This window comes from Halomonas sp. 11-S5 (assembly GCF_029889825.1).
GTDB lineage: Bacteria > Pseudomonadota > Gammaproteobacteria > Pseudomonadales > Halomonadaceae > Halomonas.
Genome location: NZ_JARANW010000009.1, coordinates 55,898 through 105,985, shown reverse-complemented (window position 1 = coordinate 105,985; position 50,088 = coordinate 55,898). Strand labels below are relative to the sequence as shown.

At 67.8% G+C, this 50,088-nt stretch carries 46 protein-coding genes (1 of these 46 running past the window's edge); 33 read left to right on the top strand and 13 right to left on the bottom strand.

The window, feature by feature from the left end; genetic code table 11:
- Positions 1-309 precede the first annotated feature (309 nt).
- Genes OP497_RS09045 through OP497_RS09035 form a run of 3 tightly spaced genes read left to right on the top strand, consistent with a single transcriptional unit; the run spans position 310 to position 1,601 of the window.
- The gene (locus tag OP497_RS09045; protein WP_280547874.1) at positions 310-984 is read left to right on the top strand and encodes a zinc metallopeptidase; all 675 of its coding nucleotides are present in this window, start codon (positions 310-312) and stop codon (positions 982-984) included.
- Positions 985-1,014: 30 nt separating this feature from the next.
- Positions 1,015-1,287: an AbrB/MazE/SpoVT family DNA-binding domain-containing protein gene (locus OP497_RS09040; protein ID WP_280547873.1), complete on the top strand. Its 273-nt coding sequence runs from the start codon at positions 1,015-1,017 to the stop codon at positions 1,285-1,287.
- Positions 1,275-1,601, top strand: a complete 327-nt coding sequence (locus OP497_RS09035; protein ID WP_280547872.1) for a type II toxin-antitoxin system PemK/MazF family toxin — start codon at positions 1,275-1,277, stop codon at positions 1,599-1,601. Before OP497_RS09040 ends, OP497_RS09035 begins: the two co-directional genes overlap by 13 nt.
- Positions 1,602-1,608: 7 nt before the next feature.
- Here the strand turns inward: OP497_RS09035 and cmoB are convergent, their stop codons facing one another.
- On the bottom strand, positions 1,609-2,601 hold the full coding sequence (gene cmoB / locus OP497_RS09030) for a tRNA 5-methoxyuridine(34)/uridine 5-oxyacetic acid(34) synthase CmoB (protein WP_280547871.1): 993 nt from the start codon (positions 2,599-2,601) through the stop codon (positions 1,609-1,611).
- A 1-nt stretch (position 2,602) separates the two neighbouring features.
- The gene (gene cmoA / locus OP497_RS09025; RefSeq protein WP_280547870.1) at positions 2,603-3,370 is read right to left on the bottom strand and encodes a carboxy-S-adenosyl-L-methionine synthase CmoA; all 768 of its coding nucleotides are present in this window, start codon (positions 3,368-3,370) and stop codon (positions 2,603-2,605) included.
- Positions 3,371-3,455: 85 nt separating this feature from the next.
- On the opposite strand from cmoA, the gene pgi reads away from it, so the two are divergent.
- The 7 genes from pgi to leuA all read left to right on the top strand — a co-directional run bounded on the left by pgi (position 3,456) and on the right by leuA (position 13,800).
- Entirely contained in the window at positions 3,456-5,138 is a 1,683-nt protein-coding gene (gene pgi / locus OP497_RS09020) for a glucose-6-phosphate isomerase (protein ID WP_280547869.1), read from the top strand.
- 28 nt (positions 5,139-5,166) lie between these two features.
- Positions 5,167-5,847: a YqiA/YcfP family alpha/beta fold hydrolase gene (locus OP497_RS09015; RefSeq protein ID WP_280547868.1), complete on the top strand. Its 681-nt coding sequence runs from the start codon at positions 5,167-5,169 to the stop codon at positions 5,845-5,847.
- Positions 5,848-5,850: 3 nt separating this feature from the next.
- Positions 5,851-7,731, top strand: a complete 1,881-nt coding sequence (gene parE, locus OP497_RS09010; RefSeq protein WP_280547867.1) for a DNA topoisomerase IV subunit B — start codon at positions 5,851-5,853, stop codon at positions 7,729-7,731.
- Between the two features lie 277 nt (positions 7,732-8,008).
- Complete coding sequence (gene parC, locus OP497_RS09005) at positions 8,009-10,270, top strand: DNA topoisomerase IV subunit A (RefSeq protein WP_280547866.1); 2,262 nt, start codon at positions 8,009-8,011, stop codon at positions 10,268-10,270.
- 126 nt (positions 10,271-10,396) lie between these two features.
- Positions 10,397-11,611: a phosphoserine phosphatase SerB gene (gene serB, locus OP497_RS09000; protein WP_280547865.1), complete on the top strand. Its 1,215-nt coding sequence runs from the start codon at positions 10,397-10,399 to the stop codon at positions 11,609-11,611.
- The gene (locus OP497_RS08995) at positions 11,608-11,748 is read left to right on the top strand and encodes a hypothetical protein (RefSeq protein WP_280547864.1); all 141 of its coding nucleotides are present in this window, start codon (positions 11,608-11,610) and stop codon (positions 11,746-11,748) included. The genes serB and OP497_RS08995 overlap by 4 nt, the downstream gene beginning before the upstream one ends.
- Before the next feature lie 345 nt (positions 11,749-12,093).
- Positions 12,094-13,800: a 2-isopropylmalate synthase gene (gene leuA / locus OP497_RS08990; RefSeq protein WP_280547863.1), complete on the top strand. Its 1,707-nt coding sequence runs from the start codon at positions 12,094-12,096 to the stop codon at positions 13,798-13,800.
- Positions 13,801-14,002: 202 nt separating this feature from the next.
- On the opposite strand, the gene epmB is transcribed toward leuA, so the two are convergent.
- Positions 14,003-15,040 carry an EF-P beta-lysylation protein EpmB gene (gene epmB / locus OP497_RS08985; RefSeq protein WP_280547862.1) on the bottom strand — a complete coding sequence of 346 codons (1,038 nt, stop codon included), beginning with the start codon at positions 15,038-15,040 and terminating at the stop codon, positions 14,003-14,005.
- 108 nt (positions 15,041-15,148) lie between these two features.
- On the opposite strand from epmB, the gene efp reads away from it, so the two are divergent.
- Both efp and epmA read left to right on the top strand, forming a co-directional pair.
- Complete coding sequence (gene efp / locus OP497_RS08980) at positions 15,149-15,715, top strand: elongation factor P (RefSeq protein WP_280547861.1); 567 nt, start codon at positions 15,149-15,151, stop codon at positions 15,713-15,715.
- A 220-nt stretch (positions 15,716-15,935) separates the two neighbouring features.
- Positions 15,936-16,922, top strand: coding sequence for an EF-P lysine aminoacylase EpmA (epmA, locus tag OP497_RS08975; RefSeq protein WP_280547860.1), 987 nt, complete (start codon positions 15,936-15,938; stop codon positions 16,920-16,922).
- Here the strand turns inward: epmA and asd are convergent.
- From asd to rsgA, 3 genes are all read right to left on the bottom strand, one after another.
- Positions 16,919-17,752 (bottom strand): archaetidylserine decarboxylase, encoded by an 834-nt coding sequence (asd, locus tag OP497_RS08970; RefSeq protein ID WP_280547859.1) that lies wholly within the window; start codon positions 17,750-17,752, stop codon positions 16,919-16,921. The two genes, epmA and asd, sit on opposite strands and share 4 nt — an antisense overlap.
- A 142-nt stretch (positions 17,753-17,894) precedes the next feature.
- Positions 17,895-18,740 carry a rhodanese-like domain-containing protein gene (locus OP497_RS08965; RefSeq protein ID WP_280547858.1) on the bottom strand — a complete coding sequence of 282 codons (846 nt, stop codon included), beginning with the start codon at positions 18,738-18,740 and terminating at the stop codon, positions 17,895-17,897.
- A gap of 86 nt (positions 18,741-18,826) precedes the next feature.
- Positions 18,827-19,873 (bottom strand): small ribosomal subunit biogenesis GTPase RsgA, encoded by a 1,047-nt coding sequence (gene rsgA / locus OP497_RS08960; RefSeq protein ID WP_280547857.1) that lies wholly within the window; start codon positions 19,871-19,873, stop codon positions 18,827-18,829.
- A gap of 86 nt (positions 19,874-19,959) precedes the next feature.
- On the opposite strand from rsgA, the gene orn reads away from it, so the two are divergent.
- Positions 19,960-20,568, top strand: coding sequence for an oligoribonuclease (gene orn / locus OP497_RS08955; RefSeq protein WP_280547856.1), 609 nt, complete (start codon positions 19,960-19,962; stop codon positions 20,566-20,568).
- 167 nt (positions 20,569-20,735) lie between these two features.
- Here the strand turns inward: orn and queG are convergent, their stop codons facing one another.
- Complete coding sequence (queG, locus tag OP497_RS08950) at positions 20,736-21,848, bottom strand: tRNA epoxyqueuosine(34) reductase QueG (RefSeq protein ID WP_280547855.1); 1,113 nt, start codon at positions 21,846-21,848, stop codon at positions 20,736-20,738.
- Between the two features lie 98 nt (positions 21,849-21,946).
- Between queG and OP497_RS08945 the strand changes: the two genes are divergently transcribed.
- The 11 genes from OP497_RS08945 (at position 21,947) to OP497_RS08895 (ending at position 35,317) form a co-directional block, all read left to right on the top strand.
- Positions 21,947-23,482, top strand: coding sequence for an NAD(P)H-hydrate dehydratase (locus OP497_RS08945; protein WP_280547854.1), 1,536 nt, complete (start codon positions 21,947-21,949; stop codon positions 23,480-23,482).
- Complete coding sequence (gene tsaE, locus OP497_RS08940; RefSeq protein ID WP_280547853.1) at positions 23,463-23,957, top strand: tRNA (adenosine(37)-N6)-threonylcarbamoyltransferase complex ATPase subunit type 1 TsaE; 495 nt, start codon at positions 23,463-23,465, stop codon at positions 23,955-23,957. The genes OP497_RS08945 and tsaE overlap by 20 nt, the downstream gene beginning before the upstream one ends.
- Positions 23,954-25,408: an N-acetylmuramoyl-L-alanine amidase gene (locus OP497_RS08935; protein ID WP_280547852.1), complete on the top strand. Its 1,455-nt coding sequence runs from the start codon at positions 23,954-23,956 to the stop codon at positions 25,406-25,408. Before tsaE ends, OP497_RS08935 begins: the two co-directional genes overlap by 4 nt.
- A 110-nt stretch (positions 25,409-25,518) precedes the next feature.
- On the top strand, positions 25,519-27,483 hold the full coding sequence (mutL, locus tag OP497_RS08930) for a DNA mismatch repair endonuclease MutL (RefSeq protein ID WP_280547851.1): 1,965 nt from the start codon (positions 25,519-25,521) through the stop codon (positions 27,481-27,483).
- A 172-nt stretch (positions 27,484-27,655) separates the two neighbouring features.
- Positions 27,656-28,594, top strand: coding sequence for a tRNA (adenosine(37)-N6)-dimethylallyltransferase MiaA (miaA, locus tag OP497_RS08925; RefSeq protein ID WP_280547850.1), 939 nt, complete (start codon positions 27,656-27,658; stop codon positions 28,592-28,594).
- A gap of 123 nt (positions 28,595-28,717) precedes the next feature.
- Positions 28,718-28,963 carry an RNA chaperone Hfq gene (hfq, locus tag OP497_RS08920; RefSeq protein WP_280547849.1) on the top strand — a complete coding sequence of 82 codons (246 nt, stop codon included), beginning with the start codon at positions 28,718-28,720 and terminating at the stop codon, positions 28,961-28,963.
- Positions 28,964-28,971: 8 nt separating this feature from the next.
- Complete coding sequence (gene hflX, locus OP497_RS08915; protein ID WP_280547848.1) at positions 28,972-30,288, top strand: ribosome rescue GTPase HflX; 1,317 nt, start codon at positions 28,972-28,974, stop codon at positions 30,286-30,288.
- Between the two features lie 150 nt (positions 30,289-30,438).
- Positions 30,439-31,677: an FtsH protease activity modulator HflK gene (hflK, locus tag OP497_RS08910; RefSeq protein WP_280547847.1), complete on the top strand. Its 1,239-nt coding sequence runs from the start codon at positions 30,439-30,441 to the stop codon at positions 31,675-31,677.
- 2 nt (positions 31,678-31,679) lie between these two features.
- Positions 31,680-32,564, top strand: coding sequence for a protease modulator HflC (gene hflC / locus OP497_RS08905; RefSeq protein WP_280547877.1), 885 nt, complete (start codon positions 31,680-31,682; stop codon positions 32,562-32,564).
- Between the two features lie 188 nt (positions 32,565-32,752).
- Positions 32,753-33,949 (top strand): ATP phosphoribosyltransferase regulatory subunit, encoded by a 1,197-nt coding sequence (locus OP497_RS08900; protein ID WP_280547846.1) that lies wholly within the window; start codon positions 32,753-32,755, stop codon positions 33,947-33,949.
- A 72-nt stretch (positions 33,950-34,021) separates the two neighbouring features.
- Positions 34,022-35,317 (top strand): adenylosuccinate synthase, encoded by a 1,296-nt coding sequence (locus OP497_RS08895; protein WP_280547845.1) that lies wholly within the window; start codon positions 34,022-34,024, stop codon positions 35,315-35,317.
- Between the two features lie 83 nt (positions 35,318-35,400).
- On the opposite strand, the gene cobO is transcribed toward OP497_RS08895, so the two are convergent.
- Together cobO and OP497_RS08885 are read right to left on the bottom strand one after the other, a co-directional pair.
- On the bottom strand, positions 35,401-36,000 hold the full coding sequence (gene cobO, locus OP497_RS08890; RefSeq protein WP_280547844.1) for a cob(I)yrinic acid a,c-diamide adenosyltransferase: 600 nt from the start codon (positions 35,998-36,000) through the stop codon (positions 35,401-35,403).
- An 81-nt stretch (positions 36,001-36,081) separates the two neighbouring features.
- Positions 36,082-37,578 (bottom strand): RimK family protein, encoded by a 1,497-nt coding sequence (locus tag OP497_RS08885; RefSeq protein WP_280547843.1) that lies wholly within the window; start codon positions 37,576-37,578, stop codon positions 36,082-36,084.
- Between the two features lie 169 nt (positions 37,579-37,747).
- Between OP497_RS08885 and OP497_RS08880 the strand changes: the two genes are divergently transcribed.
- The 4 genes from OP497_RS08880 to pepN all read left to right on the top strand — a co-directional run bounded on the left by OP497_RS08880 (position 37,748) and on the right by pepN (position 42,013).
- Positions 37,748-38,248, top strand: coding sequence for an N-acetyltransferase (locus OP497_RS08880; protein ID WP_280547842.1), 501 nt, complete (start codon positions 37,748-37,750; stop codon positions 38,246-38,248).
- 69 nt (positions 38,249-38,317) lie between these two features.
- Positions 38,318-38,803, top strand: coding sequence for a YajQ family cyclic di-GMP-binding protein (locus OP497_RS08875; RefSeq protein WP_280547841.1), 486 nt, complete (start codon positions 38,318-38,320; stop codon positions 38,801-38,803).
- Positions 38,804-38,917: 114 nt separating this feature from the next.
- Positions 38,918-39,295, top strand: a complete 378-nt coding sequence (locus OP497_RS08870) for a YbaN family protein (RefSeq protein ID WP_280547840.1) — start codon at positions 38,918-38,920, stop codon at positions 39,293-39,295.
- An 84-nt stretch (positions 39,296-39,379) separates the two neighbouring features.
- Positions 39,380-42,013: an aminopeptidase N gene (gene pepN, locus OP497_RS08865; RefSeq protein WP_280547839.1), complete on the top strand. Its 2,634-nt coding sequence runs from the start codon at positions 39,380-39,382 to the stop codon at positions 42,011-42,013.
- A gap of 212 nt (positions 42,014-42,225) precedes the next feature.
- Here the strand turns inward: pepN and OP497_RS08860 are convergent, their stop codons facing one another.
- Together OP497_RS08860 and OP497_RS08855 are read right to left on the bottom strand one after the other, a co-directional pair.
- Positions 42,226-42,513, bottom strand: coding sequence for a hypothetical protein (locus tag OP497_RS08860; RefSeq protein ID WP_280547838.1), 288 nt, complete (start codon positions 42,511-42,513; stop codon positions 42,226-42,228).
- 125 nt (positions 42,514-42,638) lie between these two features.
- On the bottom strand, positions 42,639-44,237 hold the full coding sequence (locus OP497_RS08855) for a cation:proton antiporter family protein (RefSeq protein WP_280547837.1): 1,599 nt from the start codon (positions 44,235-44,237) through the stop codon (positions 42,639-42,641).
- 143 nt (positions 44,238-44,380) lie between these two features.
- Between OP497_RS08855 and yegS the strand changes: the two genes are divergently transcribed.
- The 3 genes from yegS to OP497_RS08840 all read left to right on the top strand — a co-directional run bounded on the left by yegS (position 44,381) and on the right by OP497_RS08840 (position 46,834).
- Positions 44,381-45,283: a lipid kinase YegS gene (yegS, locus tag OP497_RS08850; RefSeq protein WP_280547836.1), complete on the top strand. Its 903-nt coding sequence runs from the start codon at positions 44,381-44,383 to the stop codon at positions 45,281-45,283.
- Between the two features lie 193 nt (positions 45,284-45,476).
- The gene (locus tag OP497_RS08845; protein ID WP_280547835.1) at positions 45,477-45,905 is read left to right on the top strand and encodes a VOC family protein; all 429 of its coding nucleotides are present in this window, start codon (positions 45,477-45,479) and stop codon (positions 45,903-45,905) included.
- A gap of 71 nt (positions 45,906-45,976) precedes the next feature.
- A complete protein-coding gene (locus tag OP497_RS08840) occupies positions 45,977-46,834 on the top strand; it encodes a hypothetical protein (protein ID WP_280547834.1) in 858 nt (285 codons plus the stop codon).
- Positions 46,835-46,949: 115 nt separating this feature from the next.
- Here the strand turns inward: OP497_RS08840 and OP497_RS08835 are convergent, their stop codons facing one another.
- Positions 46,950-47,156 (bottom strand): cold-shock protein, encoded by a 207-nt coding sequence (locus OP497_RS08835; protein ID WP_023005630.1) that lies wholly within the window; start codon positions 47,154-47,156, stop codon positions 46,950-46,952.
- A 296-nt stretch (positions 47,157-47,452) separates the two neighbouring features.
- Between OP497_RS08835 and OP497_RS08830 the strand changes: the two genes are divergently transcribed.
- Positions 47,453-47,878 carry a TM2 domain-containing protein gene (locus OP497_RS08830; protein WP_280547833.1) on the top strand — a complete coding sequence of 142 codons (426 nt, stop codon included), beginning with the start codon at positions 47,453-47,455 and terminating at the stop codon, positions 47,876-47,878.
- Between the two features lie 4 nt (positions 47,879-47,882).
- Positions 47,883-48,527 (top strand): LysE family translocator, encoded by a 645-nt coding sequence (locus OP497_RS08825; protein ID WP_280547832.1) that lies wholly within the window; start codon positions 47,883-47,885, stop codon positions 48,525-48,527.
- Between the two features lie 180 nt (positions 48,528-48,707).
- On the opposite strand, the gene OP497_RS08820 is transcribed toward OP497_RS08825, so the two are convergent.
- Positions 48,708-50,088, bottom strand: the 3' portion of a protein-coding gene (locus OP497_RS08820) for a transglycosylase SLT domain-containing protein (RefSeq protein WP_280547831.1). Its footprint extends 560 nt past the window's final position; 1,381 of the gene's 1,941 nt are visible here — the last part of the coding sequence; its start codon lies beyond the right edge, outside the window; the stop codon is at positions 48,708-48,710.

Genomic DNA, 50,088 nt, shown 5'->3' with positions numbered 1-50,088 from the left:
CCACGAATACCAGAGAGATCCACCGTCGCTGATAGCCCCTCGCTCCCTGACCCGTCGGCATTGAGGACAACCATATGTAAATAGAGACAACCGAGCCCTTGACGGGTCAATCCATACCAGGCTGGATAAGCCGGAGGCGCATCCGGCGTTTCCGCCCGGTGCGCTGGAGCTTACCGGGCCTACAGCTGAACAGTTGTCGAGAAAGGCGCGCTGGGCTGACGATTGCCTCGCACCGAGAAGTCACCGCCGAGGAAACCGGCTCTGGTAGGGTAGGTCCAATGATCTGCCCCCTCCCCGGAGCCTGCCCCCATGATCGTCCTGGCAATCGCCCTGCTGCTGGTCCTCTTCCTGCTGCCCAACGTCTGGGCAAAGTGGGTACTGGCGCGCCATGCCCGTGGGCGAGAGGAGTATCCCGGTACGGGAGGCGAGTTGGCGGACCACCTGATCCGGCGTCTCGGGCTCGAGGGCGTCAGGGTGGAAATGACCGAGCAGGGCGACCATTACGACCCCGAGGCGCGCCGGGTGCGGCTCTCCCGGGAGCACTACGAGGGTCGCTCGCTCACCGCGGTGACGGTGGCGGCCCACGAGGTGGGCCATGCCATCCAGCACCAGCAGGGCTATGCGCCGCTGCTGGCCCGCTCGCGGCTGGTGGCGGTAGCGCAGAAGGCCGAGAAGATCGGCGCGTTGCTGATGATGGCCGCCCCTTTCCTGTTCGTGTTGACCCGCCTGCCGGGCGGCCTGGCCATCGTGGTGGCCGCCGCGGTGATCAGCTTCGGCACCGCCGCCCTGGTGCACCTGGTGACCCTGCCGGTGGAGTTCGACGCCAGCTTCCAGCGCGCCCTGCCGCTGCTCAAGGAATACATCCCTGCCCATGACATGGCCGGCGCCCGCCATGTGCTGACCGCCTGCGCCTTCACCTATGTGGCGGCGTCGCTTTCCAGCATCCTCAATCTGGGCCGCTGGCTGGTGATCCTGCGGCGTTGACATCCTCGCAGGCTGGGAGTAACAACTAAGTTGTTACTCCTGCTGCGCTACTGGAGGCGTGAAATGCGGACACATCTCAGAAAGATCGGGAATTCGAAAGGCGTGCTGATTCCGGCGGCTATGCTGGCTGAGTTGGGTATCCGTGATGAGGTTGACATTCATCTGGAGGGGCAGCGGCTGGTGGTGGAGCCCGTCAAGAAGCCACGCAGTCACTGGTTCGATGGTTATGACGCCAGTCGCGACGAGGCGGCCTGGGAGGATCTGGTCGAAGTCGAGGTGGATGAGGGTGAGTGGCAGTGGTAGGTCGCGATATCCGCCGCGGTGAGGTCTATTGGGTCAATCTCGATCCGACGGTGGGCACAGAGATCCGCAAGACCCGCCCCGCGCTGGTCATCTCACCCGACGATATGAACGCTGCTCTCCCCAGAATCATTGTGGCACCGGTCACCAGCAAGGGGCAGTCACTCGGCTGCCGACCCATCCTGAGCTTTCAGGGCAAGCCGGCACGAATACTGCTTGATCAGCTTCGCTCCATCGACAAGCGTCGGGTCCTGGGCAAGATGGGAGACATTCCGCCTTCAATCTGGCACGCCACCCTGCTTGAGATGTTCCAATAGCTGAGCCTTACCCGGGCCGGTTGGCCACCACCACCGCGCGACGCGGGGCGGGGTAGCCTTCACGGGTTCGAGTCGGGTCGTTCGGGTCGAGGAAATCCGCCAGCGACTGGAAGCTCATCCAGGCGGTGGCGCGCTGCTCGTCCACGGTGGTCACCGCCTCGTCCACCACCCGCACGTTGGTAAACCCGCAGCGCTCGAGCCACCGGCAGAGCGCGGCGGATGAGGGCAGGAAGTAGACATTGGGCATGGCGGCGTAACGCTCCCCCGGGAGCAGCACCGTCGTCTCGTCGCCCGTGACGACCAGGGTCTCCAGCACCAGCTCGCCGCCGGGGCGCAGGGCGCCCTTGAGCTGTTGGATATGCTCCAGGGGCGAGGGGCGGTGATAGAGCACGCCCATGGAGAACACCGTGTCGAAGACGCCGAGCGCCTCGGGCACCTCCTCGATGCCTACCGGCAGGAAGTGGGTGCGCCCGCCGTCGGCGTCGCCGACGAAGTGGCGCACCGCCCGGAATTGCCAGAAGAAGCGCGGCGAGGGGTCGATCACCAGCACGAAGGCCGCCCCGGCACCGGCCATGCGCCAGGCGTGATAGCCGTTGCCGCCGCCCACGTCCAGCACGCGGCGCCCGGCCAGCGGCGCCAGGTGCGGCGCCACCCGCTGCCACTTCCAGTCCGAGCGCCATTCGGTGTCGATCGGGATGCCGCCGAGCCGGTAGGGCCCCTTGCGCCAGGGCGCGAGCTTGCCCAGCAGGTTCTCGCACTGGCAGCGTCGGCTGTCTGACAGCGCGAGCTCGACGCTGACGGTATCGGCGTCCAGACTCACCTGCCTTTCGCCAAGCAGGGTGGGCAGCTTGGCCACGGCCTTCTCCCAGGCTGGCAGGTCGCCGAAGCGCTGGCGGTCCAGGCCGCGCGCCAGCTGGTCGGGGAGGCGGGCCAGCCAGGTGTCCAGCCCCTGGTCGATGAAGGCGCGGAAGAGGTCACGGTGTTCGGGCGCAATCGGCATCTTACTCCTCCCGGGACGCCGCGGCGCTGGCGTCCTTGAAGGCGATCAGCGAGGCGAAGTTGAGGAACTGGAACCAGGTGTGGGCGCGGGAAAAACCGGCCCGGGCCAGGCGCTCGTGGTGGCCCGCGAGAGTGTCCGGCACCAGCACGTTCTCCAGGGCGGTGCGCTTCTGGCTGATCTCCATCTCGCTGTAGCCGTTGGCGCGCTTGAAGTCGTGGTAGCGCTCCACCAGCCAGGCGTTCTCCTGCTCGTCGGCGGCCTTGATCTTCTCCGAGAGCACCAGCACGCCGCCGGGCTCCAGGGCCTGGAACAGCCGCCCGATCACCGCATCGCGGTCCTCGGGGGCGAGAAACTGGAGGGTGAAGTTGAGCACGATCATGCCGGCGGGGGCGATGTTCAGGGTGCGGATATCGCCCTCGAGCACCTCCACGACGTGGTCGGGGCACTCCGCGGCCAGGGTCTCCCGGGCGCGGGCCACCATGGCGGGGGACAGATCCACCCCGGTGTAGCGGAAGGCGTCCGGCGGCAGCGTCCCGGCCAGCGCCAGGCCGGCGGCGCCCAGCGAGCAGCCCAGGTCGTAGACCCGGGCGCCGTGGCGGAGGTGGCGGGCGGCGATCAGCCCCAGCATGCCCAGTATCTGGCCGTAGCCCGGCACCGAGCGGCGGATCATGTCGGGAAAGCAGGCGACGACCTTCTCGTCGAAGGAAAAGTGCGCCACCCGGTCCAGGGGTGTCGAAAAGATCGCGTCACGGTAAGATGCGTCACTCATGGAGCTGGCCGGATATCGTGGGAAAGGGTCGACATTCTACGCCCCGTCCACGCCGGCTGCACGACAGGACGTCCAGGAGGAGGCCATGACACACCCCACGATCGATCAGCGCGAGGCCTGGCAGGCCCTGGCAGCGCACGCCCGGGAGATGCGTACCACTCACCTGAGCGGGCTGTTCACCGGTGCGCCGACGCGCCACGCGGCCTTCACGCGGCGAGCGGCGGGCCTGACCCTGGATCTCTCCAAGCAGCGCTGGCGAGACGAGACCCTGGACCGACTGCTCGACCTGGCCCGCGAGGCCGAGGTGCCCGAGGCGATCCGCGCCCTGCTGGCCGGGGAGCGGGTCAACCGCAGCGAGGACCGCCCGGCCCTGCATACCGCACTGAGGCTGCCGCCGGAGGCCAGCCTGGTGGTGGAGGGCGAGGACCTGGTGCCCTCGGTGCACGCCACCCTCGAGCGCATGGCGACCATGGTCGAGCGTTTCCACGCCGGCCAGTGGCGGGGCGCCACCGGCCGGGCGATCCGCGACGTGGTCAATCTGGGGGTCGGCGGCTCCGACCTGGGCCCGCTGATGGTCACCCATGCCCTGGCCGACTACCGGCCGGAGGGCGTGCATACCATCGACGTGCACTTCGCCTCGACCATGGACGGCTCCCAGCTGGCCGACTACCTGGCACGGCTCAATCCCGAGACCACCCTGTTCGTGCTCTCGTCGAAGTCCTTCACCACAATCGATACCCTCTCCAATGCCCGCACCGCGCGGGACTGGCTGCTGGCCCGGCTGATGGGCGAGAACCGCGAGGAGGGCGTCGATGCCGAGCTGGTGATGCGCCAGCACTTCATCGGCGTCTCGGCGAGCCCCGAGAAGATGAACGAGTGGGGCATCGCCGAGGCCCACCAGCTGGAATTCTGGGAATGGGTGGGTGGCCGCTACTCGCTGTGGGGGGCCATCGGCCTGCCCATCGCCCTGGTGGTGGGCATGCAGCACTTCCGCGATCTGCTCGCCGGGGCCCATGCCATGGATCGCCACTTCAGCGCGGCGCCGCTTTCCGACAACCTGCCGGTGCTGCTCGCCCTGGCGGGGATCTGGAACGTCAATTTCCTCGACATCCGGGCCCACTCGATCCTGCCCTACGACGGCCGCCTGGAATTCTTCGCCGCCTACCTCGAGCAGCTGGAGATGGAGTCCAATGGCAAGTCGGTGACCCACGACGGGCGCGAGGTCGGCTACTCCACCTGCCCGGTGCTCTGGGGTCAGCTGGGGCCCAATGCCCAGCATGCCTTCTACCAGCTGCTCCACCAGGGCACCCAGGCCGTGGAGTGCGACTTCATCGCCCCCAAGGTGCGCTATGACGACGTGGAGGATCCCGCCACCCGTGACCACCTGATGGGCCAGCACCGCCTGACGCTGGCCAACTGCTTCGCCCAGTCGCGGGTGCTGATGCTCGGCGACGAGGCCATCGAGGACGACGGCCCGCGTCCGGTGCACAAGCGCTACCGCGGCAACCAGCCCTCCAGCACCCTGCTGCTCGACCGCCTGACGCCGGCCACCCTCGGCGCGCTGATCGCCCTCTACGAGCACAAGGTGTTCGTCCAGGCGACCATCTGGGACATCAACCCCTTCGACCAGTGGGGCGTGGAGCTGGGCAAGGAGATCGCCGGCGAGACCCGGCGGATCCTCGAGCACCGGGCGGACATCGCCGGCATGGATGACTCCACCCGGGGATTGATCGAGGCCGTCTGGGCGGCGGAGCGCGGCTCGCGATGACACTGGCTGAATGTACAGGGGTTGCGGTATGCTGAGTGCTGCCTGGCCGCTGTCGGCCGCCAGCGGGGTCCTCTACCTCCATGGGTTCAACAGCGGCAGCGCCTCGCCCAAGGCGGCGCTGGTGCGTGAGGCCTGCGCGTGGCTCGGCCTGCCCTGCGCGACGCCGCAGCTGCCGCACCGGCCGGCGGCGGCCCTGGCACTGGCCGAGTCTCGGCTGGCCAGGCTGGGGCCGCGGCCGCTGGTGGTGGGCAGCTCCATGGGGGGATTTTTGGCGACCCTGGTCGCCGAGCGCCACGGCCTGGCGGGGGCGCTGATCAACCCGGCGGTGGCCCCGGCGGGGCTGGTGGCGGATTGGCTCGGCGAGCGTTTCGACAACGCCTATACCGGCGAGCGCTTCGCCATCGAGGCCGCGCACCTCGAGGAGCTCGAGGCGCTGACGCCCGAGCGGGTCACGGCCGCGCGCTACCTGCTGCTGCTGGGCACCGCCGACGAGACCCTGGACCCGGTTGATGCCTTCGCGCTGTATCGCGGCGCCAGGACCATCCTGCACCCGCAGGGCGATCACGGCCTGGCGGTGCTGGCCGACTACCTGCCGGCGATCCTCGCCCACGGCGGCCATGGCCTGCCGCCAGGCTGGTCCGGCAGCCAACGCCCCGGGGCACAGGGCGCCGGCATCCCGGGCGACACGAATCGCAACCATTTTGGGTGACGCATGACGCAATACAGTGCCAGCTCCATCGAGGTCCTCTCCGGCCTCGAGCCGGTGCGCAAGCGCCCCGGCATGTATACCGACACCTCGCGGCCCAACCACATGGTCCAGGAAGTCATCGACAACAGCGTCGATGAGGCACTGGCCGGCCATGCCGGGGAGGTTAGCGTGCGGCTGTTCGAGGACGGTGGCGTGGAGGTCTCCGACGATGGCCGCGGCATGCCCATCGACATCCATCCCGAGCACGGCGTCTCGGGGGTCGAGCTGATCATGACCCGGCTGCACGCCGGGGGTAAGTTCTCCCAGTCGAGCTACCGCTTCTCCGGCGGCCTGCACGGCGTCGGGATCTCGGTAGTCAATGCCCTGTCGAAGCGCCTGGAGATCGAGGTGCTGCGCGACGGCAGCCGCCATGGCATGGCCTTCGAGCACGGCGACAAGGCCTCCCCGCTGCAGGTGATCGGCAGCGCCCCCAAGCGTGCCCGCGGCACGGTGGTGCGCTTCTGGCCCGAAGAGAGCTACTTCGACAGCCCGCGGATCTCGCTCTCGCGGCTCAAGCACCTGATGCGCGCCAAGGCGGTGCTCTGCCCGGGCCTCAAGGTCACCCTGGTCGAGCCCGACGGCAACGAGAGTGTCTGGCAGTACGTGGATGGTCTGCGCGACTATCTGGCCCAGGCTACCGACGGCTATGAGGTACTGCCGGCCTCGCCCTTCCTCGGCCATTTCGCCGATGACGAACACGGCGTGGACTGGGCGATCCAGTGGCTCCCCGAAGGGGGCGAGCCGCTGCTCGAGAGCTACGTCAACCTGATCCCCACCCCCCAGGGCGGCACCCACGTCAACGGCCTGCGGGCAGGGCTGCTCGACGCCCTGCGCGAGTTCTGCGAGTACCGCAGCCTGTTGCCCCGGGGCGTCAAGCTCACCGCCGAGGATCTCTGGGAGCGGGTCGCCTACGTGCTCTCGGTGAAGATGCTCGACCCGCAGTTCGCCGGCCAGACCAAGGAGCGCCTCTCCTCGCGCACCGTGGCCGGCTTCGTCTCCGGAGTGGTCAAGGACGCCTTCTCGCTGTGGCTCAACCACCACGTCGACCAGGCCGAGGCCCTGGCCGAGCTGGTGATCAATGCCGCCCAGCGGCGCCAGAAGAGCTCCAAGAAGGTGGCGCGCAAGAAGGTCACCTCGGGCCCCGCGCTGCCCGGCAAGCTGGCCGACTGCTCGGGCCAGGACCCGGCCGGCAGCGAGCTGTTCCTGGTGGAGGGCGACAGCGCCGGCGGCAGCGCCAAGCAGGCACGCAACCGCGAGACCCAGGCGATCCTGCCGCTGCGTGGCAAGATATTGAATACCTGGGAGGTGGAGTCCCATGACATCTATGGCTCCCAGGAGGTCCACGACATCGCCGTGGCCGTGGGCATGGACCCGGGCAGCGATGATCTCTCCAAGCTGCGCTACCACAAGATCTGCATCCTCGCCGATGCCGACTCCGACGGCCTGCATATCGCCACCCTGCTGTGCGCGCTCTTCGTGCGCCATTTCCCGGCGCTGGTGGATGCCGGCCACGTCTTCGTGGCCATGCCGCCGCTTTACCGCATCGACCTGGGCAAGGAGGTGCACTATGCCCTGGACGAGAGCGAGAAGGCGGCCATCCTGCGCAAGCTCGAGGGCAAGCGTGGCACCGTGAACGTCCAGCGCTTCAAGGGCCTGGGCGAGATGAGCCCGCTGCAGCTGCGCGAGACCACCATGGCGGTGGAGACCCGCCGCCTGGTGCAGCTCACCCGCGAGGTCGGCGACGGCACCATGGAGATGATGGACATGCTGCTGGCCAAGAAGCGCGCCCCCGACCGCAAGAGTTGGCTGGAGGACTACGGCAATCTGGCGGATATCGAGGTGTAGCGCCAAGCGCCGAGCTACAAGCGCCAAGGCGTGCCTTGCCGGGGGCAGGACACGCGCAGTGGCCTAGAGCGAGAGGCGCCGGGAACAGGTTGAAGAGGAGGTCCTACGCCAGGGATGGCGTCGGTAGCGCCCAGGGAAGGGTTCACAGCGCCTCCTCGAAAACCTGTCGCCGGAATAGCCTCGAGCGGAATCGCTATCTGCGAAAGCGCTTTCACCCGACTGTTCGCGAGGTATAGCAGCCAATGATTTCTGGACACCCTGACTTAGGGCATACCGTATGACCATGGATATCCAGGTGGCGGAGGGCGACGTCGAGCGCCTCTCGCTGCGCGAGTACACCGAGAAGGCGTACCTCGATTACTCGATGTACGTCATCCTCGACCGGGCGCTGCCGCATATCGGCGATGGCATGAAGCCGGTGCAGCGGCGCATCGTCTATGCCATGCGCGAGCTGGCGCTCGGTGCCAACGCCAAGTACAAGAAGTCGGCGCGCACCGTCGGCGACGTGCTGGGCAAGTTCCACCCCCACGGCGACAGCGCCTGCTACGAGGCCATGGTGCTGATGGCCCAGCCGTTCAGCTACCGCTACCCGCTGGTGGACGGCCAGGGCAACTGGGGCAGCCCCGACGATCCCAAGTCCTTCGCCGCCATGCGCTACACCGAGGCGCGGCTGTCGAAGTTCGCCGAGGTGCTGCTCGCCGAACTCGGCCAGGGCACCGTCGACTGGACCCCCAACTTCGACGGCACCATGAACGAGCCGGTGGTGCTGCCGGCGCGCCTGCCCCATGTGCTGCTCAATGGCGGCACCGGCATCGCCGTGGGCATGGCCACCGACATCCCGCCTCATAACGTGAACGAGGTGGTCGAGGCCACCTGTCACCTGCTGCGCCATCCTCAGGCCACCACGACGGACCTGCTCGAGTATATGCCGGCGCCGGACTTTCCCACCGAGGCGGAGATCATCACCCCGCGCAGCGACCTGAGAAAGCTCTACGAGAGCGGGCGCGGCTCGGTGAAGCTGCGTGGCCGCTACGTGCGCGAGGAGGACAAGGTGGTGGTCACCGCGCTGCCCTACCAGGTGAGCGGGGCCAAGGTGCTCGAGCAGATCGCCGCCCAGATGCAGGCCAAGAAGCTGCCGATGGTCGCCGACCTGCGCGACGAGTCGACCCATGAGGAGCCGACGCGGCTGGTGATCGAGCCGCGCTCCAACCGTGTCGACATCGAGGCACTGATGGCGCACCTCTTCGCCACCACCGACCTCGAGAAGAACATTCGCGTCAACATGAACGTGATCGGGTTGGACGGCCGCCCGCGGGTCATGGCGCTGCCTGACCTGCTCGGCGAGTGGCTGCGCTTCCGCCGCGCCACGGTGCGCCGGCGCCTCGAACACCGCCTGGGCAAGGTCGAGGACCGCCTGCATATTCTCGAGGGCCTGCTGGCCGCCTACCTCGACCTCGACGAGGTGATCCGCATCATCCGCGAGGAGGACGAACCCAAGGCCGCGCTGATGGCGGCCTTCGCGCTCTCCGACCGCCAGGCCGAGGCGATCCTCGAACTTCGCCTGCGCCACCTGGCCAAGCTTGAGGAGATGAAGATCCGCGGCGAGCAGGACGAGCTCGAGGCCGAGCGCAAGCGCCTGCAGGAGTTGCTCGGCAGCGAGGCGGCGCTCACCGACCTGATCGAGCAGGAGCTGCGCGCCGCCGCCGAGGCGCACGGCGATGCCCGCCGCTCGCCGCTGGTCGCGCGAGAGGAGGCCCGGGCGCTCTCCGAGGTGGAGCTGGTCGGCGCCGACCCGGTCACCGTGGCGCTCTCCGAGAAGGGCTGGATCCGCAGTGCCAAGGGCCACGAGATCGACCCTGCCGGCCTCTCCTACAAGGCCGGCGATCGCTTCCACCTCGCCGCCCGTGGCAAGACCAACCAGCCGCTGGTGCTGCTGGACGACAACGGGCGGGCCTACACGCTGTCGGCCCATAACCTGCCCAGCGCACGGGGCCAGGGAGAACCGGTCACGGGACGGGTCAACGTGGCGGCCGGGGCCCACATGGCCGGCCTGATGCTGGCCCCGCCGGACAGGCGCTTCCTGCTGGCCACCGATGGCGGTTACGGCTTCGTGGCCCGGCTCGAGGAGCTGGTGGGCAAGAACAAGTCCGGCAAATCGGTGTTGAGCGTGCCCAAGGGCTGCAACGTGCTGCCGCCGCTGGAGGTGCCGGCCGGGGAGGGGGCCAGCGTGGCCGCGGTCTCTAACGAGGGACGGCTGCTGGTCTTCGAGCTCTCGCAGCTGCCCGAGATGGCCAAGGGCAAGGGCAACAAGATGCTCGACATCCCCGGGGCCCGGGCGACTCGCCGCGAGGAGTTCGTGCGTGACCTGGTGATGCTGCCCGTCGGCGCGGCGCTGGTGGTGCATGCCGGCAAGCGCCATCTGACCCTCAAGGCCGGCGACCTGGACTACTATCGAGGCGAGCGCGGCCGGCGCGGCAGCAAGCTACCCCGCGGCCTGCAGAAGGTCGACCGCCTTGAAAGCTTGAAGCCGGAAGCTTGAAGCTTGAAGTCCCCGGCTTCGCCGGAAGCTGTAAGCCATAAGCTATAAGCTGTAAGTAAACCTATGATAGGCATGTCTTTCTTACAGCTTACGGCTTAAAGCTTACAGCTCATCAAAGGGGTTAACATGACACGACGAATCCTGATCCGCGCCACCGGGGTGGCACGCCCCGGCCAACTCGCCGGCCTCGGCAAGGCGCTGGCGACCAGCGGCGCGCGGCTGCTGGACATCAACCAGAGCGTGACCTTCGGCATTCTCTCCCTGGAGGCCCTGGTGGGGCTCGCCCGGGAGAGCGATCTGGAAGGCGCCCTGGCCACGACGGGAGACGCCCTGGGCCTGGATATCCAGGCGATCCAGGTGAGCGCCGAGGACTACCAGCGCTGGAGCGTGCAGGCGAGCCAGCCACGGCTGATCCTGACCCTGCTGGCGCCCCATCTGCCCGCCGGCATCTTGGCCGAGGTGGGGGCTCTGACCGCCGAGCACAGCCTGACCGTGGAGCTGATCCACCGCCTCTCCGGCCGCGAACCGCTGGATGGCGGCATGCCCGAGCACGGTGCCTGCGTGGAGTGCTGGCTGCGCGGCGAAGACGTCGACCTCGACGCCCTGCGCGAGAAGGCCCTGGCGCTGGGGGCCATGCACGGCGTGGATATTGCCCTCCAGGAGGATTCCATCTGGCGCCGCCATCGCCGCCTGGTCTGCTTCGACATGGACTCCACCCTGATCCAGACCGAGGTGATCGACGAGCTGGCGCGCCGCCATGGCGTGGGTGACGAAGTGGCGGCGGTCACCGAGCGGGCCATGCGCGGCGAGCTGGACTTCCAGCAGAGCTTCCGCGAGCGCATGGCGAAGCTCAAGGGGCTGGACGAGTCGGTGCTCGCCGAGATCGCCGAGTCATTGCCGCTGATGGATGGCCTCGAGCGGCTGATGCACCACCTCAAGCGGCTGGGCTATCGCACCGCGATCCTCTCCGGCGGCTTCACCTACTTTGCCCGCCACCTGCAGGAGCGGCTTGGCTTCGACGAGATCCACGCCAACGAGCTGCTGATTAAGGACGGCAAGGTCACCGGCGAGGTGCGCGAGCCGATCCTCGATGCCGACCGCAAGGCCGAGCTGCTCCACGAGATTGCCCGCCGCGAAGGCCTGGCCATGGAGCAGACCATCGCCGTGGGCGACGGCGCCAACGACCTCAAGATGCTGGCCGCCGCCGGGCTAGGCATCGCCTTCCGCGCCAAGCCCCTGGTGCGGGCCCAGGCGCGCCAGTCGATCTCCACGCTGGGGCTCGACGCGGTGCTCTACCTGATCGGCTATCGCCAGGGCGATCTGGAGGAGCCGTCGCGGTGAGCACGACCTTTCAGGCCTGGCAGGCAAGCCTCGAGCGCCTACGCGCCAACAAGCTGTTCGACGCCGCGGTCATCGCCATCAGAGAACTGCGTGACCAGCTCTCCCGGATGGAGGCACTGCTCGAACGCCGGAGTTGACAAAGCCTCCCAAGCTTGATTCTCTAGAGTCATGAATATGACGGCGTACGACCTCGACCTACGACTACTAGCCCGCTCCTGAGAGCGTGGGCGATGCCGCCTGCATCGCCATTGTCCTTCGCCAGAAGGTCCCGGTCGAAACGAGGTCGTACCATGTCAGCCACCACCAGCAGTCGTTCCATGAACCCCCATGCCGTGCCGAATCGTCGCGAACGCCGTGTCGTCGGCGCGGTCGTAACCGATATCTCGCGTGACGCCCCGACAGGCCCCCGGCCGTCGGGGCGTTGCCGTTTCTGAGCCGTATTCGCAAGAGTGCCGCATCGCCAGTCCAGGGAGAACGCCGCCATGATGCTCGACAACCCCGCCGCCAAGTACCGCCCCTTCGTCGCCGTCGACCTGCCCGACCGCCAGTGGCCCAACCGCCGCATCGAGACGCCGCCGCAGTGGTGCAGCGTCGACCTGCGCGACGGCAACCAGGCGCTGATCGATCCCATGGATCAGGAGCGCAAGCAGCGCCTCTTCGACCTGCTGGTCAAGATCGGCTTCAAGCAGATCGAGGTGGGCTTCCCCTCGGCCTCCCAGACCGATTTCGACTTCGTGCGTGCCTTGATCGAGCAGGACAAGGTGCCCGACGACGTCACCATCCAGGTGCTGACCCAGGCCCGCCCGCACCTGATCGATCGTACCTTCGAGGCGCTGAAGGGGGCGAAGAACGCCATCGTTCACGTCTACAACGCCACCGATCCGGTGTTCCGCCGCGTGGTCTTCCACGTCAGCAAGGAGGAGTGCATCCAGATCGCCGTCGAGGCGACGACCCAGATTCGCCGCCGCATGGAGGAGGCCCCCGAGACCCACTGGACCTTCCAGTACTCGCCCGAGCTGTTCACCACCACCGAGATGGACTTCGCCGTGGAGATCGTCGAGGCGGTGGCGGGCGTCTACCGGCCGAGCGTCGACACGCCGATGATCGTCAACCTGCCGGCCACGGTGGAGGTCGCCACGCCCAACAACTACGCCGACCAGATCGAGTGGTTCTGTCGCCACGTCGCCAACCGCGAGAGCCTGATCGTCAGCCTGCACCCCCACAATGATCGTGGCACCGGCGTGGCCGCCGCCGAGCTGGGGATCATGGCCGGCGGTGACCGGGTCGAGGGCACATTGTTCGGCAACGGCGAGCGGACCGGCAACGTCGACATCGTGACGCTGGCCATGAACCTCTACACCCAGGGCGTGCACCCGGGACTCGACTTTTCCAACATCACCCCGGTCATGCGCGAGGTGGAACACTGCAACCAGCTGCCGGTCCACCCGCGACATCCCTATGTCGGCGACCTGGTGTTCACGGCCTTCTCCGGCTCCCACCAGGACGCCATCAAGAAGGGCATGGCCGAACGTCGTGACCATCCGGATGCCGTCTGGGCGGTGCCCTACCTGCCCATCGACCCGCTGGATGTCGGGCGCAGCTACGAGGCGGTGATCCGCGTCAACAGCCAGTCCGGCAAGGGCGGTGTTTCCTACCTGCTCGAGCAGGAGCACGGCATCGAACTGCCGCGCCGGCTTTCCATGGAGTTCAGCCATGTGGTGCAGGAAGTGGCCGACCGCCTGGGGCGCGAGATCACCTCGCAGATGATCTACCAGGCCTTCGTCGACGAGTACCTGGCCAAGGACTCACCCTTCGCCCTGGTCGGCCACCGCCTCTCCTCCGAGCCCGACAGCCCCAAGGTGAGCCTGGAGGCGACCATCGAGGAGGACGGCGAGCGTCGCATCGTGACGGGCCAGGGCAACGGTCCGCTGGCCGGCTTCATCAAGGCGCTGGCCGCGGCCGGGCATGACGTGGAGATCATCGACTACCACGAGCACTCCCGCGGCCAGGGGGCCGACGCCGAGGCGATCGCCTACGTGGAGGTGCGTGTGGGCGACGAGGCGGTGTTTGGTGTCGGCACCGACGAGAGCATCACCAGTGCCTCCATGAAGGCGGTGATGAGTGCCCTCAATCGCCATCTCTCCACCCGGGCCCCGGCGCCCAATGTCACCGCCGACACCTTAGCTTGAAGCCATAAGCTGGAAGCTTGAAGAAACCCCGGTAACCCAGCCCCATGTCGATCCCTCGGCATGGGGGCTGGGTTTTCTTCCGGCTTCAAGCTTCCGGCTTACAGCTTATGGCTAGTCCGGTAGGCCCGGTAAGCGACAGCGCACCGGGCATCCCCGCCGGATGCGCCTCCGGCTTATCCGGCCTACTTGGTGGCCATGATGGCTAGAGCGGTGTCTTGCTCGCCTCGCCGGGGATCTCCCGCACCAGCCGCGGCATCAGAAAGCCCGGCAGTACCTCCCGCAGGCCCGCGACCAGTTCGCGGGCCTCGTCGTCGGCCACGTCGAAGTGGGCCGCCCCGGCCACCGGATCGAGCACGTGGAGGTAGTAGGGCAGGATGCCGGCCTCGAACAGCCGCTCGGAGAGCGCGGCTAGGGCCCCAATCGAGTCGTTGACCCCCCGCAGCAGCACGCTCTGGTTGAGCAGGGTCACACCGGCGGCACTGAGCTTGCGGCACGCCGCGATGACGGCCTCGTCGATCTCGTTGGCATGGTTGATGTGCAGCACCATCACCTTCTGCAGGTGGGTGGCGCCGAGCCAGCCGAGCAGGGCGTCGTCGATGCGCTCGGGGATCACCACCGGCAGGCGGGTGTGGATCCGCAACCGCTTGAGGTGCGGGATGGCCTCGAGCCTCTCGACAAGCCAGGCCAGCTGACGGTCGCTGGCCGCCAGGGGGTCGCCGCCGGAGAGGATGGCCTCGCGGATGGAGGGGTCCTGGCGGATGTGCTCGAGGCTTTCCTCCCACTGCGCCCTAGAGGGGGCATTCTCCTCGTAGGGGAAGTGCCGGCGGAAGCAGTAGCGGCAGTTCACCGCGCAGGCGGGGCTCGCGATCAGCAGTACCCGGCCGGCATACTTGTGGATCAGCCCCGGCGCGGGCGCATGCTCGGCCTCCTTGAGCGGGTCGGCCACATAGCCGGCCATCGGCACCGCCTCCTCGGCCAGCGGCAGCACCTGGCGCAGCAGCGGGTCGGCGGGGTCGCCGGGGCGGATGCGCGCCAGGTAGACCTCGGGCACGCGTACCTCGAACAGCGCATGGCCACGCTCGGCACCGGGCCACCAGGCCTCGTCGAGCCCCAGGCGACGGCACAGTTCGCGCGGGTCGCGGATCGCCCTGGCCAGTTGAGTCTGCCAGCGTGCCTGGATGGGCAGGGGACGGGGCTCCCGGCCGGGACGCTGCAAAGGGACGCTGCTTCGGGTTATCATGCGACACACCAGTCAATGCGAACGGGGGCGAGCTCCCCGTTGAACTTCATCTGCTTGCGCGCGCCCCCGGCCAGTGCCGGTGGCGCACTCGAATATGGGTAAGACATCATGGCCAACTATTCTACCAACGAATTCAAGGGCGGGCTGAAGGTGATGCTGGACGGTGACCCGTGCAGCATCGTCGAGAACGAGCTGGTCAAGCCCGGCAAGGGGCAGGCCTTCAACCGCGTGAAGCTGCGCAACCTGATGACCGGCCGCGTCTGGGAGCGCACCTTCAAGTCCGGCGACTCCCTGGAAGCCGCCGACGTCCTCGAACTGGAAATGGAGTACCTCTACACCGACGGTGACATGTGGTATTTCATGAAGACCGATGGCTCCTTCGAGCAGTATGCCGTTGAGAAGAAGGCCCTGGGGGATACCGAGAAGTGGCTCAAGGAGCAGGTTCCCTACACCGTGACGCTGTGGAACGACAACGTGATCAACGTCAGCCCGCCGAACTTCATCGAGCTGCAAGTGACCGAAACCGATCCGGGCCTCAAGGGCGACACTGCCCAGGGGGGCTCCAAGCCGGCCGTCCTTTCTTCAGGCGCGGTGGTCAAGGTGCCCCTGTTCATCGAGGAGGGCGAAGTTCTCAAGGTGGATACGCGCAGCGGCGAGTATGTGTCTCGCGCCTGAGCCCGGCTTCGCCCGGGCTAGAGCTTGAAGCTGGAAGAGCGGCGCTTCGCGCCTGGAAGCTGGAAGAAAATCCGCCCCGGTTTCGCCGGGAGCTTGAAGTTATACGCTTGAAGTGGGAAGAAACACCCTTGGCGCCAGGGGGGCGGTAAGCTGTCTTCCAGCTTCCAGCTCCGATGGCCACGCTTCGGCGTGGCCTTCGTCTTATCTGGAGGAGGAGTTCATGGCAACCGACTGGCGACCCAGCGCCGAGATCGCGACCCTGCGCGAGCGGGCGCGCCTGCTCGCCGAGGTGCGCGCCTTCTTCGCCCGGCGCGGGGTGCTGGAGGTGGAAACGCCGGTGCTGGGCCACGGCGGCAGCACCGAGGTGCTGCTGGCCTCTCTCTTCGCCGAGGCCACGACCCCGGCCGGGCGCGAGCGGCTCTGGCTGCAGACCTCCCCGGAGTTCCACATGAAGCGGCTGCTGGCTGCCGGCTCAGGGCCGATCTTCCAGCTGGCCAGAAGCTTTCGCGACGGCGAGGTGGGCCGGCGCCACAACCTCGAGTTCACCATGCTGGAGTGGTATCGCCCCGGGCTCGAGCTCGATGCGCTGATCGAGGAGACCGCCGCCCTGGTCAGCAGCGTGCTGGGCCGAGAACTGGGGGATAAGCCGGGCCCGCTGCGCCGGCGCCGCTACCGCGAGCTGTTCCGCGAGCACCTGGCCATCGACCCCTTCAGCGCCCCGCTTGCCGAGCTGCGGCGCCTGGCCAGCGAGCGGGGCGGCCTGGACATGGCCGACAGTGACCGCGACGGCTGCCTGGACCTGCTGATGAGCCTCGAGATCGAGCCCCACCTCGGGCGAGATGGCCTCGACGTGGTCGTGGACTATCCGGCCACTCAGGCCGCCCTGGCTCGCCATCATCGTGACCCCGAGGACGGTGCCTGGGTGGCATCGCGTTTCGAGCTCTATCTGGCGGGGCTGGAGCTGGCCAACGGCTATGACGAGCTCACCGATGCCGAGGAACAGGCGGCGCGCTTCGCCGCAGACAACGCCGCCCGCCGTGCCACGGGGCTGCCCGAGGTGGACGTGGACACGCGCCTGCTAGCCGCCCTGGCCCACGGTATGCCCGAAGGCAGCGGCGTGGCGCTGGGCCTCGACCGGCTGATCCAGCTGGCGCTGGGTAAGCAGGGCGTGGCCGAGGTCATGGCCTTCGCCACGACGCGCTGCTAGAGGCTTCCCAGTGACTGCCCCATCTGCACCTTGGCGCCGGGCTCGATGGCGTCGGTGAAGTTGACCGGCTCGGCGAAGGCCATCACCACCGTGGAGCCGAGCTTGAAACGGCCCATCTCTTCGCCCTTCTCCAGACGCACCGGGGTGTCGAAGCGCACGCGTTGCACCTCGCCGGAGAGCGGGGTGATCTGGCCGGCCCAGACCGTCTCGATGGCGGCAACGATCATCGCCCCGACCAGCACCACCACCATGGGGCCCTGTTCGGTATCGAAGTGGCACACCAGCCGCTCGTTGCGGGCGAAGAGGTTGGGTACATGCTCGGTGGTGGCGGCGTTCACCGAGAAGAGTCGGCCCGGCACGTAGACCATCTCCCTCAAGGTGCCGCCCAGCGGCATGTGGACCCGGTGGTAGTCGCTCGGCGAGAGGTAAACGGTGGCGAAGCTGCCGCCGAGGTAGCGGCGCGCCGCCTCGCCGTAGCCGCCGAGCAGCTCCATCATCGAGAAGCGGTGGCCCTTGGCCTGGAGCAGCTGGCCGGCCTCGATGGCGCCGAACTGCGAGAGGGTGCCGTCGGCGGGGGAGACCAGGCCCTCGCCGAGGGGGCGGGCGTCCTCCTCCAGGGCACGGGTGAAGAAGTCGTTGAAGGTGGCATAGGCCGTCGGGTCGGGCTCGGCGGCCTCGTCCATGTCGACGCGGAAGACGCGTATGAAGGTGCGGATGAGGGTGTTCTTCAGCCACGGCAGCCGGCAGTCGGCGAGCCCGCCCACCAGCCGCGAGAGCAGGTGGTGGGGAATGGGATACTGGATCAGGGCGAAGAGCTTGGATAGCGACACAAAAAAGGAACTCTGGTAGGCATGAAGTAAAAGATGGGCTGAGCTTGAAGAGCGGCGCTTCGCGCCTGGAAGCTGGAAGAACCCCCTGAATCCGGGTGGGGTGCGATTGTTGGCTTCCAGCTTATAGCTTCCAGCTTACGGCTTACGGCTTTTCTATCGGCGTATCCTCGCGGTTGCCCCACTCCTTCCAGGAGCCGGCGTAGCCGCGAATCTTCTCGAAGCCCAGCGCCTTGCCCACCAGCCAGGTGAAGCCGCTGCGGTGGTGGCTCTGGCAGTGGGTGACCACCTCCATGTCCGGGGTCAGGCCCAGGGCCTCCAGCTCGGTGACGAGCTCCGCATAGTCGCGGATCCGCAGGCCGTGCTCGCGGTCCATGGCGTCGGTCCACTCCATGTTCACCGCGCCGGGAATATGGCCCAAGCGCGCGTTGTTGCCCTTCTCGCCGTCGTATTCGGCGCGGGAGCGGGCATCCCAGACCGCGAGGCCCTTCTCGCCCAGGCGCTCCTGGAGCTCGAGACGGTCGATGGCGACCTCGGGGTGCAGGAGCTCCGCCTCGTAGTCGCTGGGCTTGGGAGCATGGGTCTCGGTAGAGATCGGCTGGCCGGCCTCCCGCCAGGCGTGGATGCCGCCGTTGAGATAGGAGTAGCGGGTGTGGCCGATCAGCTCCAGGGTCCACAGCAGGCGCCCGGCCCAGCCGCCGCCCTCGTCGTCGTAGGCGACCACATGGGTGTCCCGGGTCAGGCCGAGCGACGAGAACAGCCGGGAGAGCGCCTCGACCGTGGGCACCTCGTTGGGCACGCTGCTCCCGGCCGGATCCTCGCCGCGCATCAGCAGGCGATGATCCAGGAAGACGGCGCCGGGGACGTGCCCCTCGCCATAGCTCTCGGGCCTGAGCGGCACGTCGATGATCAGCAGCGATGGCTCGTCCAGGTGGTCGGCGAGCGGGTCGGGCTCGATGATCAGCGGGAGCAGGTTGTCTTCGGAACTCATGGCACGTTCTCCTTAAATTCAGCCCCTTAAAATCAGCTCCTTGATTCAGGTTCCTTGATTCAGGTTCCTTGATTCAGGCCCTGGCGTCAGGTCTCCCCGAGACTCTCGAGGATGCGTCGGTAGCTGGCAAAGCGTTCGGGATGGATGTCGCCGCGCTCCACCGCGGCGAGCAGGGCGCAACCCGGCTCATGGCGGTGGCGGCAGTCGCGGAAGCGGCAGTGGCCCAGGAGGTCGCGGAACTCGATGAAGCCCTCGGTGACCTGCTGCTCATCCAGGTGGCCCAGGCCGAACTCGCGGATCCCCGGCGAGTCGATCAGCTCACCCTCGTTGGTCTCGGAAGCGTCGCCGGAGGCGGGGCTCGGCAGGGCGTAGAGGCGCGCGGTGGTGGTGGTATGGGTCCCCTTGCGCGTGTCCTTCGACAGCGCCCCGATACGAAGTTCCTCGTCCGGCAGCAGGCGGTCGATCAGCGAGGACTTGCCCACGCCGCTCTGGCCCACGAAGACCGAGGTGCGCCCCGCCAGCCGAGCGTGCAGGGCCGAGAGGCCATCCTCGCGCTCGGTGGTGGTGGTGACCACCGGGTAGCCCAGCGCCTCGTAGCGGGCCAGCAGGTCGCGCAGTTCGCCGCCGTGCGCCGGCAGCAGGTCGACCTTGTTGAGCACCAGCACCGGGGCGATGCCGGTGGCCTCGGCGGCCACCAGGTAGCGGTCGATCAGGTTGGCGTGGGGCGCCGGCTCCACCGCGAAGACGATCAGGATCTGGTCGATGTTGGCGGCCACCGGCTTGAGCTGGCCGCGCGCATCGGGGCGTTCCAGGACGTTGTCGCGCTCGCCGCGGGCCACCACCACACCGTCATTGGCGTCATGGGCGGCGCGCCAGATCACCCGGTCGCCGGTCACCAGCCCCTCGAGATTGGCGCGCAGGTGGCAACGCACGGCATTACCGTCCTCATCGGGCCGCACATCCAGGGTGCGGCCGAAGTGGGCGATCACCCGGCCGCCCTGTTCGGGCCCGTACTCGCCGGCGGCCAGCTTCTCGCCGTCCCGGGAATCGCGCCGGTCGGCGCGCCGGGCGCGTTCGGCCTGGACCTTCTCGATGCGCCAGCGCTGCTGGCGGCTCAAATTGCGTTTGCTCATGGGGGCCTGAAGCTCGCTACAATGGGTCTCATTGTACTCACCCGAGGTGGCCGCTGTCGTCAGCGGGCATCATGCAAGGAACCCATATGGCAGAGCACTCTTCGTCCGAGACCCCTGACACCCAGGACCCGCGCCAAAACCGTCTGGTCTGGATCGACCTGGAGATGACCGGGCTCGACCCGAACCGCGAGAGGATCATCGAGATGGCGACCCTGGTCACCGACAATGAGCTCAATGTCGTCGCCGAGGGGCCGGTGATCGCGGTGCAGCAGCCCGACGCGCTCCTCGAGGCGATGGACGACTGGAACACCAAGACCCATGGCGCGTCCGGCCTGGTGAAACGGGTCAAGGAGAGCCCGGTCGACACCGCCGAGGCCGAGCGGCAGACGCTGGCCTTCCTCAAGGCGCATGTCGCCCCCGGCTCCTCGCCCATGTGCGGCAACAGCATCCACCAGGACCGCCGCTTCCTGGAGCGGGAGATGCCCGAGCTGCTGGCCTTCTTCCACTACCGCAACCTGGATGTCTCGACCCTGAAGGAGCTGGCCAAGCGCTGGAATCCGGGGGCGCTGGTCGGCTTCCAGAAGCACAACGTGCACCTCGCCATGGACGACATCAAGGAGTCCATCGCCGAGCTGGCGCATTATCGTGGCATTTTCCTGCGCCTGGCGGAGGACGAGAGTGACGAGGAAGAGTAAAGCCGGAAGCTTGAAGAGCGGCGCTTCGCGCCTGGAAGCCGGAAGAAGAGGTGTGATTCATGCCGTGCAGGCAACAAGCTGCCTTCCAGCTTCCAGCTTCCAGCTTCCAGCTTCCAGCTTCCAGCTTCCAGCTTACGGCTTGCGGCTTGCAGCTTACGGCTTACGGCTTACGGCTTACGGCTTACGGCTATGAGCTCTTGGCGCTTCTCCTGCTGGCGGGCCAGCGCCCAGCGCACGTGCTCGCGCACCAGGTCGGAGGGGTAGGGCAGGCGCGCCCGCAGGGCGGCCTCCACGGCCTCGCTCCAGGGGGCGTTGCCGAGCCCCACGGCGAGGTTGCGCAGCCAGCGCGCGTAGCCGATGCGGCGGATCGGGCTGCCGGCGGTCTTCTCCAGGAACTCCTCCTCGCCCCAGGCGAACAGTGAGACGAGACTCGCACGGTCCAGGTCGTGGCGCGGGGCGAAGTCGGCCTCGCGGGAGACCCGGGTAAAGCGGGTGAAGGGGCAGACCAGCTGGCAGTCGTCGCAGCCGAACACCCGGTTGCCCATGGCCTCCCGGTAGCGCTCGGGAATGGCGCCGTGAAGCTCGATGGTCAGGTAGGAGATGCAGGCCCGGGCATCCACTACCCGGTCCTCGACGATGGCCCCGGTGGGGCAGGCGGTGCGGCAGGCGCTGCAGCTGCCGCAGTGGTCGCCCTCGAAGGGCGCGTCCACCGGCAGCGGCAGGTCGGTGTAGAGTTCGCCCAGGAAGAATAGCGAGCCGGCCCTGGGGTTGAGCAGCATGGCGTTCTTGCCGAACCAGCCCAGCCCCGCCTTGCGGGCCAGGGCCCGCTCCATCACCGGGGCCGAGTCGACGAAGGCGCGATAGCCGAAGGGGCCCACCTCGGCCTCGATCCATTTCGCCAGGGTGGCCAGCCGCTTGCGCATCAGCTTGTGATAGTCGCGCCCGGTGGCATAGCGGGAGACGTAGGCGGTCGCCGGTTGACCGAGTACCTTTGTTGTCTCCACCTCGGCGGGCAGGTAGTCCAGGCGTACACTGATCACCCGCAGCGTGCCGGGGACCAGCTCCGCCGGCCGGGTGCGCTTGGTGCCGTGCTTGGCCATGAAGCCCATTTCGCCGTGGTGGCCGGCCGCGAGCCAGCGCTCGAGGTGGCCTTCGTCCTCGGCCAGGTCGACATCGGTGATGCCCAGTTGCTGGAAGCCGAGTTCGCGGCCCCAGATCTTGATCCTCTCGGCGAGGCCGGGCATGTCGGGTTCGTCACCCGGAGGGGACACTGGGGTCATGATCGAGACAACACCATGCAGATCGGCCCCGAGACTTGGCGTGGGGCGCAGAGAATTTACACTGGTATGGTAAAGCATCCCGAACGAGGAGACACCGCATGACCCGGGAGGCCCCACACCCCGAGCCGCAGCCGCGGCCGCTCTACCGCGCCGACCAGGTGCGCGAGCTCGACCAGCGCACTATCGCCGCCGGCATCGAGGGCTTCGCCCTGATGCAGCGCGCGGCCGCGGCCGCCTGGCAGAGCCTGAAGGCCCGCTGGCCCGGGGTGCGCTCGCTCAGCGTGCTCTGTGGCGGCGGTAACAATGGCGGTGATGGCCACGTGCTGGCGGCGCTGGCCGCCGCCGAGGGGCTCGCCGTGCAGCGCATCCTGCTCAAGCCGCTCGACGCGCTCTCCGGCGACGCCAGACGCGCCGCCGACATGGCCACAGCGGCCGGGGTGGCAGCCGAGCCCTGGCGCGCGGCGCTGGCCTTCGAAGGCGAAGTGGTCGTCGACGCCCTGCTGGGCACCGGCCTCGGCGGCGAGGTGCGCGGCGAGGCCCGTGAGGCGATCGAGGCCATCAATGCCAGCGGCCTGCCGGTGCTGGCCATCGACATTCCCTCGGGGCTGCATGCCGACACCGGCGCGGTGCTGGGTGTCGCGGTGCAGGCCGCGCGGACGGTGACCTTCATCGGCGACAAGCTGGGCCTGTATACCGGGGCGGCGCCGGCCAGGGTGGGAGAGGTCGACTTCCGTGCCCTGGGCGTGGATGCTGAGGCCGAGGCGGACCTCGTGCCCGCGGCCCGCCTGCTCGATGCCGGACTGATCGCGGCCTGGCTGCCGCCGCGGGTGCGCAGCGCCCACAAGGGCGACTTCGGCCATGCGCTGGTGCTGGGCGGAGCCCCGGGCTTCGGCGGGGCGGCACTGCTCGCCGCCGAGGCCTGCGCGCGGCTGGGCGCCGGCAAGGTGAGCCTGGCCACGGCTCCCGAGCATGTGACCGCGAGCCTGGTGCGCCGCCCCGAGGTCATGGTCCACGGCATTCGCGGTGCCGGTGACTTGGGCGAGCTGCTCGAGAAGGCCGATATCCTGGTGGTGGGGCCGGGGCTCGGCCAGGGCAGCTGGGGACAGGGCGTGCTGCAGGCGGCCCTCTCGGTTGAGAAGCCGCTGGTGGTAGACGCCGACGCCCTCAATCTGCTGGCGACCCGCTTCAGCGGCCAATACCGCGAGGACTGGGTGCTGACGCCGCACCCCGGCGAGGCCGCCCGTCTGCTGGGCCTTTCCGCCGGCGAGATCGAGGCCGACCGACCCGCGGCGGCGCTGGCCCTGCAGCGGCGCTTCGGCGGGGTAGTGGTGCTCAAGGGCGCCGGCAGCCTGGTGGCCGGCCCCGCGGGACTCGCCGTCTGCCCCTACGGCAACCCGGGCATGGCCAGCGGCGGCATGGGCGATGCGCTCTCCGGCATCCTGGGGGCGCTGCTGGCGCAGAGGCTGCCCCTCGAATCGGCGGTCCGGCTCGGCGTGCTGGTGCATGCCCTGGCCGCCGACATGGCGGCGCGGCAGGGGGGCGAGCGTGGCCTGCTGGCCGGCGATCTGGCATCCTGTGCACGAATTCTGGTCAACCCGACGATGGGCGAGAACGATGCAGTTGCGACTCGATGACGAAGACCGCCAGGTCGCCTTCGGCGAGTGCCTGGGGCGAGCTCTGGGCGGGCAGGGTCGCGTGCACCTGACCGGTGAACTGGGGGCCGGCAAGACCACCTTGACCCGCGGCATCCTGCGCGCCTGCGGCCACCGGGGGGCGGTCAAGAGCCCCACCTACACCCTGGTGGAGCCCTACGAGCTGGACTCCGTTCGTGTATACCATTTCGACCTTTACCGCCTGGGCGACCCCGAGGAGCTGGAGTTCATCGGCGGCCGCGACCTGCTTGCCGAGGACGCGCTCTGCGTGATCGAGTGGCCGGAGCGGGGCGAGGGCTGGTTGCCGGCCCCGGATCTGGAGGTGATCCTGCGGCTGGCCGGGAGCGGGCGCGAGGCGACCCTCGCGGCCCGCAGCGAATATGGCCGGGCGGTGCTCGAGCGCCTGGCGGCGCTGGCCGGCTGTGTCCTGGACAGGGAAGGTGAAGCGGCGCGATGACACGCATGAGATCGATAGGGCGGCTGCTGGCCGGGCTGGGAGGGCTCGCGCTGTGGCTCGCCAGCGGCCTGGCCGATGCCGCCAGCGTCGACAACCTGCGCCTCTGGGCGGCCCCCGACCATGCCCGCCTGGTCTTCGACCTCTCCTCCCCGGCGCGGGCCAATGTCTTCAGCCTCGACAACCCGCGTCGCCTGGTGATCGACCTGGACGACAGCCAGCTCAATGCCAGCGTCGACCGGCTGGACCTCGAGGGGAGCGCCATCAGCACCCTGCGCACCGGCGTGCGCGACGGCAATGGCCTGCGGGTGGTGCTGGAGCTGGAGCGCGAGGTCGAGCCCCGCCACTTCACCCTGGCGCCCAACGACCAGTACGGCCATCGCCTGGTGGTGGACCTGGAATACCCCGGCGAGAGCGCTGTGGAAGATCCCATCGACCCCATCGAGGCGATGATCCGCGAACAGGAGATCGCCGCCGATCGTGCCCGCAGCGAGGCGGTGGCACAGGGTCGCGACCCGGCCGACATCGCCGCCGCCCAGGTGTTGGGGCCGGCCAAGCCGCATCCCAAGCGTGACATCATCATCGCCATCGATGCCGGTCATGGCGGCGAGGACCCTGGGGCGATCGGTCCCTCCGGTACCCGCGAGAAGGATGTCGTGCTGGAGATGGCCCAGCGCCTGGCACGGGTGGTCAATGCCACGGAAGGGTTCCGGGCGGTGATGATCCGCGACGGCGACTACTACGTCGGGCTGCGCCAGCGGACCCGTATCGCCCGTGAGCAGAAGGCCGATTTCTTCGTGTCGATCCATGCCGATGCCTTCAACAGCCCGCGGCCCAACGGCAGCTCGGTCTATGCGCTGTCCCAGCGGGGGGCCACCTCGGAGACCGCCCAGTGGCTGGCCGCCAGCGAGAACCAGGCCGACCTGATCGGCGGGGTCGACGGCAGTCTGTCGCTGGATGACAAGGACGAGGTGCTGCGTGGCGTGCTGCTCGACCTGACCATGACGGCGACCCTCAACGACTCCCTGACCATCGGCGGCCAGGTGCTCGACCAGCTGGGGCGGGTCAACCGGCTGCACAAGTCGCGGGTCGAGCAGGCCGGCTTCATGGTGCTCAAGTCGCCGGACATCCCCTCGCTGTTGATCGAGACCGGCTTCATCTCCAATCCTGAGGAGGAGCGCCGGCTGCGCGACGGCACCTATCAGCGGCGGATGGTCGAGGCGCTGTTCGGCGGCATCCGCGGCCACTTCCAGCGCAACCCGCCGCCGGCCAGCCTGCTGGCCTGGCAGCGCGATCGCAGCCCCGAGGGCAACGAGTATCGCATCCAGCCCGGCGATACCCTCTCGGAGATCGCGGCCCGTCACGACGTCCCGGTGGCCCAGCTCAAGCAGGCCAATGAGCTCAACGGCGACGTGATACGGGTCGGACAGGTGCTGCGCATCCCACGCTCATAACCCCTTCGGGGAGCTGTAAGCTATAAGCTTGAAGCTGTAAGAAGATGCCTTGCTTGAACTAGATTACTGGCAGCATTTGGGCTTACGGCTTACGGCTTAGACGGAGTGACATGTCAGAGAAGCGACACATCCATATCCTCGATCCCCGCCTGGCCAACCAAATCTCGGCCGGCGAGGTGGTCGAGCGTCCTGCCTCGGTGGTCAAGGAGCTGGTGGAGAATGCCATCGATGCCGGTAGTCGACGCATCGAGGTCGATCTGGAGAATGGCGGTGCCCGAACGATCCGCGTGAGGGACGACGGCAGCGGTATCGGCGAGGACGACCTGCCGTTGGCGCTGTCGCGCCATGCCACCAGCAAGATCCTCTCCCTGGAGGAGCTCGAGGGCGTGGCGAGCCTGGGGTTCCGCGGCGAGGCCCTGGCATCGATCAGTTCGGTCTCGCGCCTGGAACTGGTCTCCAATACCGACGAGGACCCGCGCGGCGGCTGGCGCGTGGTGGCCGAGGGGCGGCGCATGGAACCGCGCGTGACCCCGGCCCCGCATCCTCGCGGTACCTCGGTGACGGTTCGTGACCTCTTCTTCAATACCCCAGCACGGCGCAAGTTCCTGCGCACCGAGAAGACCGAGTTCGGCCACGTCGAGGAGGCCTTCCGGCGCCAGGCGCTGTCGCGTTTCGACATCGGCTGGGTGCTGCGCCACAACCACAAGACCCTCCACCAGCTGCCGGCGGGGGATGACCCGGTGGCCCGGGAACGCCGTCTGCAGTCCCTGCTCGGCAAGGCCTTCCTGGAGAATGCCCTGCACCTGGACCTGGAGGTGGGCGGCCTGCGGCTGTGGGGCTGGGTCGGGCTGCCGACCCACTCCCGGGCCCAGGCCGACCAGCAATACTTCTTCGTCAATGGCCGGGTGGTGCGCGACCGCCTGGTCGCGCACGCCATCCGCCAGGCCTACCGTGACGTGCTCTTCCACGGCCGCCACCCGGTGTTCGTGCTCTACCTCGAGGTCGACCCCAGGGTGGTGGACGTCAACGTCCATCCCACCAAGCACGAGGTGCGATTCCGCGACGGACGCATGGTCCACGATTTCCTGTTCTCGAGCCTGCACCGCGCGCTGGCCGAGGCGCGGCCCGGCGAGGGCGGCGAACGCGACGATGCGCCCGAAACGCCGGAGTCGTCGGACGGCGTACGCGAGGCGGCGCCGGCCTGGCAGCAGCAGCCGATGGCGTTGCCCGGCCGCGAGGCATCGGGCGACGGGCCTGGTGATAGCGGTCGCGATAGAGTGACGCCCGACCGCGTCCGGGCATTTATGGAAGGCTACCGGGCGCTACATCCCGATCACGAGGAGAGCCTGCTGACCCCGCAGCCCGCCGCCCCGGCCCCTGGCGGCAGCGCCGCGGGCGTGGCCCTCGAGGAGCGTCGCTCCTCGAGGGCGGCCCGGGCCCCGCACCCGGCAATGCCCGAGGAGGACGCGACCCGCGCGCCGCCGCTGGGCTATGCCGTGGCCCAGCTGCATGGGGTCTACATCCTCTCGCAGACCGAGCGCGGCCTGGTGGTGGTGGACATGCACGCCGCCCACGAGCGCATCGTCTACGAGCGAATGAAGACCGAGGTCCATGGCGCCGCCAGGGGTGAAGGTGGATTGCAGGCCCAGCCGCTGCTGGTGCCGGTGTCGCTGGCGGCGAGCCCCGCCGAGGTGGCCACCGCCGAGGCCGAGCATGACGCCTTCGCGCGTCTCGGCGTGGAGCTCGACGTGGCCGGCCCCGAGACCCTGCTGGTGCGCCAGGTCCCGGTGCTGCTCGCCGATGCCGACGTGGAGCCGCTGGTGCGTGACATGCTCGCTGACCTGGAGCGCTATGGCCGCTCCGACCGGCTCGAGGCGCGCATCAACGAGCTGCTTTCGACCATGGCCTGTCACGGCAGCGTGCGGGCCAATCGCCAGCTGGGACTCGAGGAGATGAATGCCCTGCTGCGCGACATGGAACGCACCGAGCGCAGCGGCCAGTGCAACCACGGCCGCCCCACCTGGACCGAGATGAGCATGAAGGAGCTGGACCGCCTCTTCCTGAGGGGGCAGTAGAATCCGCAACACTTCCACCTGCGTGGCGAGAAGCGCCGGTGGCAGGCCGAAGAGGAGGTCCTACGCCAGGGATGGCGTCGGTAGCGCCCAGGGATGGGTTCACAGCGCCTCCTCGAAGGCATGCCGCCGGGCAAGCTTCTCAGCGCCAAGCCTGAGAGAGCCCGAGAACTTCATGCCAGATTCGCGCCCTCCCGCCATCCTGCTGATGGGGCCCACCGCCGCCGGCAAGACCGACCTGGCCATTGCCCTCCACGAACGGCTGGGCGGCGAGCTGGTCAGCGTCGATTCGGCCATGGTCTATCGTGGCATGGACATCGGGAGCGCCAAGCCCAGCGCCGAGGAGCTGGCTCGGGCGCCGCACCGGCTGATCGACATCCGCGACCCGGCCGAGCCCTATTCCGCCGCCGACTTCCGTGAGGACGCCCTGCGCGAGATGCGCGCGATCGGCGATGCCGGCCGGATCCCGCTGCTGGTGGGCGGCACCATGATGTACTTCAAGCGCCTGCTCGAGGGAGTGGCCAACCTGCCCGCGTCGGACCCGGCAGTGCGCGCCGAGCTCGAGCGCCAGGCGGCCGAGCACGGCCTGGCATCCATGCACGCGGAGTTGACCCGGGTCGATCCGGACTCGGCGGCGCGCATCCATCCCAATGATCCCCAGCGGCTGATGCGGGCGCTGGAGGTCCAGCGTGCCAGTGGTCGCACGCTGACCGAGTTGTGGGCCGAGCAGCACCGTGAAACCTTTCCCTTTCGCACACTGTCGATAGGCCTCGCGCCGGCGGATCGTGGCGTGCTCCATGCGCGCATCGCCCAGCGCTTCATGGCGATGCTCGATGCCGGGTTCCTCGACGAGGTGGCGGCCCTGAGGGCGCGCGGCGACCTCGCGGCCTCCCTGCCCGCCATGAAGAGCGTGGGTTATCGTCAGGCATGGGCCTACCTGGAGGGCGAGTTCGGGCGTGACGAGCTCGCGCGGCGCGGGATCATCGCGACCCGCCAGCTGGCCAAGCGCCAGCTGACCTGGATGCGCAACTGGCCGGGGCTGTACCGGGTCGACAGCCTGGGCCCCGATCCGCTGGGCGAGGTGTTGAAACTCGTGCGCGAATTCGGCACTTAGCGTAAGATGGGCCTTTCGGTGGCCGGGTGAACAGGCCCCTCAGGCTATGCAGCGTTGCCCCCTGGCGGGAGCGACGAAGACCGACATAACATCAACCCCCAGAGACACTTCAGGGAGAGCAACATGTCCAAAGGGCAGTCCCTTCAAGACCCGTACCTGAACATCCTGCGCAAGGAGCGCATTCCGGTATCGATTTTCCTGGTCAACGGCATCAAGCTGCAGGGCCAGATCGAGTCGTTCGACCAGTTCGTCATCCTGCTGCGCAACACCGTCAGCCAGATGGTCTACAAGCATGCCATCTCCACCGTGGTGCCGTCGCGCAACGTGCGCCTACCGGCCCCGGATGCGCAGCCGGACCCTGATGTGTGAGGTATTGATTGTTTTTTGAACGTCCCGACGCCGGCGAGACGGCGATCCTCGTCCATGTGGATTTCCAGGACGAGCAGGAGCGCGAGGATGCGGGAGAGTTTCTCGAACTCGTGCGCTCGGCCGGTGTTGAGCCGGCCACCCTGATCACCGGCAGCCGCAAGCGCCCCGATTCCCGCACCTTCGTGGGCTCGGGCAAGCTCGAGGAGCTGCGCGAGGCGAAGGCCGTGCATCACGCCGAGCTGGTGATCTTCAACCATGGCCTGAGCCCCTCCCAGGAGCGCAACCTGGAGCGCGAGCTCAAGTGCCGGGTGATCGACCGCACCGGCTTGATCCTCGACATCTTCGCCCAGCGCGCCCGCACCCACGAGGGCAAGCTGCAGGTGGAACTCGCCCAGCTCGAGTACATGTCGACCCGGTTGGTGCGCGGCTGGACGCACCTGGAGCGCCAGAAGGGCGGCATCGGCCTGCGGGGGCCGGGCGAGACCCAGCTCGAGACCGACCGCCGCCTGCTGCGGGCGCGCATCAAGGCGATCCACAAGCGGCTCGACAAGGTGCGCAGCCAGCGCAGCCAGAATCGTCGGGCCCGTTCCCGGGCGGAGATCCCCAGCGTCTCGCTGGTAGGCTACACCAACGCCGGCAAGTCCACGCTCTTCAACGGACTGACGTCCGCCAGGGTCTATGCGGCCGACCAGCTCTTCGCTACCCTCGACCCGACGCTGCGTCGCCTCGAGATCGAGGACGTGGGGCCGGTGGTGCTCGCCGACACCGTGGGCTTCATTCGTCACCTGCCCCACAAGCTGGTCGAGGCCTTCCGCGCCACCCTTCAGGAGGCCGCCGAGGCCTCGCTGCTGGTGCATGTGATCGATGCCGCCGACCCCGACCGCGAGCTCAACGTCGCTCAGGTCGAGGCGGTGCTCGACGAGATTGGTGCCCTCGAGGTGCCGACCCTCAAGGTGATGAACAAGATCGACCTGCTCGACAGCGCACCGCGCATCGAGCGCGACGGGGAGGGCCGGCCCGAGGTGGTCTGGCTCTCGGCTCGCGAGGGCAAGGGGCTCGAGTTGCTGGAACAGGCGCTCTCGGAGTGCCTGGCCGATGACATCATCGACTTCGGGCTCTGGCTGGCCCCCGAGCAGGGCAGGCTGCGGGCCGGGCTGCACGACCTCGGCGCGGTGCGCGGGGAGCGCTTCGATGACGAGGGGCATACCCTGCTGGAGGTGCGCCTGCCACGGCGCGACTTCCTGCAGCTGATGGCGCGACTGGGCGAGCGCGCCGACGACTACTTGCCGGTGGCGCTGCAGGCGCCGCCGGTGTGGGAAGCGTGACGCGAGGAGCCGGACCGCTGGCGAGCAGGCCAGTGGCCACAACCTGATGACAGGGACGCCGGGCTGCGCCGGGCGACACCCGCAGGATCGCAACCGATGTCCGCCGCTGGCACGCCCGTGGCGGGATGCAACGCATAGTGGAGACGACGTATGGCCTGGAATGAGCCTGGTGGTGGCAACCAGCACGACCCCTGGAGTGGCGGGGGTGGCCGCGGCGGTAATGGCGGCGGTGGTAGTGGTGGCGGAGGAAAGGGCGGTGGCAATCAGGGGCCGCCCGACCTCGACGAGGCCCTGAAGAAGTTTCAGGACAAACTCAACAACATGCTGGGTGGCCGTGGCGGCAAGAAAGGTGGCTCCGGTGGCAAGGGCGGCGGTGGCAAGCCACGCAATGCCTTTACCCTGCCGGGCCTGCTGATCGTGGTCGCCCTGGCCATCTGGGCGGCCTCCGGCTTCTATCTGGTCGACCAGTCCGAGCGCGGGGTGGTGCTGCGCTTCGGCAAGTTCCAGGAGGTCGTCACGCCCGGTCTGCAATGGAACCCGCCGCTTATCGACGATGTGCGCATGGTCAACGTGACCCGGGTGCGTTCGCTGACCCAGACACAGTCGATGCTGACCCAGGACGAGAACATCGTCGAGGTCGAGATCTCGGCCCAGTATCAGGTCGCCGACCCGCGCGACTTCGTGCTCAACGTGCGTGATCCGCAGCTCTCCATCGAGAATGCCCTGGACAGTGCGCTGCGCCACGTGGTCGGCGGGACCGACATGATCGAGATACTGACCTCCGGGCGTGAGATCCTCGGCAGTTCGGTGGCCAGCCGCCTGCAGTCCTACCTGGACAGCTACGGCACCGGGATCCTCCTGCAGACCATCAACGTCGAATCCACCTCGCCGCCGGATGCAGTCCAGGATGCGTTCGATGACGTCATCCGGGCCCGCGAGGACCGCCAGCGCACCATCAACCAGGCCACCGCCTACGCCAATGCCATCATTCCCGAGGCGCAGGGCCAGGCACAGCGCCTTGTCGAGCAGGGCCAGGGCTATCGCGAGTCCGTGGTCGCCGAGGCCCGTGGCCAGGCCAACCGCTTCAACGCGCTGCTCGTCCAGTATGAGACGGCGCCGTCGATCATGCGTGAGCGCCTCTACCTGGATGCCCTCAGCGAGGTGTTTGCCAATACCTCCAAGGTGATGGTCGACGTGTCCGAGGACAGCCCGCTGATGTACCTGCCGCTCGACCAGCGTCCCGGCGGTGGCAGTGCCGGCAGCGGCGCCAGCCAGGGCGAGCAGGGCGAATTGGACCCGCGGGTGCTTGAGCGCATGCGCTCAAGCCAGTCGTCGAGCAGCAACAGCAGCAACAGCAGCAACAGTGGAATCCGCAGGGAGGGCCGCTAATGATGATCAATAATCGTTCCCTGCTCGTCGTCGGTGGCCTGGCCGCCCTCGCCTGGCTGGCCAGCAATAGCCTCTACGTGGTCGACGAGACCGAACGGGCGGTCAAGCTGCGCTTCGGCGAGATCATCGAGGAGAACATCCAGCCGGGATTGCACGTCAAGATCCCGATCACCCAGACGGTGCGAACCTTCGACACTCGGCTGCTGACCCTGGATACCGATCCGAGCCGCTACCTGACCCTCGAGCAGAAGGCGGTAATCGTCGATTCCTACGTGCAGTGGCAGGTGATCAACCCCACCCAGTACTACGAGGCCACCGCCGGTGACGAGATGATGGCCCGGCGCCTGATCCAGCCGCGGGTCGACGAGAGCCTGCGTAACGAGTTCGGTCGCCTGAACCTGCAGCAGATCATCGCCGAGCGTCGTGATGACCTGATGACCGGACCCACCGAGGACCTCGATGCACTGTTGCGCGACGAGCTGGGCGTGGCGGTCCGCGACATCCGTGTCAAGCGCATCGACCTGCCGGAGCAGGTCTCCTCGGCGGTCTACGAGCGCATGCGCTCCGAGCGTGAGCGCCAGGCGCGCGAGTGGCGCGCCCAGGGCCAGGAGGAATCCGAGCGCATCCGCGCCAACGCCGACCGTCGTCGCCAGGTGCTGCTGGCCCAGGCCAACGAGCGCTCCGAGACCCTGAGGGGTGAGGGCGACGCGGAGGCCGCGGCGATCTTCTCCGATGCCTATGGCAAGGACGAGGAGTTCTTCAGCTTCTGGCGCAGCCTCAATGCCTACCGCGACAGCTTCGCCGGTGACGACAACATGCTGGTGCTGGATCCCTCCAGCGACTTCTTCCAGTATCTCAAGAGCCCACAGGGCGCGGGCGGGGAGTGACTGTCCCGGCGGGCGGTGCGCCGCCCGCCGCCCGGGGTTCAACCGGCCCGCAAAGGTGGTAGAATCCTATAACCGGGCGTGGCCCGGTTTTTTTGTGGCTTCTCCACTCCGGCGCTCCCGTTCGCCAGCACGCCTCGCGCGACTCGGGCATCGTCGCAGGCCAACCATCGTCTTGCAGGATGAACGACATGACCATCGCTGACCGCTGGCTGCTCCCCGACGGCATGGACGAGGTACTGCCGCCTCAGGCCAGCCGCATGGAGGAGCTACGCCGTGCGTTGCTCGACCTCTATCACCGCTGGGGCTACGATCAGGTGATGCCCCCACCGGTGGAGTTCCTGGACTCCCTGCTCACCGGCACCGGGACCGACCTCGATCTGCAGACCTTCAAGCTGACCGACCAGATGACCGGCCGCCTGATGGGCGTGAGCGCCGATGTCACCCCTCAGGTGGCGCGCATGGATGCCCACTCCCTGCGCCGCCAGGGGCCGGTGCGACTCTGCTACTGCACCAACGTGCTGCGTGCCAAGGCCGACCAGCATCAGGGCGGCCGCAGCCCGGTGCAGGTCGGCGTGGAGCTGTTCGGCCACGCCGGCCTGGAGGCCGACCTGGAGATCCTGCGCCTGGCACTGGCCAGCCTGGAGACCGCCGGGGCGATGGAGATCCACCTGGCGCTGGGCCATATCGGCATCTACCGTAGCCTGGTGGAGGCCGCGGGGCTGGACGCCGACCAGGAGCGTGCGCTGTTCGACGCCCTGGCCCTCAAGTCGCCGGGCGAGCTGGCATCGCGCGTGGAGGAGGGCGTGCGCGATCCGGGGCTGGCGGCGATGTTCCGCGCCCTGGGCGACCTGCACGGGGGGCTCGAGGTGCTGGAGGCGGCCCGCGAGGCCTTCGAGGAGGCGCCCCAGCCCGTGGGCGCGGCGCTGGACCAGCTGCGTGCCCTGGTCGACGGGGTGCTTGCCGAGTACCCCGGGGTCGAACCCTACTTCGACCTGGCCGAACTGCGGGGCTACCAGTACCACACCGGCATGATGTTCGCCGCCTATGTGCCGCACTACGGCCAGGCGCTGGCCAAGGGCGGGCGCTATGACGATACCGGCCGTGCCTTCGGCCGCGCCCGGCCGGCGACCGGCTTCTCCATGGACCTCAAGCTGCTGGCCACCCTGGCTCCCGCGGAGCCCGAGCCGGACGGCATCTGGGCTCCGGCCGAGGGCGAGGGGCTGGCGGAGGTCCTGCAGGCACTCCGCCAGCAGGGCGAACGGGTCGTCCAGGCGCTGCCCGGGCAGCGCACCGGTCCAGCGGAGCACCGCTGCGACCGCCAACTGGAATGTATCGAGGGTCGCTGGGAGCCGCGCCTCCTGGGGACGCCACAGGACCGGGCCTGAGGGCCCGCAGTCAATGACCTCGGCCCTGGGCCTTTCCACGGGCGCGGTGCCGCAACGAGAGACGAGAGCACAATGGGCAAGAATGTAGTCGTACTGGGCACCCAGTGGGGTGACGAAGGCAAGGGCAAGGTGGTCGACCTGCTCACCGAATCCGCATCCGCGGTGGTGCGCTTCCAGGGCGGGCACAATGCCGGGCATACCCTGGTCATCGACGGCGAGAAGACCGTCCTGCACCTGATCCCCTCGGGGATCCTGCGCAACGACAAGATCTGCGTGATCGGCAACGGTGTGGTGCTGTCGCCCGAGGCGTTGATGGAGGAGATCCGCGAGCTGGAGAGCAAGGGCGTGCCGGTGCGCGAGCGCCTGCGCCTGTCGCCGGCCTGCCCGCTGATCCTGCCGTACCACGTGAGTCTGGACCAGGCGCGCGAGAAGGATCGGGGTATCGCCAAGATCGGCACCACCGGCCGCGGCATCGGCCCGGCCTACGAGGACAAGGTGGCGCGTCGCGGTCTGCGCCTCGGCGACATGCTCCACCGCGAGCGCTTCGCCTCCAAGCTTGGCGAAGTACTTAGTTATCACAATTTCGTGCTGACCCAGTACCATGGCGTGGAGCCGGTGGACTTCCAGAAGGTGCTCGATCAGGCGATGTCCATGGCCGAGGAGCTGCGCCCCATGGTCTGCGACACCGTGGGCCTGGTCCACGAAATGCGCCGCGCCGGCGAGAACATCCTCTTTGAGGGGGCCCAGGGCTCGCTGCTCGACATCGACCACGGCACCTACCCCTTCGTGACCAGTTCCAACACCACCGCCGGCGGCACCGCCACCGGCTCCGGCGTGGGACCGCTCTACCTGGACTACGTGCTGGGCATTACCAAGGCCTATACTACCCGGGTCGGCTCAGGCCCCTTTCCCACCGAGCTATTCGACGACCACGGCCGTCATCTGGCGAACAAGGGCCATGAGTTCGGGGCCACTACCGGTCGCGCGCGTCGCTGTGGCTGGTTCGATGCCGTGGCCCTGCGTCACGCCGTGCAGATCAACTCCGTGTCGGGCCTCTGCCTGACCAAGCTCGACGTGCTCGATGGCCTGGAGAACATCCGCGTCTGCGTGGGCTATCGCAGCAAGGACGGCGAGGTGCTCGACACCCCCGTGGACTCCGAGGGGTACGAAGCCATCGAGCCGCTCTACGAGGACCTTCCAGGCTGGAGCGAGTCCACCCTGGGGGCGCGTCGCGTCGAGGACCTGCCGGCCAACGCGCGCTCCTATATCAGCTTCCTGGAAGAGAGGGTGGGGACCTCCATCGACATCATCTCCACCGGGCCGGATCGCAACGAGACCATCGTGCTGCGCAATCCCTTCGAGGGCTGACCGACGACGCGGTGGCTCGCGAAGGCGCAGGTACAAGAAGGCCCCACGTGAGATGGGGCCTTCTTGTATTCGGCAGCGGTCGCTCAGAAATCGATGCCGCGGCGGGCCTGGAGCCCGCTGTTGAAGGCGTGGCGCACCTCCTGCATCTCGGTGACGGTATCGGCCATGGCGGTAAGCTCCCGGTGGGCATTGCGCCCAGTGATGATCACCGTCTGCTCGGCGGGGCGATTCGCCAGCGCCCGTTTCACGTTGGCGATATCCAGGTAACCGAACTTGAGCATGTAGGTGATCTCGTCGAGTACCACCAGATAGACGTCCGGGTCGGCGAGCATCCGCTCGGCCTCGGCCCATACCTCGCAGCAGGCCCGGGTATCCGCTTCGCGGTTCTGGGTGTCCCAGGTGAAGCCGGTGGCCATGATGGCCACTTCCAGGTTGGGGTCCTCCGCCAGCCGCTCGCGCTCGCCGCACTCCCAGAGCCCCTTGATGAACTGCACCACGCCGACCTTGTAGCCGTAGCCCAGGGCGCGGGTCACGGTGCCCCAGGCGGCGGTGGTCTTGCCCTTGCCATTGCCGGTGAAGACCAGCAGTAGCCCGCGCTGCTCGGTGGCCTCGGCGACCTTCTCGTCAACGCGGGACTTGAGCTTCTGCATGGCCTGCTGGTGGCGGGTATCGCGATCGCTCATCGGGGCTCCATTCTTTGTACAAGATCTGTCCAGGAAAGCGACAGCATACGGCAGAATCGCGCGGGCGTCAGCCTGTCCGGCTTACATCCGTTCGCCGACACGGGCCTCCATGCGAGCCAGGAAGACCCTCATGATGCGCTCGTAGAGCGCGCGGCCGAGCACGGCATCCTCGATGCCGGCGTCCACGTTGGGGTTGTCGTTGACCTCGATCACCACCACCCGCTCCCCGGCCTGCTTGAGATCCACGCCGTAGAAGCCGTCGCCGATCAGCCGAGTGGCCTTGAGCGCCGCCTTGATCACGGCCGCCGGAACCTCGGCGGGGGTATGGGTGGTAAAGCCGCCGCTCTTCACCCGGGCGCCGGAATGATCGTAGATCTGCCAGTGGCCGCGGGCCATGAAGTAGCGGCTGGCGAACAGCACTTGGCCATCGAGCACGCCGATCCGCCAATCGTACTCGGTCGGCAGCCATTCCTGGAGCAGCAGCAGGGCCGAGGTGGCGAACAGGCGCTCGGCCTCGTGTTCGAGCTGCTGCGTGGATTCGACCTTGACGATGCCCCGTGAGAAGGCGCCGTCGGGAATCTTGAGCACCAACGGGAAGCCGAGGTTGGCGACCCGTTCCTCGAGCGGGCGGCGGTCGCCGCGCTTGAGCAGGATCCCCTTCGGCGCCGGAACGCCGCGGGCCCGCAGCAGGGCGTGCAGGTAGACCTTGTTGGTGCAGCGCAGGATGTCGCGGGGCGCATCGATCACCACCAGCCCCTCGTGCTCCGCCCGTCGCGCCATGCGGTAGGTGTGGTGGTCGAGGGCCGTGGTCTCGCGGATAAACAGGCCGTCGAACTCGGCGAGCCGGCCGGCATCCTTGCGGGTGATCAGCGAGACATCGATGCCGAGCTTGCGTCCGGCGCGGATGAAGGCCTTCAGCGCCCCGCGGTTGCTGGGGGGCAGGGCCTCCTGCGGATCGACCAGGATCGCCAGGTCGAAGCGGTAGCGGCGCCGTGCCTTGGGGGTGCGCCATACCTTGCGGGAGTGGCGGTTCAGGGCCGTGGCAAACAGGTCCTGTTCCTCGGGCGCCAGGTCGCGCAGGCGCAGTGGCTTGAGCCGCGCCAGTCGCCACGCCTCGTGGCGACGCACCAGGCGTGCCTCGAGCAACGGGCAGGGCAGTCGCTCAAAGAGCCGGCGAGCCAGCGGCGCCAGGGCCGGCTCTCGGCACTCGCCGAACAGCACCCGCAGTGTGAGCTGGTCGCCGGCTAGCGATCCTCGGCGGGCCAGGTCGCCAAGCAGTGGGGCCAGGCCGTCCAGTTGCAGGTCGACCAGCGCCTTGCGCCCCAGGGCATTGAGGGTCTCGACCGCGGGCAGTACCCGCTGTCCCCGCGCCTGGGCCAGCAGCGAGACATAGTAGCCCGTGCCGAGGTAGTCGAGTTCGCCGCACAGGTTGATCACCTGGGTGGTGCGACCCTGCTCCTCGCCGTTGCGGTGTTGGTGATCCTGGGCGAGGAAGTCGTCGGCGGTCACCAGGTCTTCGGAGGGGTAGTAGGGCCGCCAGTCTTCTGGTCGGTCGACGACGATGCGCAGCGGGCACATGGCTGAGGGGTCCGATTGGGGCGGCGACGTGCCGCTGGAATGCGGCCAGCATGCTCCTGAGCTCGCCCCTGGACAAGCCGGGGCTTGAGTGAAAAGATTTCATGGTCAAAGCCGGTGACAGCGATATTGGCCATGATCACAATCGTGGCGAGATTTCCGGAGATGTGAGATGACCGTCACCCTGCGCCATGCCCTCGGCCGTGACCTGGATGCCCTCTACCGCCTGGAGCAGGTGGCCTTTACCGGCGACCGTTTCAGTCGTCGTCAGCTGTGGCACCTGCTCAACCGCGCGCATGCCTTGACGCTGGTGGTCGAGCAGCGGCCAGCCGATGGCGGCCCCCCGAGGTTGCTGGGGTACGGTACCTTGCTGTTTCGTCGCGGCACCCGCCGTGCCCGACTCTACTCCTTCTGCGTGCATCCCGATGCGCGCGGCAGTGGCCTGGGCCGGCGGCTGCTGGAGACCCTGGAGGCTGAGGCGTTGGCGCGTGATGCCGAGGTGCTGGGCCTCGAGGTGCGCGCCGACAATCGCGTGGCGCTGGGACTCTACCAGCGGATGGGCTTTCGCCTTGAGCGCTGGCTGGACGACTACTACGAGGACGGCTGTGCGGGCTGGCAGATGGCCAAGCCGCTGCGGGCCGAACAGGGGGCCGCGTGGGCCCGCGAGGGCTGATAGAATCGCGCCATTCGCCCCTCTTTACTAGCGATCAGCCATCCACCAACCCTCTACCGGGATATGCCCATGCCTTCCTTCGACATCGTTTCCGAGTTCGACAAGCACGAAGCCAGCAACGCCGTGGACCAGGCCAACCGGGAGATCCAGACCCGCTTCGACTTCAAGGGGGTCACCGCGAGCTTCGAGCTCAACGGCGAGACGGTCTCGCTGGAGGCCGAGGTCGACTTCCAGCTCAAGCAGATGCTCGACGTGCTGCGCAACAGGCTCATCGCGCGCGGCATCGATGCTCGCTGCATGGACGTCCAGGAGCCGGTGCTCTCCGGGGTCCGCGCCCACCAGGAGGTGACCCTCAAGCAGGGGCTCGACCAGAAGGAGGCCAAGGAGGTCGTCAAGCGCATCAAGGAGAGCAAGCTGAAGGTCCAGACTCAGATCCAGGGCGAGAAGGTGCGGGTCACCGGCAAGAAGCGCGACGATCTCCAGGCCATCATGGCCCTGCTGCGCGGGGAGGGCGGCCCCGACCTGCCGCTGCAGTTCGACAACTTCCGCGACTGACGGTCGCCTTGATCCGGGGCAGTCCGATGGCGTCCATAGCCGTTGGCGATTGGCACAGGATGGCAGAATGCCCTTCAATGAGAGGAACACCTGACTACCGGGAGTGAGCGATTGATGCCCGTCGTTCGTCGTGTCGCCTTCCTGGCCCTGGCCTGGGTCAGCTTCGGGCTGGGCGTAGTGGGGGCCTTTCTGCCGCTGCTGCCGACCACCTGCTTCATGCTGCTGGCGGCCTGGGCGGCCTCGAAGGGCTCCCCGCGCTTTGCCGCCTGGATCCATCAGCATCCGCGCTTCGGTCCCGCCGTGGTGGCCTGGGAGGGCGAGCGGGCGATTCCCCGCCATGCCAAGTGGCTGGCCTCCGCCATGCTGGCCGTCTCGATGCTGGTTCTCGCGCTCACCGTGAGCCTCTGGTGGCTCAAGCTGTCGCTCATCGCGGGGCTCTGCCTGGTGGGCGCCTGGATCCTGTCGCGCCCCGAGCCGGTCGTCATCCGCTGATCACGACGGCGCGTCGCATTGCTTTGAGCTCCGGGCGCGGGGCGCCGTACAATGGATGGCAATCACCGACAGGAGCCATCCTCGATGTCAGAACCGCAGCCGATCCATCTGAGTGACTACCGTCCGCCCGCCTACCGTGTGACCCGTACCGAACTGACCTTCGACCTCGACCCGAACGCCACCCGGGTCAAGGCACGCCTTCACGTCGAGCGCCACCCGGAGCGCGAGGCCGGGGCCCCGCTGGCGCTCGACGGCGAGCAGCTTGCCCTCAAGACCATCGCCATCGATGGCCAGCCGCTGGAGCCGAACGAGTACGAGGTCGGCGAGGCCGGACTGGTCGTACACCGGGTGCCGGAGGCCTTCCTGCTCGACACCGAGGTCGAGATCGCCCCCGACGGCAACACGGCCCTGTCGGGGCTCTACCGCTCGAGTGGGATGTTCTGCACCCAGTGCGAGGCCGAGGGCTTTCGGCGCATCACCTTCTATCCGGATCGTCCCGATGTCATGGCGACCTTCTCCACCACGCTGATCGGTGACGTTGAGCGCGAGCCGGTGCTGCTCTCCAACGGCAACCCGGTGGAGCGTGGCGAGCTGCCCGGCGGTCGCCACTTCGTCACCTGGGAAGACCCGCATCCCAAGCCCAGCTACCTGTTCGCCCTGGTGGCCGGTGACCTCAGCAAGGTCGAGGATCGCTTCACCACCGTCAGCGGGCGTGACGTCACCCTGCAGATCTGGGTCGAGGAGGAGAACCTCGACAAGACCGACCATGCCATGGCCTCGCTCAAGCGTGCCATGCGCTGGGACGAGGAGGCCTATGGCCGGGAGTACGACCTGGACCTCTTCATGATCGTGGCGGTCAACGACTTCAACATGGGCGCCATGGAGAACAAGGGCCTCAACATCTTCAACTCGGCCGCGGTGCTGACCCATCCCCACACCGCCACTGATGCGGCCTTCCAGCGCGTCGAGGGCATCGTCGCCCACGAGTACTTTCACAACTGGTCGGGTAACCGCGTCACCTGTCGCGACTGGTTCCAGCTCTCCCTGAAGGAGGGCTTCACGGTATTCCGTGACCAGTGCTTCTCGGCGGAGACCAACTCGGCGCCGGTCAAGCGCATCGAGGACGTCTCCTTCTTCCGCACCGCCCAGTTCGCCGAGGACGCCGGTCCCACCGCTCATCCGGTGCGCCCCGACCACTACATCGAGATCGGCAACTTCTACACCCTGACCATCTACGAGAAGGGCGCGGAGATCGTGCGCATGCTCTCGAACCTGGTGGGCATGGAAGCCTTCCGCCGCGGCAGCGACCGCTACTTCGCGCGCTTCGACGGCCAGGCCGTGACCATCGAGGACTTCGTGGACTGCATGGCCGAGGCCTCGGGCCAGGACCTCTCCCAGTTCCTGCGTTGGTACTCCCAGGCGGGGACCCCCGAGATTGATGCCCACGGCGAGTACGACTACGCCAACGCCGAGTACCGCCTGATCCTGCGTCAGCGGACCCCGGCGACCCCCGGCCAGCCGGACAAGCAGGCCCTGCATATCCCGGTGCGCCTGGGCCTGGTGGGCACCAAGTCCGGCCGCGACCTGCCGCTGACCCTGGAGGGTGAAACGCTTGGCAGCGATGCGGTGATCCACCTGCGCGAGGAAGAGCAGGAGTTCCTCTTCACCGATCTCAGCGAGGCCCCGGTGCCTTCGCTGCTGCGCGGCTTCTCGGCGCCGGTCAAGCTGCACTTCCCCTATGGTCGCGAGGACCTGGCCTTCCTGCAGGCCCACGACTCCGATGGCTTCAACCGCTGGGACGCCGGGCAGCGCCTGGCCCTGCTGGCGCTGGACGACTTGATCGCGGCCCATCGCAATGGCGTCGAGAAGGTGATGGACCCGCGGGTGGTCGAGGCGTTACGCGCGCTGCTGGCGGCGGAGACCGACGACGAGGCAGTGCTGGCCCAGATGCTGACGCTGCCCTCCGAGGCCTACATCGCCGAGCAGCAGCCGGTGGTCGACGTGGATGCCATCCATGCCGCCCGCACCTTCGTCAAGCAGCGCCTGGCCCTGGCGCTGCGTGACGACTTCCTGCGCATCTACGAGGCGCACCGCGTCGACGCCCCCTATGCGCCGGAACCGCAGCAGATCGCCGCGCGCAGCCTGAAGAACGTGGCGCTCTCCTACCTGATGGCCATCGAGGATGAGGCGGGGCTGGAGCTCGCCCGCAAGCAGTTCGAGGCGGACCACAACATGACCGACGTGCGCCATGCCCTGACCCTGCTGGTGCACAGCTCGCGCGGCGACATCGCCGACCCGGCCCTCAAGGCTTTCGGCGAGACCTGGGCCCACGACCCGCTGGTGATGGACCAGTGGTTCGCCATCCAGGTCACCCGCCCGCAGCCGGACGTGCTCGACCGCGTCACCTTCCTGATGCAGCACCCGGCCTTCTCGCTGAAGAATCCCAACAAGGTGCGGGCACTGATCGGGACGTTCGCCAATCAGAATCCGGTGAACTTCCACCGGGCCGACGGGGCGGGCTACCGGCTGCTGGCCGATACCGTGATCGAGCTCAACCGCCTCAATCCGGAGATCGCCGCACGCCTGATCACCCCGTTGACGCGCTGGGCACGCTTCGACGAAACGCGCCAGGAGCTGATGAAGGCCGAACTCGAGCGTATCCGCGCCGAGGAACTCTCGCCGAACGTCTATGAGGTGGTGGAGAAGGCCCTGGCCTGAGAAAAGGGTAATTTCCTGATAGTTAAAAAGTGGTTGATCGCAAATCGGCGTGACGATGGTGCCCTCGCCATGCCCGGTGCGCTGGCGCTTACCGAGCCTACGGGGTCAGATGGCCAGCCGGTATCGTGCGGTTAACGATCACGCCAGTCTGCGATGAACCAAAAAAGTGCCGCTCTTCGGGGCGGCGCTCTTGCGTCGGGGCAGGGGTGGAGTCAACGGATAAGCCAGCTCAGTACCGTCACGCCCAGCAGCCACCAGATCAAGGTGGCGACCAAGGCTCGGCGCATCAGGGCGGCCAACCCTTTCCACAGCAACCATAGGCCGATCACCAGCACCACCAGGTTGATCAGCGTAAGGGGAATGCCCAGCGACCCGGAGAGGCCCTGCATGAAACTGCGGGCCGCCTCGCCGATATTGGCAAAGAAGCCGATGAGGCCATCGACGATGAAGCGGATGAATTCTCCGAAGGCGTTGCCGATGAAGGCGAAGGCGTCGTCCATGGGTGGCGAGTTCCAGTCTGAATGGGAGCGGTCGTGTTCGATGCCCCGCAGGGCCTGCCCGAGGGGCAGTCGGCGTCACGCCAGGGCCCGAGTATCGCGAGAAGCGCCCCGGGGTGGCAAGTCGCTCACCCCAGTTGACTGGCACGGGAGACGACGCCGGCCTCCTCGGCGGCGCTGTCGGCCAGTGCCCGGCCGGCCTCGTCATAGACGTGGAAGACCGCATTGGCACCCAGCTCGCGGATCGGCTCGATCTCCTCGGGGTATTCCACCACGGCGGTGATACGGCCCGGGAACTCCCTGGAGCGCAGCTGCTTCAGCGCGAAGAGGTTACCCGCATGGTGCGGCATGGCCAGCACCACCATCTGGACGCCATGGGACATCAGCAGCTTGTCCCAGAAGTCGGAGTCGACGGCATCGCCCTCGAGGATATTGAAGCCCCGCGTCCCCAGTTTCTTGACGCTCTGGGGGTTGCTGTCGATGCCCAGCACGCGCAACCCGTACTCCTTCTGCAGGCGACGGTAAACGCTGCGGCCGATGCGGCCCATGCCCAGCACCACGGCCTCGGCGTCGCCGACCTCGATCGGGCGGTCGCTCGGCGAGAGCTCCGCCACGGCGATCGGCGGGAGCCGGGGTTCCAGCCAGCGGTAGAGCCCCTCGCTGACGCCGTTGAGGATCGACGAGAATCCGAAGCTCAGCGCCACCGCCAGAGAAATCACTACCAGCCACTCCGCTGGGAGCCACTCGTTGGACACCGCGATGGTGCCCACGATCAGGCCGAACTCCGAGTAGTTGGATAGGCTAAGGGTAGCCAGCAGTGAGGTGCGGTGTCGCATCCGGAAGCGCATGAAGACGAGCTGATAGATCAGGCTCTTCACCGGCAGGATAAGCACCAGTAGCAGGGCGCTGCCGAGCATCTCGGTGCTGGGCATCGCCGTCAGCCCGATGCTCAGGAAGAAGCCCACCAGCAGCAGCTCCTTGAGGCTGAACATCGAGCGAGCGAGGGTCTGCGCCGAGGGGTGGGGTGCCAGCAGCAACCCGATGATCAGTGCCCCCAGGTCGCCCTTCACGCCCACCGACTCGAAGAGGGAGTAACCCAGCACCAGGGCCAGCAGCATGCCGAACAGGATCTGCATCTCACCGTGGCCGAGTCGGTCGAGCAGGTTGCGCAGGACCGGCGCCAGGGGGATCAGCAGCACCAGCCCCAGGGCCCAGGGGCTCGGCAGCTCCCCGGTAGAGGCGGTGATGAAGATCACCGCAAAGATGTCCTGCATGATCAGCACGCCGATGGCCAGGCGCCCGTAGGCGGTTTGGGTCTCGCTGCGCTTCTCCAGCACCTTGACCACGAAGACCGTGCTGGAAAACGAGAGCGCGAAGCCCAGCAGGCCCAGGGTGTGCCAGCCCGTGCCGTCCAGCAGGCCCAGTCCCAGCCACTTGAACAGGGATAGCAGCGCCACCATCAGCAGCGTCGAGGCCAGCATGTGCAGGGAGGCGCTCCCCCAGACATCCCGCCGCAGCAGGGTGCGCACGTCGAGCTTCAGGCCGATGGTGAACAGCAGCAGGGTGACCCCGATGTGGGACAGGGTTTCGAGCAGCGGGGTGTTGTTGTAGCCCAGGGCGTTGAGCACGAAGCCGCCGGCGAGGAACCCCACCATGGGCGGTAGGCGCAGCCCCAAAGCGGCCAAGCCGCCCAGAAAGGCCGCGAGAAGAAAGGCCGGTTCGATCATGCACACTCCCTGTTCGGCACGCTTCGGCAAGACAGATAGTGTAGGGAAGTCGTAAGGTGATTGGCATTCAAGATTCGGCGTACGACCTCATCCGGCGACGGTGCCATGATCGGGATGGGATGACGCAGGCGAGAGGAGCGCGAATGGCCAGGTTGATCCTCAATGGCAAGTCGGCGCAGCTGCCGGCGGTGAGGGAGGCGGTCTTCGCCCGCCGCGAGGCGGGGGACGACATCGAGGTCAGGGTCACCTGGGAGCAGGGCGATGCCGCCCGCCTGGCAGAGCAGGCCGGGCGCGACGGGGTCGAGCGGGTGATCGCCGGTGGTGGTGACGGCACGGTCAACGAGGTAGTCAACGGCCTGATGCGGCTGTCGCCCGGGCAGCGCCCCGGCTTGGGGATCCTGCCCCTGGGCAGCGCCAACGACCTGGCCACCTCGCTGGCCCTGCCGCTGGACGCAGAGCTCGCCCTGGCCTCGGCCCTGAGCCTTCCCCTGCGGCGCATCGACGTGCCACGACTGGATGACTGGCACTTCCTCAACATGGCCACCTGTGGCTTCGGGGCCGAGATCACCTCCTCCACCCCCAAGACCCTCAAGCGCCTGCTCGGTGGCGGCGCCTACTCGCTGATTGGTGCGGTGAAGGCCTGGGACTACCGGCTCTATCCCGGGGTCCTGCGCTGGGAGGGCGGCGAGCGCCGCGCCCAGGTCTTCATGCTGGCCATCGGCAACGGTCGCCAGTCGGGCGGTGGCCAGGCCTTGACGCCCGACGCCTCGCTGGACGACGGCCTGCTCGACGTGCTGCTGCTGCATGATGTCGCCTCCCTGGCAGAGCTGCGCGCCATGCGCCGCGAGCTGACGTCGCGCCCCGCCCTGGGCCGCTACGTCGATGCCTTCCGCACGGACCGGCTCGCCTTCGAGGCAGAGGAGGCGCTGCCGGTGACCCTGGATGGCGAGCCCGCTCGCCGACGGAGGTTCGAGGTGGTCATCAGCCCCGCGGCGCTGGCGCTGGCGGCCCCGCCGGATTGCCCGCTCTTCTCGCGCCCGCCATGAGGTACCCCTGGCGGTCAAGGCGGAGTCAATGTATCCGTCCATGGTGGGCCCGGCCTCCTTGGACAAGGAACACGATACCATGGGCCTTTCGCTGACCGTTCCCGTCGTGTCCCTGGCTGCCCTGCTGGCCAGGCGGCTATCGGGACGGCATGATGAAGGATCCGAACACCCTCACCACCCGGAGGATTCCGCGATGCTCACTCCCTTCCATCTGGCCGTGCAGGTCCGCGACCTGGCCGAGGCACGCCGCTTCTATGGGGAACTGCTGGGCTGCCCGGAAGGCCGCTCCAGCGACACCTGGGTCGACTTCAACCTCTATGGCCATCAGTTCGTCTGTCACCTGAACCCTGCCCTGGGGGGGAAGGGAATCGATGACCACCGCAACCCGGTGGATGGCCACGGCGTGCCGGTGCCGCACTTCGGGGTGGTGCTGGAGATGGCTGACTGGGAGGCCCTGGTCGACCGCCTCACCGTGGCGGGCGTGCGTTTCGAGATCGAGCCCTATATCCGCTTCCGTGGCGAACCCGGCGAGCAGGCTACCATGTTCTTCCGCGACCCCAGCGGCAATGCCATCGAATTCAAGGCGTTCCGCGACATCAACGGCCAGCTGTTCGCCACCTGAGGCGCTCCGCCGCCTTGCGGGAACGGGCATCCCTCTGGTGCAATGTCTTCCTTTTCGTCAGGAGCAAGAGAATGGCAATGAAACCCTGGATGCCGTTGGTGGCGGCCATGGTGCTGGCCGTGGGATTGGCCGGTTGCGGCAACGGTGACGACGAGCCGGCTCCCGCCCAGGACGAGCAGGTGGGGCAAGCTACCGATCAGCCTGCCGCCGAGACGGGGCAGGCATCGGGCGCGGCCGAGTCGTCCGCGCAGGGGCAGCAGCCCGCCGCCCCTGACTCGGCTGCGGCACCTGACCAGGCGGACGCGGCACCTGGCGAGGGTGACGCGGCATCAGGGGTGGACCTGGAGGGCGAGGGAGAAGTGGACGTCCAGGCCGAGACCTTGGGCGAGTCACCGGCCGATACCCTGGATGAGGACGCGGCTTTGCCCGGCGAGACGACCCGCTCCGATGTCGATGCCATCATCGAAGCGACGGAGCGGCGCTTCGAGGAAGCCAGCCGTCGCATCGACGAGCAGTTCGAGAACGCCGAGAAAGAGTCCATCAAGCTCGAGCCCATGGAGTCGCCCGAGTTCGCGCCCATGGAGGCGTCGCCCGAGCTCGAGCCCATGGAGGCGTCGCCCGAGCTCGAGCCCATGGAGGCGTCGCCCGAGCTCGAGCCCATGGAGTCGTCCCCCGCGTTCGAGTCGGATTCCGGAATCGCCCCGTCTGGGGGTAGCGAGCTCGACGAACAGCAGGCCTTGCCCGGCGAGAGCAGCCGCTCGGATGTTGAGGCGATCATCAAGGAGACCGAGAAGCGCTTCGAGGAGGCGAGTCGCGTGATCGACGAGCAGTTCGAGGAAGCGGAGCGCCAGGTTCCGGGTACTTCGTCGGACCTCGATGCGCTCGAACCCGATAACAGCGACGGCGCCAGTGACGGCACTGGCAATTGACGCCTGACGCCTCGTCTCCCAGGGCCCGGAACGAAAAAGGCCCACCGTCTGGTGGGCCCTTCCCTGTAGCGTCCGGACGGCGGGGCCGGCCGGTCGCTTCCGGATCAACCGAGGATCAGTCGGCGGGCCGGATGTTGGAGGCCTGAAGGCCTTTCTTGCCTTGGGTCACTTCGAAGGTGACCTTCTGGCCGTCCTGCAGGGACTTGAAGCCTTCAGCCTGAATCTCGGAGAAGTGAGCGAACAGGTCATCACCGCCGTCGTCCGGAGAGATGAAGCCGTAGCCCTTGGTGTCGTTGAACCACTTGACAGTGCCAGTTGCCATCGTCGATTTCCTTAACTAAATAATGGTGCTGGGCCGTGCAGGGAATGTCCTCGCCGCAGACCCGTCATGCGTGGGCAGGCAAGAAGGAAGTGCGCACCGGGTGTATCGAAGGGATCGAAGTACATCTGACGACTTTCTGCTTGCTGGCCAACGCAGCGGATAGTGCTACAGCGCCAGGGTTGCGTCAACAAGGTGGCACAGGGAGACTGGCGCTGCGCCCGCAAGGTCACTGTAGATGCAAAGCCGGTGAGCGTCCAGCCTCCATCCCGCCCGTTTCACCCTTGGAAGAGAGCCTCATGACCCATACTCAAATCGCCTCCCGGGACACGCACAGCAAGCTGATCGGCTACCTGCTGTGGCTGTTCGGTTTCCTCGGTGCCCACCGCTTCTACTATGGCAAGCCGGTCACCGGCACGATCTGGTTCTTCACCCTGGGGCTGCTGGGAATCGGCTGGCTGATCGACCTCTTCCTGATCCCATCCATGGACCGCCAGGCGGACCTGCGCTTCCAGGCCGGCCCCACCAACTACACCCTGGCCTGGCTGCTGCTCACCTTCCTGGGGGTGTTCGGCCTGCATCGCTTCTACCTCGGCAAGTGGCTGACCGGGCTCCTCTACCTGCTGACCTTCGGGCTCTTCGGCCTCGGCGTGCTCTACGATTTCTGGACCCTCAACGACCAGATCTCCGTGCGCCATGCCCGTCGCGGCATCTTCAACGGTTAACCCCATGTACCTCGATGCACAGTTCTGGCCCTTTCTGGTGGCCATCACCCTGCTGAGCATGAGCCCGGGGGTCGATACTCTGCTGGTGATCCGCAACACCGCTCGGGGCGGCTGGCGCGACGGCGTGGTGACCAGCCTGGCCATCTGCTGCGGGCTCTTCGTGCACGCGGCGGTCTCGGCCCTGGGGATCTCGCTGATCCTGCTGCAGTCGGCCTGGGCCTTCGGCCTGCTCAAGCTGGCCGGTGCCGCCTACCTGGTGTGGCTGGGCGTGAACAGCCTGCGCTCGGCTCGGCGGGGGCGGGGGCTGCCCGTGGGTGGCGTGCAGGCCGACCGCCAGGCCGTGCCGCTATGGCGCCCTGTGCGCGAGGGGCTGCTCTCCAACGTGCTCAACCCCAAGACGGTAGTCTTCTACATGGCCTTCCTGCCCCAGTTCATCGCGCCCGGTGATCCGGCGCTGGCCAAGTCGCTGTGGCTGGCCGGGGTGCACTTCGTGGTCGCCAATCTGTGGCAGGTGGGCATCGTGATAATGGTGGGCAGCGCCGGTCGCTGGTTGGCGAGCCCGGCGTTCTCCCGTTGGCTCAATGGCGTCACTGGCGCGGTGCTGGTCGGCTTCGGCATCAAGTTGGCACTGACGCGTCAGCCCGGCTAAACCGGACTTCGTCTGGAGCTGTAAGCCATAAGCTTGAAGCTATAAGAACAAACCATTGCCGTTAGCAAGATCCTAGGCAGCTTCTTGGCTAACGGCTAACGGCTAACGGCTAACGGCTAACGGCTAACGGCTAACGGCTAACGGCTAACGGCTTACGGCTTACGGCTTACGGCTTACGGCTCAGTTTCTGGCCAGCAGCGAGCGATCATAGCGCACCGTCTTCTCCGTCGGGCTCAGCATCGTGACGCCCTCGCTCTCGCCGCCTCTGGACAGGCTCTCGAAGATCACCCGGTAGGCGAGCACGGCCTGCACATAGTCACGGGTCTCGCGGAAGGGGATGCTCTCGACGAACAGGTCGAACGCTGCCGGCGCGTCGCGCAGCCAGCGGTCGACCCGGCTGGGGCCGGCATTATAGGCGGCCGCGGCGGCCAGGCGGTTGCCGCTATAGCGATCGATCAGCTCGCCCAGGTAGGTGCTGCCCAGGCGGATGTTCACCCCGGGGTCGAGGATGCCGTAGGGGCCGGGGTCGCCGATCCCCAGGCGCCGGCCGAGCTGGGCCGCGGTGGCCGGCATCAGCTGCATCAGGCCCCGGGCGCCCGCGGGGGAGAGGGCCACAGGATTGTAGGCGCTCTCGCGCCGGGCGATGCCCATCAGCAGGTAGGGGTCGACGCCGGCCATGCCGCCCCAGCGCAGGAAGTCATCGCGATAGGCCTCGGGGAAGCGCCACGCCAGGGCGTCCCACATCTGGCCGACGATGGTGGTCTGCACCAGCTCGGCGAGCCAGCCCTGCTGCGCGGCGTAGTCGGCCAGGGCCCGGGCCTCCCCGGGGGTGGCTCGGGCCACGGCTCGGTACCATTCGCTGCTGGCCAGCCCGGGTTCATCGATCCGCCGCAGCGCCTCGGTACGCCGTACCACCGGCCAGTCGGCGACGTTTCGGCGGGTGGCCGCGTCGACGCTGTGGCGCTCCAGGTTCAGGGCGTAGGGGCGACCCAGGCGATCGGCGGCAGCAAAACCGAAGAAGTTTCGCTCACCGGCGGCTGCGGCATAGGCCGCCTCCGCGGTGGCGGGGTCGCCCTGCTGTTCCAGGGCGCGGCCCATCCAGTACTGCCAGCGGGCCTCCCGGCGGGTCGCGTCGGGCATGCGATGCACCCAGTCGATGACCCCTTGCCAGTCACGCTCGGCCAGGGCCGAGCGCACGCGAAGCTCCAGCAGCTCGGCATCGCCGAGGCGTGCCACGACCTCGTCGCGCCAGCCACCGTGCTGCTCGACGTCGCGCACCATCGCATAGAAGGCCAGGTCACGCTCGATGGCGTCGCGATGGCGGGGCGCCAGCGAGAGGTGCGGGGCGATCTTGCGCCAGGCCTCCAGGGCCGCCTCGGTGTCGGCGCGGGTGAAGCCGTGCATGGCCGCGGCGAACAGCGGCCCGCTGCCCCGGCAGCCGGGCCCCGCACAGGCCGGGACCTCGGTCACGGCCGCATAGTCCTTCTGCAGCCGGTCGAGGCTGGTCCTGGCGGACTGCCAGTCGGCGTTCAGCTGCCGGCCCAGGTAGTTCATCAGGCCG

Coding starts and splice junctions, on each gene's coding strand:
- orn (WP_280547856.1), top strand. CDS start 19,960: ATGGCAGAGCACTCTTCGTCCGAGACCCCTGACACCCAGGACCCGCGC.
- OP497_RS08855 (WP_280547837.1), bottom strand. CDS start 44,237: ATGATCGAACCGGCCTTTCTTCTCGCGGCCTTTCTGGGCGGCTTGGCC.
- OP497_RS08945 (WP_280547854.1), top strand. CDS start 21,947: ATGACCCGGGAGGCCCCACACCCCGAGCCGCAGCCGCGGCCGCTCTAC.
- OP497_RS08880 (WP_280547842.1), top strand. CDS start 37,748: ATGACCGTCACCCTGCGCCATGCCCTCGGCCGTGACCTGGATGCCCTC.
- mutL (WP_280547851.1), top strand. CDS start 25,519: ATGTCAGAGAAGCGACACATCCATATCCTCGATCCCCGCCTGGCCAAC.
- OP497_RS08830 (WP_280547833.1), top strand. CDS start 47,453: ATGACCCATACTCAAATCGCCTCCCGGGACACGCACAGCAAGCTGATC.
- OP497_RS09045 (WP_280547874.1), top strand. CDS start 310: ATGATCGTCCTGGCAATCGCCCTGCTGCTGGTCCTCTTCCTGCTGCCC.
- miaA (WP_280547850.1), top strand. CDS start 27,656: ATGCCAGATTCGCGCCCTCCCGCCATCCTGCTGATGGGGCCCACCGCC.
- efp (WP_280547861.1), top strand. CDS start 15,149: ATGGCCAACTATTCTACCAACGAATTCAAGGGCGGGCTGAAGGTGATG.
- epmB (WP_280547862.1), bottom strand. CDS start 15,040: ATGATAACCCGAAGCAGCGTCCCTTTGCAGCGTCCCGGCCGGGAGCCC.
- OP497_RS08860 (WP_280547838.1), bottom strand. CDS start 42,513: ATGGACGACGCCTTCGCCTTCATCGGCAACGCCTTCGGAGAATTCATC.
- hflK (WP_280547847.1), top strand. CDS start 30,439: ATGGCCTGGAATGAGCCTGGTGGTGGCAACCAGCACGACCCCTGGAGT.
- OP497_RS08870 (WP_280547840.1), top strand. CDS start 38,918: ATGCCCGTCGTTCGTCGTGTCGCCTTCCTGGCCCTGGCCTGGGTCAGC.
- parC (WP_280547866.1), top strand. CDS start 8,009: ATGACCATGGATATCCAGGTGGCGGAGGGCGACGTCGAGCGCCTCTCG.
- epmA (WP_280547860.1), top strand. CDS start 15,936: ATGGCAACCGACTGGCGACCCAGCGCCGAGATCGCGACCCTGCGCGAG.
- pepN (WP_280547839.1), top strand. CDS start 39,380: ATGTCAGAACCGCAGCCGATCCATCTGAGTGACTACCGTCCGCCCGCC.
- cmoA (WP_280547870.1), bottom strand. CDS start 3,370: ATGAGTGACGCATCTTACCGTGACGCGATCTTTTCGACACCCCTGGAC.
- OP497_RS08895 (WP_280547845.1), top strand. CDS start 34,022: ATGGGCAAGAATGTAGTCGTACTGGGCACCCAGTGGGGTGACGAAGGC.
- pgi (WP_280547869.1), top strand. CDS start 3,456: ATGACACACCCCACGATCGATCAGCGCGAGGCCTGGCAGGCCCTGGCA.
- OP497_RS08840 (WP_280547834.1), top strand. CDS start 45,977: ATGGCAATGAAACCCTGGATGCCGTTGGTGGCGGCCATGGTGCTGGCC.
- tsaE (WP_280547853.1), top strand. CDS start 23,463: ATGCAGTTGCGACTCGATGACGAAGACCGCCAGGTCGCCTTCGGCGAG.
- OP497_RS08900 (WP_280547846.1), top strand. CDS start 32,753: ATGACCATCGCTGACCGCTGGCTGCTCCCCGACGGCATGGACGAGGTA.
- OP497_RS08875 (WP_280547841.1), top strand. CDS start 38,318: ATGCCTTCCTTCGACATCGTTTCCGAGTTCGACAAGCACGAAGCCAGC.
- queG (WP_280547855.1), bottom strand. CDS start 21,848: ATGACCCCAGTGTCCCCTCCGGGTGACGAACCCGACATGCCCGGCCTC.
- OP497_RS09015 (WP_280547868.1), top strand. CDS start 5,167: ATGCTGAGTGCTGCCTGGCCGCTGTCGGCCGCCAGCGGGGTCCTCTAC.
- yegS (WP_280547836.1), top strand. CDS start 44,381: ATGGCCAGGTTGATCCTCAATGGCAAGTCGGCGCAGCTGCCGGCGGTG.
- OP497_RS08845 (WP_280547835.1), top strand. CDS start 45,477: ATGCTCACTCCCTTCCATCTGGCCGTGCAGGTCCGCGACCTGGCCGAG.
- OP497_RS08965 (WP_280547858.1), bottom strand. CDS start 18,740: ATGAGTTCCGAAGACAACCTGCTCCCGCTGATCATCGAGCCCGACCCG.
- OP497_RS08935 (WP_280547852.1), top strand. CDS start 23,954: ATGACACGCATGAGATCGATAGGGCGGCTGCTGGCCGGGCTGGGAGGG.
- OP497_RS08825 (WP_280547832.1), top strand. CDS start 47,883: ATGTACCTCGATGCACAGTTCTGGCCCTTTCTGGTGGCCATCACCCTG.
- rsgA (WP_280547857.1), bottom strand. CDS start 19,873: ATGAGCAAACGCAATTTGAGCCGCCAGCAGCGCTGGCGCATCGAGAAG.
- hfq (WP_280547849.1), top strand. CDS start 28,718: ATGTCCAAAGGGCAGTCCCTTCAAGACCCGTACCTGAACATCCTGCGC.
- cmoB (WP_280547871.1), bottom strand. CDS start 2,601: ATGCCGATTGCGCCCGAACACCGTGACCTCTTCCGCGCCTTCATCGAC.
- hflC (WP_280547877.1), top strand. CDS start 31,680: ATGATCAATAATCGTTCCCTGCTCGTCGTCGGTGGCCTGGCCGCCCTC.
- OP497_RS08835 (WP_023005630.1), bottom strand. CDS start 47,156: ATGGCAACTGGCACTGTCAAGTGGTTCAACGACACCAAGGGCTACGGC.
- cobO (WP_280547844.1), bottom strand. CDS start 36,000: ATGAGCGATCGCGATACCCGCCACCAGCAGGCCATGCAGAAGCTCAAG.
- leuA (WP_280547863.1), top strand. CDS start 12,094: ATGATGCTCGACAACCCCGCCGCCAAGTACCGCCCCTTCGTCGCCGTC.
- OP497_RS08885 (WP_280547843.1), bottom strand. CDS start 37,578: ATGTGCCCGCTGCGCATCGTCGTCGACCGACCAGAAGACTGGCGGCCC.
- parE (WP_280547867.1), top strand. CDS start 5,851: ATGACGCAATACAGTGCCAGCTCCATCGAGGTCCTCTCCGGCCTCGAG.
- serB (WP_280547865.1), top strand. CDS start 10,397: ATGACACGACGAATCCTGATCCGCGCCACCGGGGTGGCACGCCCCGGC.